The 57671-nt window shown below is 59.5% G+C and carries 55 protein-coding genes (1 of these 55 running past the window's edge); 18 read left to right on the forward strand and 37 right to left on the reverse strand.

The window, feature by feature from the left end:
- Positions 1–283: 283 nt before the first annotated feature.
- The gene (locus NA619_RS17010) at positions 284–1519 is read left to right on the forward strand and encodes an exonuclease SbcCD subunit D C-terminal domain-containing protein (protein ID WP_255963032.1); all 1236 of its coding nucleotides are present in this window, start codon (positions 284–286) and stop codon (positions 1517–1519) included.
- Positions 1516–5172, forward strand: coding sequence for an AAA family ATPase (locus tag NA619_RS17015; protein ID WP_255963033.1), 3657 nt, complete (start codon positions 1516–1518; stop codon positions 5170–5172). Before NA619_RS17010 ends, NA619_RS17015 begins: the two co-directional genes overlap by 4 nt.
- A 129-nt stretch (positions 5173–5301) precedes the next feature.
- On the opposite strand, the gene NA619_RS17020 is transcribed toward NA619_RS17015, so the two are convergent.
- Complete coding sequence (locus tag NA619_RS17020) at positions 5302–5913, reverse strand: superoxide dismutase (protein WP_255963034.1); 612 nt, start codon at positions 5911–5913, stop codon at positions 5302–5304.
- Between the two features lies 1 nt (position 5914).
- Positions 5915–6376, reverse strand: coding sequence for a hypothetical protein (locus tag NA619_RS17025; protein WP_255963035.1), 462 nt, complete (start codon positions 6374–6376; stop codon positions 5915–5917).
- 475 nt (positions 6377–6851) lie between these two features.
- Here NA619_RS17025 and NA619_RS17030 point away from each other — a divergent pair, with 475 nt between their 5' ends.
- Positions 6852–7613: a phytanoyl-CoA dioxygenase family protein gene (locus NA619_RS17030; protein WP_255963036.1), complete on the forward strand. Its 762-nt coding sequence runs from the start codon at positions 6852–6854 to the stop codon at positions 7611–7613.
- Positions 7614–8212: 599 nt separating this feature from the next.
- Positions 8213–8662 (forward strand): cyanase, encoded by a 450-nt coding sequence (gene cynS / locus NA619_RS17035; protein WP_255963037.1) that lies wholly within the window; start codon positions 8213–8215, stop codon positions 8660–8662.
- Here the strand turns inward: cynS and NA619_RS17040 are convergent, their stop codons facing one another.
- From NA619_RS17040 to NA619_RS17050, 3 genes are all read right to left on the reverse strand, one after another.
- A complete protein-coding gene (locus tag NA619_RS17040; RefSeq protein WP_255963038.1) occupies positions 8663–9217 on the reverse strand; it encodes an ankyrin repeat domain-containing protein in 555 nt (184 codons plus the stop codon). It abuts the gene before it with no gap.
- Positions 9218–9293: 76 nt separating this feature from the next.
- Positions 9294–10796, reverse strand: a complete 1503-nt coding sequence (locus NA619_RS17045) for a catalase (protein WP_423836846.1) — start codon at positions 10794–10796, stop codon at positions 9294–9296.
- Positions 10797–11020: 224 nt separating this feature from the next.
- A complete protein-coding gene (locus tag NA619_RS17050; protein WP_255963040.1) occupies positions 11021–11701 on the reverse strand; it encodes a c-type cytochrome in 681 nt (226 codons plus the stop codon).
- Positions 11702–12031: 330 nt separating this feature from the next.
- On the opposite strand from NA619_RS17050, the gene NA619_RS17055 reads away from it, so the two are divergent.
- Together NA619_RS17055 and NA619_RS17060 are read left to right on the forward strand one after the other, a co-directional pair.
- Entirely contained in the window at positions 12032–12514 is a 483-nt protein-coding gene (locus NA619_RS17055) for an acyl-CoA thioesterase (protein WP_255963041.1), read from the forward strand.
- Between the two features lie 150 nt (positions 12515–12664).
- Positions 12665–13006 carry a zinc ribbon domain-containing protein YjdM gene (locus tag NA619_RS17060; protein WP_255963042.1) on the forward strand — a complete coding sequence of 114 codons (342 nt, stop codon included), beginning with the start codon at positions 12665–12667 and terminating at the stop codon, positions 13004–13006.
- A gap of 318 nt (positions 13007–13324) precedes the next feature.
- Here NA619_RS17060 and speA read toward each other — a convergent pair whose 3' ends face one another.
- The 9 genes from speA to NA619_RS25245 all read right to left on the reverse strand — a co-directional run bounded on the left by speA (position 13325) and on the right by NA619_RS25245 (position 24625).
- A complete protein-coding gene (speA, locus tag NA619_RS17065; RefSeq protein ID WP_255963043.1) occupies positions 13325–15238 on the reverse strand; it encodes an arginine decarboxylase in 1914 nt (637 codons plus the stop codon).
- A 122-nt stretch (positions 15239–15360) separates the two neighbouring features.
- Positions 15361–15732, reverse strand: a complete 372-nt coding sequence (locus NA619_RS17070; protein ID WP_255963044.1) for a translation initiation factor Sui1 — start codon at positions 15730–15732, stop codon at positions 15361–15363.
- A gap of 390 nt (positions 15733–16122) precedes the next feature.
- Positions 16123–17211, reverse strand: a complete 1089-nt coding sequence (gene thiO, locus NA619_RS17075) for a glycine oxidase ThiO (protein WP_423836844.1) — start codon at positions 17209–17211, stop codon at positions 16123–16125.
- 35 nt (positions 17212–17246) lie between these two features.
- Positions 17247–17690: a type IV pilin protein gene (locus NA619_RS17080; RefSeq protein ID WP_272891809.1), complete on the reverse strand. Its 444-nt coding sequence runs from the start codon at positions 17688–17690 to the stop codon at positions 17247–17249.
- Positions 17690–22009 (reverse strand): pilus assembly protein, encoded by a 4320-nt coding sequence (locus tag NA619_RS17090; RefSeq protein WP_255963045.1) that lies wholly within the window; start codon positions 22007–22009, stop codon positions 17690–17692. Before NA619_RS17090 ends, NA619_RS17080 begins: the two co-directional genes overlap by 1 nt.
- 13 nt (positions 22010–22022) lie before the next feature.
- Positions 22023–22529 (reverse strand): pilus assembly PilX family protein, encoded by a 507-nt coding sequence (locus tag NA619_RS17095; protein ID WP_255963046.1) that lies wholly within the window; start codon positions 22527–22529, stop codon positions 22023–22025.
- 10 nt (positions 22530–22539) lie between these two features.
- A complete protein-coding gene (locus NA619_RS17100; protein ID WP_255963047.1) occupies positions 22540–23649 on the reverse strand; it encodes a PilW family protein in 1110 nt (369 codons plus the stop codon).
- A gap of 2 nt (positions 23650–23651) precedes the next feature.
- Positions 23652–24068 (reverse strand): type IV pilus modification protein PilV, encoded by a 417-nt coding sequence (pilV, locus tag NA619_RS17105; protein WP_255963048.1) that lies wholly within the window; start codon positions 24066–24068, stop codon positions 23652–23654.
- Positions 24065–24625, reverse strand: coding sequence for a GspH/FimT family pseudopilin (locus NA619_RS25245; RefSeq protein ID WP_423836845.1), 561 nt, complete (start codon positions 24623–24625; stop codon positions 24065–24067). Before NA619_RS25245 ends, pilV begins: the two co-directional genes overlap by 4 nt.
- A 131-nt stretch (positions 24626–24756) precedes the next feature.
- On the opposite strand from NA619_RS25245, the gene NA619_RS17110 reads away from it, so the two are divergent.
- Positions 24757–25074 carry a GspH/FimT family pseudopilin gene (locus tag NA619_RS17110; protein ID WP_255963049.1) on the forward strand — a complete coding sequence of 106 codons (318 nt, stop codon included), beginning with the start codon at positions 24757–24759 and terminating at the stop codon, positions 25072–25074.
- Between the two features lie 183 nt (positions 25075–25257).
- On the opposite strand, the gene ispH is transcribed toward NA619_RS17110, so the two are convergent.
- The 6 genes from ispH to murJ all read right to left on the reverse strand — a co-directional run bounded on the left by ispH (position 25258) and on the right by murJ (position 32895).
- Positions 25258–26202: a 4-hydroxy-3-methylbut-2-enyl diphosphate reductase gene (ispH, locus tag NA619_RS17115; RefSeq protein ID WP_255963050.1), complete on the reverse strand. Its 945-nt coding sequence runs from the start codon at positions 26200–26202 to the stop codon at positions 25258–25260.
- A gap of 166 nt (positions 26203–26368) precedes the next feature.
- The gene (gene fkpB / locus NA619_RS17120; protein ID WP_255963051.1) at positions 26369–26806 is read right to left on the reverse strand and encodes an FKBP-type peptidyl-prolyl cis-trans isomerase; all 438 of its coding nucleotides are present in this window, start codon (positions 26804–26806) and stop codon (positions 26369–26371) included.
- Entirely contained in the window at positions 26799–27302 is a 504-nt protein-coding gene (gene lspA, locus NA619_RS17125; RefSeq protein ID WP_255963052.1) for a signal peptidase II, read from the reverse strand. The genes fkpB and lspA overlap by 8 nt, the downstream gene beginning before the upstream one ends.
- Before the next feature lie 177 nt (positions 27303–27479).
- Entirely contained in the window at positions 27480–30311 is a 2832-nt protein-coding gene (gene ileS, locus NA619_RS17130; protein ID WP_255963053.1) for an isoleucine--tRNA ligase, read from the reverse strand.
- Position 30312: 1 nt separating this feature from the next.
- Positions 30313–31263 (reverse strand): bifunctional riboflavin kinase/FAD synthetase, encoded by a 951-nt coding sequence (gene ribF, locus NA619_RS17135; RefSeq protein ID WP_255963054.1) that lies wholly within the window; start codon positions 31261–31263, stop codon positions 30313–30315.
- A gap of 84 nt (positions 31264–31347) precedes the next feature.
- A complete protein-coding gene (gene murJ, locus NA619_RS17140; protein ID WP_255963055.1) occupies positions 31348–32895 on the reverse strand; it encodes a murein biosynthesis integral membrane protein MurJ in 1548 nt (515 codons plus the stop codon).
- Positions 32896–33111: 216 nt separating this feature from the next.
- Here murJ and rpsT point away from each other — a divergent pair, with 216 nt between their 5' ends.
- The gene (rpsT, locus tag NA619_RS17145) at positions 33112–33390 is read left to right on the forward strand and encodes a 30S ribosomal protein S20 (RefSeq protein WP_003281567.1); all 279 of its coding nucleotides are present in this window, start codon (positions 33112–33114) and stop codon (positions 33388–33390) included.
- Positions 33391–33499: 109 nt separating this feature from the next.
- Here the strand turns inward: rpsT and NA619_RS17150 are convergent, their stop codons facing one another.
- The 5 genes from NA619_RS17150 to rplU all read right to left on the reverse strand — a co-directional run bounded on the left by NA619_RS17150 (position 33500) and on the right by rplU (position 37175).
- The gene (locus NA619_RS17150) at positions 33500–33958 is read right to left on the reverse strand and encodes a CreA family protein (protein WP_248495166.1); all 459 of its coding nucleotides are present in this window, start codon (positions 33956–33958) and stop codon (positions 33500–33502) included.
- 8 nt (positions 33959–33966) lie between these two features.
- A complete protein-coding gene (gene proB, locus NA619_RS17155; RefSeq protein WP_255963056.1) occupies positions 33967–35085 on the reverse strand; it encodes a glutamate 5-kinase in 1119 nt (372 codons plus the stop codon).
- A gap of 104 nt (positions 35086–35189) precedes the next feature.
- Positions 35190–36407 (reverse strand): Obg family GTPase CgtA, encoded by a 1218-nt coding sequence (gene cgtA / locus NA619_RS17160; RefSeq protein WP_255963057.1) that lies wholly within the window; start codon positions 36405–36407, stop codon positions 35190–35192.
- Between the two features lie 163 nt (positions 36408–36570).
- Positions 36571–36828: a 50S ribosomal protein L27 gene (gene rpmA / locus NA619_RS17165; RefSeq protein WP_025240448.1), complete on the reverse strand. Its 258-nt coding sequence runs from the start codon at positions 36826–36828 to the stop codon at positions 36571–36573.
- Positions 36829–36863: 35 nt separating this feature from the next.
- Positions 36864–37175 (reverse strand): 50S ribosomal protein L21, encoded by a 312-nt coding sequence (gene rplU / locus NA619_RS17170; RefSeq protein WP_003302133.1) that lies wholly within the window; start codon positions 37173–37175, stop codon positions 36864–36866.
- A gap of 248 nt (positions 37176–37423) precedes the next feature.
- Here rplU and NA619_RS17175 point away from each other — a divergent pair, with 248 nt between their 5' ends.
- Positions 37424–38392: a polyprenyl synthetase family protein gene (locus NA619_RS17175; protein WP_222911974.1), complete on the forward strand. Its 969-nt coding sequence runs from the start codon at positions 37424–37426 to the stop codon at positions 38390–38392.
- A 155-nt stretch (positions 38393–38547) separates the two neighbouring features.
- Complete coding sequence (locus tag NA619_RS17180; RefSeq protein WP_255963058.1) at positions 38548–38775, forward strand: hypothetical protein; 228 nt, start codon at positions 38548–38550, stop codon at positions 38773–38775.
- A gap of 5 nt (positions 38776–38780) precedes the next feature.
- Here NA619_RS17180 and NA619_RS17185 read toward each other — a convergent pair whose 3' ends face one another.
- From NA619_RS17185 to NA619_RS17205, 5 genes are all read right to left on the reverse strand, one after another.
- Positions 38781–39398 carry an FKBP-type peptidyl-prolyl cis-trans isomerase gene (locus tag NA619_RS17185; protein ID WP_255963059.1) on the reverse strand — a complete coding sequence of 206 codons (618 nt, stop codon included), beginning with the start codon at positions 39396–39398 and terminating at the stop codon, positions 38781–38783.
- Between the two features lie 95 nt (positions 39399–39493).
- Complete coding sequence (locus NA619_RS17190; protein WP_255963060.1) at positions 39494–39799, reverse strand: DUF6482 family protein; 306 nt, start codon at positions 39797–39799, stop codon at positions 39494–39496.
- Between the two features lie 88 nt (positions 39800–39887).
- Positions 39888–40376 carry a TIGR00645 family protein gene (locus tag NA619_RS17195; protein ID WP_158189945.1) on the reverse strand — a complete coding sequence of 163 codons (489 nt, stop codon included), beginning with the start codon at positions 40374–40376 and terminating at the stop codon, positions 39888–39890.
- Positions 40377–40539: 163 nt separating this feature from the next.
- Positions 40540–40875 carry a hypothetical protein gene (locus NA619_RS17200; protein WP_255963061.1) on the reverse strand — a complete coding sequence of 112 codons (336 nt, stop codon included), beginning with the start codon at positions 40873–40875 and terminating at the stop codon, positions 40540–40542.
- Between the two features lie 177 nt (positions 40876–41052).
- Positions 41053–43497, reverse strand: coding sequence for a Lon protease family protein (locus NA619_RS17205; RefSeq protein WP_255963062.1), 2445 nt, complete (start codon positions 43495–43497; stop codon positions 41053–41055).
- Between the two features lie 334 nt (positions 43498–43831).
- On the opposite strand from NA619_RS17205, the gene NA619_RS17210 reads away from it, so the two are divergent.
- From NA619_RS17210 to NA619_RS17235, 6 genes are all read left to right on the forward strand, one after another.
- Positions 43832–44863: a cytochrome-c peroxidase gene (locus NA619_RS17210; RefSeq protein ID WP_255963063.1), complete on the forward strand. Its 1032-nt coding sequence runs from the start codon at positions 43832–43834 to the stop codon at positions 44861–44863.
- A 115-nt stretch (positions 44864–44978) separates the two neighbouring features.
- A complete protein-coding gene (locus NA619_RS17215) occupies positions 44979–45311 on the forward strand; it encodes a cupin domain-containing protein (RefSeq protein ID WP_255963064.1) in 333 nt (110 codons plus the stop codon).
- 197 nt (positions 45312–45508) lie between these two features.
- The gene (locus NA619_RS17220; protein WP_255963065.1) at positions 45509–46378 is read left to right on the forward strand and encodes a c-type cytochrome; all 870 of its coding nucleotides are present in this window, start codon (positions 45509–45511) and stop codon (positions 46376–46378) included.
- A gap of 45 nt (positions 46379–46423) precedes the next feature.
- Positions 46424–47794: a cbb3-type cytochrome c oxidase subunit I gene (locus NA619_RS17225; protein WP_255963066.1), complete on the forward strand. Its 1371-nt coding sequence runs from the start codon at positions 46424–46426 to the stop codon at positions 47792–47794.
- 7 nt (positions 47795–47801) lie between these two features.
- On the forward strand, positions 47802–48617 hold the full coding sequence (locus NA619_RS17230) for an AAA family ATPase (RefSeq protein WP_255963067.1): 816 nt from the start codon (positions 47802–47804) through the stop codon (positions 48615–48617).
- An 89-nt stretch (positions 48618–48706) separates the two neighbouring features.
- Positions 48707–50743 (forward strand): nitric oxide reductase activation protein NorD, encoded by a 2037-nt coding sequence (locus NA619_RS17235; RefSeq protein ID WP_255963068.1) that lies wholly within the window; start codon positions 48707–48709, stop codon positions 50741–50743.
- A 46-nt stretch (positions 50744–50789) separates the two neighbouring features.
- Here the strand turns inward: NA619_RS17235 and mscL are convergent, their stop codons facing one another.
- On the reverse strand, positions 50790–51200 hold the full coding sequence (gene mscL / locus NA619_RS17240; RefSeq protein ID WP_255963069.1) for a large-conductance mechanosensitive channel protein MscL: 411 nt from the start codon (positions 51198–51200) through the stop codon (positions 50790–50792).
- Between the two features lie 196 nt (positions 51201–51396).
- On the opposite strand from mscL, the gene NA619_RS17245 reads away from it, so the two are divergent.
- Complete coding sequence (locus NA619_RS17245) at positions 51397–51666, forward strand: YdcH family protein (protein ID WP_255963070.1); 270 nt, start codon at positions 51397–51399, stop codon at positions 51664–51666.
- 155 nt (positions 51667–51821) lie between these two features.
- On the opposite strand, the gene NA619_RS17250 is transcribed toward NA619_RS17245, so the two are convergent.
- The gene (locus NA619_RS17250; protein ID WP_255963071.1) at positions 51822–52256 is read right to left on the reverse strand and encodes a CopD family protein; all 435 of its coding nucleotides are present in this window, start codon (positions 52254–52256) and stop codon (positions 51822–51824) included.
- Between the two features lie 114 nt (positions 52257–52370).
- On the opposite strand from NA619_RS17250, the gene radA reads away from it, so the two are divergent.
- Positions 52371–53732 carry a DNA repair protein RadA gene (gene radA, locus NA619_RS17255; protein ID WP_255963072.1) on the forward strand — a complete coding sequence of 454 codons (1362 nt, stop codon included), beginning with the start codon at positions 52371–52373 and terminating at the stop codon, positions 53730–53732.
- A 116-nt stretch (positions 53733–53848) separates the two neighbouring features.
- On the opposite strand, the gene NA619_RS17260 is transcribed toward radA, so the two are convergent.
- From NA619_RS17260 to glyA, 5 genes are all read right to left on the reverse strand, one after another.
- A complete protein-coding gene (locus NA619_RS17260) occupies positions 53849–54229 on the reverse strand; it encodes a PilZ domain-containing protein (protein ID WP_255963073.1) in 381 nt (126 codons plus the stop codon).
- A gap of 59 nt (positions 54230–54288) precedes the next feature.
- Positions 54289–54750, reverse strand: a complete 462-nt coding sequence (locus NA619_RS17265) for a methyltransferase family protein (RefSeq protein WP_255963074.1) — start codon at positions 54748–54750, stop codon at positions 54289–54291.
- Positions 54751–54847: 97 nt separating this feature from the next.
- Entirely contained in the window at positions 54848–55486 is a 639-nt protein-coding gene (locus NA619_RS17270) for a response regulator (RefSeq protein ID WP_255963075.1), read from the reverse strand.
- A gap of 27 nt (positions 55487–55513) precedes the next feature.
- Positions 55514–56866, reverse strand: a complete 1353-nt coding sequence (locus tag NA619_RS17275; RefSeq protein ID WP_255963076.1) for a cache domain-containing protein — start codon at positions 56864–56866, stop codon at positions 55514–55516.
- A gap of 174 nt (positions 56867–57040) precedes the next feature.
- Positions 57041–57671, reverse strand: the 3' portion of a protein-coding gene (glyA, locus tag NA619_RS17280; protein WP_255963077.1) for a serine hydroxymethyltransferase. 623 nt of this gene lie beyond the right edge of the window; only the last 631 of its 1254 coding nucleotides appear in the window; its start codon lies beyond the right edge, outside the window; the stop codon is at positions 57041–57043.

A 57671-nucleotide genomic window follows, 5' to 3' on the forward strand; every position in this document is an offset into this window, starting at 1 on the left:
TTACCGGAGTGAGGGAAGTCGAGCGCAGCGAGACCCGGATGCAGGGGCAAGACCTTTTGGTTCCTTTTGGGGCGACTGCCAAAAGGGACTCGCCCAGCAGGGCGAAACTAATGCCTCAGCCAACATCGGCAATCGGGCGCCTTCAACGAAGCGAAAGCCAAATAGCTTCGCGAGCAATGAGTCGTGGCGCCACTCGCCCCAATAATCCTACCCTGAGTTCCATGCCCAGACGTTCGCATCCAGTCGCGCCCCGCCGCGACTCCAACGAAAAAAGACCCCTCGTATGCGCCTGATCCACACCTCCGACTGGCACCTCGGCCAGACCCTCCACGGCCAGGACCGCGACTACGAACACGCGCAGTACCTCGCCTGGCTGCTCGACCAGCTAATCACGCACCAGCCCGACGCCCTGCTGATCGCCGGCGACATCTTCGACACGGTCAACCCGCCGCTCAAGGCTCAGGAGCGCCTGTACGACTTCATCGTCCGCGCCCATGAAAAGTTGCCGCAGCTGGACATCGTGATGATCGCAGGCAACCACGACTCAGGCGGGCGCATCGAACTTCCCGGGCCGCTGATGAAGCGCCTCAATGCCCACGCCATCGGCCGCATAAGCTGGATCGCCGAGAACCAGCTCGATCACAACCGACTTCTGGTCCCGCTGCACAACGCCAAGGGCGAGATCGCCGGCTGGTGCCTGGCCCTGCCCTTCCTGCGTCCGGCAGAAGTCACCGGTGGCGAGGCTGGAGACGACTATATGCTCGGCATCCGCCACGTCCATCACCACCTGATCTCCGCCGCCGAAGCGCAGCGCCAACCCGGTCAGGCGCTGATCGCCATGAGCCACGCACACATGGCCGGTGGCGCGGTATCGGAGGACTCGGAGCGCAATATCGTCATCGGCAACGCCGAGGCGCTGCCGGCCAGCCTGTTTCCCGAGCCCATCGCCTATGTCGCCCTCGGCCACCTGCACAAGCCGCAGAAGGTCGCCGGCCAAGAGCGCATCCGTTACAGCGGCTCGCCCTTGCCGCTGTCCTTTGGCGAGATCAATTACCCGCACCAGATCCTGCTGGTGAGCTTTGATGGCGACAGGCTTGCCACTGTCGAGGCGCTGCCCGTACCCCGCGCGGTGGAGATGATCCGCATTGGCCGCGCGCCGCTGGCCGAGGTCACTAGCCAGCTCGAAGCGCTGCCACCGGTGGGCCTGTTTGCCGAAAACCTGCCGTGGCTCGAAGTGCGCGTGCAGCTCGACGAGCCCATGCCCGACCTGCGCCAGCGCATCGAAACGGCGATCACCGGCAAGGCCTGCCGCCTGGTGCGGATCGCCAGTGAATACCGTGGCGTGCGTGGCGAGGCTGAGTCGGAAGTGCTGCTCGGGCTCGACCAGATCACCCCGCAGGAACTCTTCACCCGCGCCTGGGAAGAGCAATTCGGCAACCCACCGGATGAGCAGGCGATGGACGACTTTGCCAGTCTGCTGCAGCAGGTCGAGTTCGCTGGCGAAGGAGACGCCCGATGAAGATTCTCGCCATCCGCCTGAAGAATCTGGCGTCCCTAGCCGGCGAGCAGGCCATCGACTTCACTGCAGAGCCGTTGGCCAGCGCGGGGTTATTCGCCATCACCGGGCCAACAGGCGCCGGCAAGAGCACCATTCTCGACGCCCTGTGTCTGGCACTCTTCGGCAAAACACCAAGACTCGCTAATACCAATGCACTTAGCAAAGTGCCGGATGGCGACGGTGAAATTGGTACAAACGACGTGCGCAACTTGCTACGTCGCGGCTGTGGAAACGGGTATGCGGAAGTGGATTTCGTCGGCATTGATGGAAATCGTTACCGCGCCCGATGGGAGGTCAAGCGGGCGCGCGAAAAAGTCGATGGGCGCTTGCAAGCTAGCAATCAGAGCCTGACAGACCTTGATGGCGGCCAACTTTTAGCCAGCGGTAAGAAGGGGGAATTCGAAGAACTGATACAACACAAGCTCGGCCTCAACCTCGCCCAGTTCACCAGGGCGGTTCTCCTTGCACAAAGCGAGTTCAGCGCCTTCTTGAAAGCAAAAGACGATGAGCGAGGCACTCTACTAGAGAAACTAACCGACACAGCTCTTTACAGCCGTATCGGTCAATCGGCCTACGCAGCGTCTCAGCAGGCGAAAGAAATATTAGGGGAATTGACGCGTCAAGCAGAAGGAGTAATACCTCTCGAACCCGAAGCGCGCCAAGCCCTGGAAGACCAGCACCAGCAACAGCTGGCCGAACTCAAAGAACTGCAACAGCAACTCGAAACCCTGAAACAACAGCACCAATGGCTGCTGGACCGCGCGCGGTTGCAAAGCGAGCGTGACGGTGCCCGCGATCAGCTCACCGAGGCCGAAGCAGAACGGGAAAACCTGGCCGATGCACGACGCATCCTTGGGCTATTCGAGCAATTGGCACCGCAGCGCCATCGCTTCCTACGCGCCACAGAACTCGAACCACTATTGGCGAAGGTCGACCAGAACCTGACCCGCCACGCCCGCGACCACGCCGCCGTTCATTCACGTCTCCAGGAACTGGAACAGGCTTGCCAGGCGTCGACTAAAGCGCTGAAGGCCGCTGAACAAGCCATCAAGACCGCGGAACCGGCGCTCGCCCAGGCCCGCCGTGAAGAAGAGCGCCTGAGCCACATCGGTAACGACCTGCGTGACGCACGCGGCCAAACCGAACAGGCGGAAATTGCCAGCAAGGCCGGCGAGCAGGCCCTGAGCCAGCTGCGCCAACAGCAGGAACTGGGTGCGTCGCAGCTCAAGACGCTGGACGACCAGCTGTTACGCAGTGCAGACCTGCAACCGCTGTGCGCATCATGGAGTGGCTATCGTCCTCGCCTGCAACAAGCGGTACAGATCGCCGCTCGCCTGCAGCAAGGCCGTCAGGAGCTGCCCGCGCTGGAAGCGGCTGCCACTGCCGCAGAAACCGCGCAGACGCGCGCGCGCAAAGCCCTCGACGAACTGCAAACGAAAATCGGCGGCGACACTGGTGTGGCCGAGCAACTGGCGCAACTGACCAACACACTCGAAGTCTGGCGTGAAGCCGAAAGCGAATTCTCAAGGCTCCATAGCCTCTGGACGCGACAGCAGCAGCTCAGCGCGCAGCAGGACAGGCTCAAGGATGAACAAAGCGGTCAACAAGCCGAACTCGCTGCGCTGGTCCCGATTGGCAAACTCGCCGGAAGCGAACGCGACGATGCGGAAAAAGCACTCAAGGTCGTGCAGGCCCTCCTTGATCGACAGCGCCTGGCACGCAGCGCCAACGTCGAAGCCCTGCGCGCCGCGTTGGTGCCGGGCGAACCCTGCAGCGTTTGTGGCAGTGGCGAGCATCCCTGGCACGACGGCGAGGCCTTGCTCACTGCCCTCGAAGGGCACGACGAGCATGAGCTCGAACAGGCGCAACGGCATCTCAAGACGCAGGACGAAAGGCTGCAGTCCCTGCGCGACCAGCACATTGCCCTCACAACCGGCATCAAGCAGAGCACACAGCGCCTGGCCGAAGTCGCCGATGAGCAAGCCAAGCTTGCACAACAACTGGCTGCCCTGCCCGCCCATACCAAGCTGCTGGAGCAGCTTGAAGCTACTCGCCTGACCTGGCTCGACAGCCGAATAGCCTCGCTCAAAACCGACATCGCGACCGCGAGCACCAGGCAGCGCGAATTACTCAACCTGCAGCAGCGCAGCGAAACGCTGCAAAAAGCCTGGCAGAGCGCGCGGGAAAGCTGCGTCCAGGCCACGCAAGCACTGGCGGCACAACGCGATGCCATCGCCCGTGACGACGCACGAATGGACGAAGAATTGGCCGAGCTAGCCAGCGTGCTGCCGGCGGCCCTACTGGAGCATTGGCGTGACAAGCCCGCCGAGACCTTCATGCAGCTGGACAGCCAGATCGAAGCGCGGCGTCAGCAGATCGATCAGCACGCCGCATTGGCAGAGGAACGGCAGCAACGTCAGGCCGCACTGGAGCGCGAGCAGCTGCAGCAACAGCATCGCCTGGATCAACACAAAGCCTGTGCCGCCCGTCTCGCCGGGCTGCAAACCCGTGAACAAGCCTGCCGTGTGATGCTGCGTGAAAGTCTGGGCGAGCAGCCCAGCGCACAGACGTGGCAACAGCAGCTGGAAGTTGCAGTCCAGACCGCGCGCCAGCAACAGGCCGATATTGACCGGCAGTTGACCGAAGCCCGTGTCGAACTAACCCGACTCGCCGGTGAGCAACAGAATTGCAGCCAGCGCCGAGAGGAGTTGCTAAGCGAACGCAACGCGCTGGGCGACGAACTTGCGATTTGGCGCGCCGCGCATCCGGATCTAGACGATGCGACCCTGGCCCAGCTGCTCCAGCTGGACGACACATTGCTTGCCGAAGCGCGCGAGCGCCTGCGTGCCAACACCGAACAGCTCGCCCGCAGCCGCGAGCGCCTGGACGGCTGCGAGCAGCGCCTGGCCGCACATCAGGCAAGCCAGCCGGACGCACCCGATGCCGCATCGCTCGAAGCGGAATTCGCCGTACAGCAAACCCGCTGTGACGAAGCCGAGCAGCGCCATACCGACGTCCGCGCCGCGCTGCTCGACGACGACAGGCGCCGCAATCAAAGCCAGGCCTTGCTCTCGCAGGTCGCCGACGCCACCGCGGAAAGCCAGCGTTGGGGCCGCATTGCCGCGCTCATCGGCTCAAGTGACGGCGGTGCCTTCCGCAAGATCGCTCAGGCGTACAACCTCGACCTACTGGTGCAGCACGCCAATGTACAGCTGCGCCAGCTGGCACGGCGCTACCGACTCAAGCGCGGCGGCAGCCCGCTGGGGCTGTTGGTGATGGATACGGAGATGGGCGACGAGCTGCGCTCAGTGCATTCGTTGTCTGGGGGCGAGACGTTTCTCGTCTCGCTGGCGCTTGCGTTGGGCCTGGCCTCGATGGCCTCGAGCAAGCTGAAGATCGAATCGTTGTTCATCGACGAAGGCTTCGGCAGCCTTGATCCCGAGTCGCTGCAGATCGCCATGGACGCGCTGGATTCGCTGCAGGCGCAAGGCCGCAAGGTGGCGGTGATTTCACACGTGGCGGAAATGCACGAACGCATCCCGGTGCAGATTCAGGTGCAGCGCATGGGGAATGGACAGAGCGGGTTGGAGATCGTGGGCTCGGGGGGCGTTTAGAAGACGCAGTGCATCTTCTGAAGATGGTGTGAGTCTAGGGAGATTGCCTGGGCGACACTTTGGGCGAATAAATTCGCCCCTACATTTGATGTAGGGGCGTGGCGCGATGGGTACGGTGCTTGGCTTACTTTAGGCCATGGCCGCTTGGTAACGCCGCTGCACTTCAGGCCAATTGATGACCTGATAGAACGCGTTGATGTATTCGGGCCGGCGGTTCTGGTAGCGCAGGTAGTAGGCGTGTTCCCAGACGTCCAGCCCGAGGATCGGTGTGTTGCCGTTCATCAATGGGCTGTCCTGATTGCCGGTGTGCTCGACCACCAGCTTCTTCTCGGGCGTGACGCTCAGCCAGGCCCAGCCGCTGCCGAAGCGTGAAACCGCTGCTTTGGTAAAGGCGTCCTTGAATTTATCGAAGCCGCCCAGCTGCTCGTCGATGGCTTCAGCGAGTTCACCTTCCGGCGTACCTCCGGCGTTGACCGCCATTACCGTCCAGAACAGCAAATGGTTGGCGTGGCCGCCGCCCTGGTTGATCACAGCAGGCTGTTTATCGGATGGCAGCTGCTGAATCATCGTCAGCAGTTTTTCTACCGGAATCTCAGCCCACTCGGTGCCTTCCAGCGCCGCGTTGAGGTTGTTGATGTAGGTCTGGTGGTGCTTGGTGTAGTGGATTTCCATGGTCTGGGCATCGATGTGAGGCTCCAGCGCATCGTAAGCATAAGGAAGATCGGGAAGCGTATGAGGCATGTCAGTGAACTCCGTGATAGGGGCCTTCATGCAAGAGAGCCTGCTGTTGTAATGCTGACGCAGGCTGATGGGTGCTGCGCTTGAGCACACGGCGAATGCGCGGAGTTTCGCCGTGCACAGTGGTGAACTGCAGAAGTTCGATGTAGCTGTGCCGACTATGGCGTAGGCACGCCTGGCGCAGTTCGGGCTTCAGCCGAACGTCAACGAGGCACTGCAGCAAGTGCTCGTGAATGGCACACAGGTATTCGGCGCTTTCCTCGGGCTGCTCAAGCCGCAGATGAACGTCGGCAAGGTTGTGGTGAGAAATAACGTAGGCCGCGACCGCCTCATCGACGTCGTGCCATCGCTCGAAAAGGACTCGACTGAGTGCAAGGGCCTGCAAGTACTGCTCGCGGGCATCGATGTATTCGCGCCGGCTGAATAACTCATTGGCCAGTTCGACGGTCCGTTTCCAGTGCTCCATGGGTGGTCTCCTTGAAGCGGGGCGCTTCAGCGGATGGAAGGTGCACAGCGAACGAGGCCGACGGTGCTGAACAGTGCCGGCCTTCGCTAATGATTTTAATTATCATTTACCGGCAGAGCTGAGCAAGCGCTGCGTGTGGCCCACCGACGAACGAGCATTTGCGAGGCCGAACATTCGGACGGAAACGAGGCGGGAGAAGAGCCACTGATGACACAGGACGCAGACTGAAATCTGACGATTGACTGGACTTGCTGCCGAGCAAACGGCCGGGGACGGACGGTGCGAAACAGAAGCGAACCCCGGAAACGCGGCTTGTGGCTACGCCCCGAAGTCCGCACGAGAGAGGGTGTTGCGGGCGCACCGCTTGTGGCCATGCACCTACCTGCCCGATGCAGCACATCAGCAGGCGAGGCAAGGATAAGAACCCTGGCTTTCATTTAGCTGTCGACCATGCAAGCACTGCCGGGTAACCATCATGAGCCAAACAGCCGTTATCGCTAATCAGTTGCACGCCATGCACCAGCAGGGCTTCGTGCTGCTACGTCATGTCTTGCAGCCGCCACAGATCGAAGCCGTACGCCGCGCAATCGATCAGCTGGAGCCGATCCACTGGGATTACCAAGGACTGGTGGATGATCACTACAAGTGCGTCTTCAACCGTGATCCGTTCTGGTTGCCCTACCTCGACCTGCCGGGCGTGATCGAACTGGCAGAAGCCTGCCTCGGGCGCGACTGCCACGTGATCGGCCAAACGGCCTGGCGCAGCCACCCGGGGTTCGTCGGCGGTGAATTGCATGCCGACTACCTCGATGTGGAGCTGCCTGAGAAATGGCTGAGAGACCCCGCATTCGAACTACCGATGCAGATCTGTACGGCGCACCTCTACCTCGACCGGATCGACGCCGACCTGTGCCCCACCCTGGTGATTCCCGGCAGCCATCGTGCGGGGCGTAAACCAAGGCCCGGCGAAACCAGCTGGCAGGGTCTTCAGCCGCAACCGGTGCTTTGCGAGGCTGGGGATGTGCTGATTTTCCGCAGCGATCTCTGGCACGCCGGCAGCCGCAACCGGACCGCCGACCGCAGCCGCAACCTGCTGCAAGTGCATTACGGAAGGCGAATGGTCGCGCAGAAGTTCTCGCCCTACCTGACGTGGGCCTTCAACCCTGAGGTAGTCGCTACCGCCACGCCCAGGCAGCGCCGTTTGCTCGGTGAGCATGAAGCTTCGGAATATGACTGAGCGCAGAGCAGCCTCGTCGCGGCGTTCCAGGCTGTCGGCCGAATAAATTCGGCCCTACGTCCCGGTAGTACCGTGCGATTGCGTATGGAGCTGATACGGATACGACTGGAGTGGCGAGCCCAGCAGGGCAAGGTCAGGGCCTACAAACTTGGTGCGAGCCGTAGGGCTGAACGTGTTCGGCCATGACACTACGCGCTACCGATAAGCTGGAGCGCCAGGAGAAATGTCTGGCAGCATTCCAGACTCTCGGCCGAATAAATCCGGCCATACGTTCAGCTAGGCCCGTGCGATTGCGTATGGAGCTGATACGGATACGACTGGAGCGGCAAGCCCAGCAGGTCAAGGTCAGGGCCTGCAAACTTGGTGCGAGCCGCAGGGCTGTACGTATTCGGCCATGACAGTCATCGCGCTACCGATAAGCGGAGCGTCGGGGGAAGTACTTGGAAGCACCCCAGACCTTCAGCGAATAAATTCGGCCCTACGTTCCGGCAGGCGGCCTGTGCAGCTGGGGATGGATGCTACTTCTAAGCGCTGGCATAAGTTCTGCATTTGAGTGCGCACCAGCCGTCGCGCGCGGCGCCATTCGAAGAGAAACCACAATGATTTCCTGCCGCAGCCAAGTAACGGAAATGATCATCTCCACCAAGGTGCGCAAGGGCCTGAAATGGAGCCAGGTGGCCGAATCCATAGGCATGTCGAAGGAATGGACCACCGCCGGACGCCTCGGCCAGATGGCATTCGACAAACCCCAGGCGGAGACACTGGGCAAGCTATTCGACCTGTCCGACGAGGCTATCGCCTGGCTGCAGATCGTGCCCTATAAAGGGTCACTGCCCACTTCCGTGCCCACCGATCCGCTGATCTATCGCTGGTACGAGCTGGTCAACGTCTACGGAACCACCATCAAGGAGCTGATTCATGAGGAATTCGGCGACGGCATCATGAGCGCCATCGACTTCTCCATGGACATTCAGCGCCAGCCCGACCCCAAGGGAGATCGGGTCAATGTGGTGTTGTCCGGTAAATTCCTGCCGTACAAGAGTTACTGATCAGCGGGTACGTATCTCGCCACGAGCCAAACTCTCGACCCGATTACCCATCGGATCGGTCGCCTCCAGATCGGCGCCGCGCTCGCGTAGCGCTTCGAGCAAGGCCTCGCGCTGGAACAACGCGGCGTACATCGCTGGCGTCTGGCCGGCGTTGTTGCGCTGGTCGGGATCGCACTCGGTGGCTAGCAATCGTTTGGCGATGCGCAGCTCGCCTTTGAAGATCGCGCCCATCAACGCCGTATTGCCGCGTTTGTCCTTGGCGCAGGCATCGGCACCAGCGCTTATCAGGCGTTCGACAGTGTCAGGCTGCCCGTTGTAGGCGGCCAGGATCAGGGCGGTGTAGCCCTTGTCGTCCGCGGTGTTCAGGTCGTAACCGGCCTGAATGAATTCCTGTAGCACTTCGTTATCGCCGAAGCGGGCGGCATTGAAAAAGTAATCGCGAAGTTGGCTCTGTACCTGATCGGCATCGTCGTGCTGGACGTCCGTCGGTTCCGAGTAAGCGAAAGCGTGCCCGCTACCAAGCAGCAGCGCGGCCAGTAGAAATAGGCTTTTCATGTTCTCTCCCGAAAGGGTGACCCGAGCCGCGCTCGGGTCAGTGGGCCGCCGTGCGTGGCAGCGGCCCGTTGCGACATCAGTCCTGCAGCTTGGCAGCTATCGTTTTGACTCGATCAAGATCGGACTTGGCGACCTTGGTCAGCCCTTCTCCGTACTCGGCATCGGCCTTGTAGAAGAACGACAGCAGGTGGTAGCGCGCTTCTTCATCAGCCTTGGCGAGCTCGCCGCCCAGGGTGTTGATCAGGTCCGTGCGCTCCTTCTTGCTGAACGAGCGATACAGATCGCCGGCCTGCTTGAAGTTCTGCTGACGCTGGATCGGCGCCTGCTGGGTGGTGCCACTCAACTCCAGCTTGCTGTACATCGCCCGAGGCGTTTCCTCGCGGTTCTCACGACGGCTCGGCTGGTAGTTGACGCTGGTAGTGGTATGACCGCTGTTCAGCTGGCCGTCCTGGTTGCCGTTATTGACGTCCACCTTCGGGCGGTTGATCGGCAGACTAAGACCATTGGCACCGATGCGGTACATCTGGGTATCAGCGTAGGAGAACAGGCGTCCCTGCAGCAGACGATCCTCCGAGGGCTCGATACCGGGCACCAGATTGGCCGGCGCCATGGCGACCTGCTCGGTCTCCTGGAACACGTTATCCGGGTTCTTGTTCAGCACCATCTGGCCGATCTTGCGCTCCGGCACGTCAGGCCAGATCTTGGTAGCGTCCAGCGGATCGAAGTCGAACTTCGCCAGATCTTGCGGCTTGAGCACCTGGATGTAGAGGTCCCACTTCGGGTAGTCACCCTTGTCGATAGCGGTAATCAGATCGCGCGACAGATGGCTGTAGTCCTTGCCCTGCATCGCCTCGTTCTCTTTCGGGTCGAGGTTCTTCAAGCCTTGCTGACTTTTCCAGTGGAACTTGACGTAGTGCACCTGCCCCTCGTCATTGACCAGCTTGTAAGCGTGAACGCCGTTGCCGTCCATCATCCGGTAGCTCGCCGGCGTGCCCTGGTTGGAGTACAGCAGCGTCAGGGTGCGAGTGGCTTCGGGATGGTGCGAGAGGAAGTCGAACCGGCGGGTATCGTCATCCAGATTGGTGCGCGGGTCCGGCTTGAACGCGTGGACCATGTCCGGAAACTTGATCGCGTCGCGGATGAAGAAGGTCGGAAAGTTGTTGCCGACCAGATCCCAGCTGCCATCGGCAGTGTAGAACTTGGTGGCGAAACCGCGTGGATCACGCAATGTTTCGGGCGAATGCAGGCCATGAACGACAGTCGAGAAGCGGACGAACACCGGCGTGGTCTCACCCTTTTCGAACACCTTGGCCAGTGACAGATCGGAGATGTCGGCAGTGGCAGTGAACTCGCCGTGGGCACCGGTGCCACGCGCATGCACGACGCGCTCGGGCACTCGCTCGCGACCGAAACGCTGCAGCTTCTGCAGCAGCTGCACGTCCTGCAGCAGGGTCGGGCCGTTGGGGCCGGCGGTCTGCGAGTTCTGGTTGTTGCCGACCGGCGCGCCATTATCGCGGGTCAGCGGAGCGGCATGGGCCGAAAGGGTCAGCAAGCTGGCGGAAAGCACGCCTAACAGCATGCGGGCAGGCAAAGCGCCTGACAGGTAACGATTCATCTAGTCGTCCTCTTCTCATTTTAATTGCGTGTTGCACGCGTCGAGGAGACTAGGGTTCGGGGCACGATAGGCGAAATTGAATAAGCGAAGCGGCGTGATAGGAAAATTCTGGTTGTTTCGCACTCTCGTGCGGTTCACGCGCACCCGTCTGCACGACGGCTATGGCGAGCTTTGGTCAAAGACGAGCTCTAGTGCAGGCTCGCGCCGAGTCGCTGTGCACTTGCCCGCTGCTCCTGAATGTCGCTCAGCCGCAGCTGGGTCAGGTAGGCCGCCAGGGCCTCTATATCGGCGTCGGACAGCTTGCTGGCAATGCCGATCATCACTGAGCCGGCGCGGCTCGGGTCGTTCGCGCGGAACCGGGTAAGCGCCTTGCGAATGTACTCGTCAGGTTGGCCGGCCAGGCGCGGCATTGTCTCCATGCCCTGCGCGCGGTCACCGTGGCAGGCGGTGCAGGTGCCCTGAAACAGCACTCCACCACGCTTGATGCGATCCGGCTCTGCGCTGGCTGCAGACGGGGCAACCTTCTGTTGACTGAAGTAGACGGCGATGTTGACCCGGTCCTCTAGCGTCAGGCTTTTGGCCAGCTTCGACATGACGTAGTCGACCCGCTTGCCATTGGCGAATTTCTCGAACGAGTGAAACAGGTAGATGGGGCTCTGAGAGGCCAGGTTCGGGATGTGCGGCCGCTTGCTGTTGCCGTCCTCACCGTGACAGTAACCACAGAACACCGCACGCTCCTGCCCTGCAGCATAAGCTTGCTCGCGACGCGAGGGATCATCCATCAGATAGCTGAAGCGCTGCATTGCCTCCTCGCTGGCATGGGCAATCGGGGCGAGAAAACTGAACAGGACAAAGATGATCAGGCGCATGGCGAATCCGGCACGGGTTGAAGTTGAAGCGCGTAGGCAGCCGGACTATAGGGATAAAACCAAGCGCGATACTGGCGCAGGTCAATAAAGCCGCACTCAGCCGCGCGCGGCCGGGCAGAAGCGAAATCAGCTCACATCTGTGCCCAGGCCCCAGCAGCGATAAGGGCCCGATCGACTGCATAGTCATGGACAGACCACTGCCGCACCGCTGCGCGCTATTGCCGCATTGACCCTCTGATAAAAAACTGAAGGTCGTGCGCATATGGCGAACACAGCCGTGCCGTATTCGACTAAAGTAGCGGCCCTTTTTGCCAGCACGAGCCGCGCAACATGTTAGATGCACATGCCGAACTGACCATGACCGTCCTGATGACACCGGACAAGGCCAACTTTTCGGGCAACGTACATGGCGGCACCCTGCTGAAATACCTCGACGAAGTAGCTTACGCCTGCGCCAGCCGATATGCCGGACAGTACGTGGTCACGCTGTCAGTGGACCAGGTTAACTTCCGCCAGCCAGTGCACGTCGGTGAGCTGGTGACCTTTCTTGCGTCGGTCAACTACGTCGGCACCACGTCGATGGAAATCGGCATCAAGGTGGTCACCGAAGACATCCGGCAGAAAACGGTCCGTCACACCAACAGCTGCTTTTTCACCATGGTCGCAGTCGGTGAAGATGGCCGCCCCGCAGCAGTGCCTCCGCTGCAGCCGACCTCGCCCGACCAGAAACGCCGATTCATCCAGGCGCAGCAGCGCCGCCAGATTCGTCGTGAATTGGAAGAGCGTTATCGCGCACTCAAAGACGATTACTGATAGCAGCGACTGAAGCGTAACGCTCACTGAGGCAGGCCGGATCACGCGCGGCGCGCCACAAGGCTCGGCAGTCGCAGCAGGCGTGCACGCCTGCAGGCAAAAACCCTATACAATCCGCGGCTTTTCGCATCAGCCAACCGAGGATTCGCCGTGAGCGCTTTGCCATCCTGCCCCCAATGCAACTCCGAATACACCTACGAGGACGGCCAGATGCTGGTCTGTCCGGAGTGCGGCCACGAGTGGCAGGCCAACGCCGCCGAGCAATCCGGCGATGACGCCAAAGTGATCAAGGACTCGGTCGGCAACACGCTGCAGGACGGCGACACCATCACGGTAATCAAGGACCTGAAGGTCAAAGGCTCATCGCTGGTCGTGAAAGTCGGCACCAAGGTCAAAAACATTCGCCTGGTCGACGGCGACCATGACATTGACTGCAAGATCGACGGCATCGGCGCGATGAAGCTGAAATCGGAGTTCGTCAGAAAGGTCTGACGCAACGCTCGCCATACGGCCGTAGGGTGGATCGCGCTTCATCGATCCACCAAGGGAACTCACGGTGGATGTTAAAAGCGACATTCACCCTACGTTCCTGCGAGATCTATGAGTGGGCACGATAAGCGGAATCCGAGCTTCGCCAGATCGATCTGACGCAACGCTCGCCATACAGCCGTAGGGTGGATCGCGCTTCATCGATCCACCAAGCGGAGTCACGGTGGATGTAAAAAGCGACATCCACCCTACGGTCCGACAGAGGCTGATCGGCTGGTGATCAGCTCTCAATTACCCCGATCGCTGGCGAAGTAACCCCAATCACGGCGTCAGATAGGACGATCGAGTCAACCCCAGACGCAACGCATCGATGTACTGCGTGCGCTCCTTCGCGCTGAGCCGCGCACTCGATACCTTGTCGCGGTAATAGGTCATCAGCTCCTCGGGCGACAGGTGCACGTAGCGCAACATGTCCTCGATGGTGTCGTGGGTCTCGATGCCGGCGTGGTAGAAACTGCCATCCTCGCGTTGATAGACGTTTACCGAATCGGTATCGCCAAACAGGTTGTGCATGTCGCCAAGAATTTCCTGGTAAGCACCCACCAAGAAGACACCGAGGAAGTACTCCTCCCCCGCCTGAATATCGTGCACCGGCATGCTGTTCTCGATGCTCTGCTCGTCGACGTAATGCTTGATCTTGCCGTCGGAATCGCAGGTCAGATCCTGCAGCACGGCGCGACGCACCGGCTCTTCAGTCAAACGATGCAGCGGCACGATGGGCAGAATCTGGTCGATGGCCCAGGTGTCCGGCAGGCTCTGGAACACCGAGAAGTTGCAGATGTACTTATCGGCGAGCTTGTCATTCAGCTCGTCCAACACGGCGCGGTGCGAGCGCTGACGGGCCTTGAGCTGGTTGTACAAACGGCGGCAGATAGCAAAGTAGCTCTGCTCGGCCATCGCCTTCTGCGCCAGCGACAGCTTGCCGGACGCGTACTGCGCAGCCGCTTCGCTCATGTAGTGCGTGGCACGCCAATAGGTTTCCGTGACCATCTCGGGATCGGTCGGGCCGAGCAGATCAGCCAGGGCCTGGACGATCTCCGGCAGTTCGTCGTAGTTCTCGATGATCGGCGCTTCGTCATTGTGGCGCTCGAAGTCGGTCACCTGCATCACCAGTACAGCATGGTGCGCGGTCATCGCACGGCCACTCTCCGAAAAGATGTGTGGATGCGGCAGCTCCTGCCGATCACAGAACTCCTTGAGCATGCCAACCACAGTGCCGGCGTACTCGTCGATGTCATAGTTGATCGAACTGGCATTGCGCGAATGGGTGCCGTCGTAGTCAACCCCCAGGCCGCCGCCAACGTCGATATGGTCGACCGGCAGGCCCAGCGCACGCAGCTCTGCGTAATAACGAATGGCCTCGCGGAAGCCGTCGCGATAGTCGGCCAGGTTGGCAATCTGCGAACCCATATGGAAGTGCAGTAAACGAACACCCTGATCGACGCCCGCGGCGCGGAAGCGGTCAATGACGGTAAGCAGCTGCGCGGCCGACAGTCCGAACTTGGACTTCTCACCGCCGGTATCGGCCCACTTGCTCGACGCCAGTGAGGACAGTCGCACACGCAGACCAACCTGCGGGACGATCTTCAGCTCAGCCGCTTCCTCGATCACCAGCCCGACCTCGGACATCTTCTCGATGACGATGAATACATTGTGGCCGAGCTTCTGGCCCATCAGCGCGAGACGAATGAACTCCCGGTCCTTGTAGCCGTTGCAGACGATGGTGCCGCCCTTCGGCGCCAGCGCCAGCACCGCCATCAGCTCTGGCTTGGAGCCCGCTTCAAGGCCGATGGAGACGTTCTGCGTGGCGATGATGTTCTCGATCACCGCCTCCTGCTGATTGACCTTGATCGGGTACAGCGCGGTGTACTTGCTCTGGTACTCAAGGCGCTCGATGTTAGCATCGAAGGCCCCGGTCAAACGACGCACGCGGTCCTGCAGGATATCGGGGAAGCGCACCAGCAGCGGGAGAGTCAAGCCGGCATCGCGCAGCTGCTCGATCAGGCTGGTGAACTCGATGGCCTCCCCATTGGGCCCCTGCGGGCGCACCTCGACATGGCCCTCATCACTGATCGAAAAGTAGCCTGCGCCCCAATGACGAATGCCATACACGCTGCGACTATCCGCTGCGGTCCACTGGCTTCCGTCATCTTTACGTGTGCGTCTTACAGGCATCTAAGCCTCCTGAAAATGAGATGGGGTCTGTCGAGCGTAGCGCGACAACAAGGCAGTACAGGTTGGACAGCAGCCGGGCCATGAAATAAGCGCAGATGCCGGATTGGCTTGAAAAAACGGGCTCAACCGCCGGACTTCTTGGCCTTGAAACCGCGCTTTATCAGTTCGTCGGTGAGCAATTGAACATGGTCGCCCTGGATCTCGATCACGCCTTCTTTGAGCGCGCCGCCGGTACCGCAGCGGCGCTTTAGCGCGCTGGCCAGTTCCTTGAGTTCAGCTTCAGCGAGGGGAAGGCCGGATATGGTAGTTACCGTCTTGCCGCCCCGCCCTTTGCTTTCCCGGCGAACACGAGCGATGCCATCACCCGCGGGAATCAGCAGTTGCTTGCAGATGCAGGCGTCCAGCGGTTGGCTGCAATCTGGGCAGTGGCGCCCCGTGTCGGTGGAAAAGACCAGACCGCCAAGGCCTGAACGGGACGTGGTTTTCTTGGCCACACACAACCTCTTGAAGACAGAAATCGGCGCGACTAGGCTCAGCGCCATAAAGCCGTCCAATTTAACAGCAAAACCGGCGCACTCGAAGGGCTGCGCAGCGCTTTGCTGCAAACGCCGCCGAATAGCACGACAGCACCGCACTAAGTGATGAAATGCTACGTTCAGGCCGCTGAAAGACCGCCGCTCTGCCTCTTGACCATCGGTCACGCATACCTAACGACGGGCGTTGTGTAAGGCCCGATCCGCGGCGAAGACCGACGCACCTCAGCCCAACGGTATCAGTGCCAGACATGACGATTCAACGAAACGACGCGCCCGACAATCAAACCCAACCAGCGCCGGGTTGGTCATCAATACACCGTGCGCACCAGAGCCTTGGCAGTGTCAGAATCAGAGTCGACCAGCAGGGGCGTACGGCTCGGAGTCGATGCAAGGCGAGCGATCCAGCATCAGATCCGTCAATAGCTGGCATGAAGCAGGCGCCAATACCAGCCCGTTTCGGAAATGCCCGCAATTGAGCCAAAGCCCCTCGTGGCCCGGCACCGGCCCTATATAAGGAATGCCCTCAGGCGAAGCAGGACGCAGACCCGCCCAATGCTTGACCACTGTGGCATCAGCCAGCCCAGGAAGCAGATCAATGGCCGTCTCTCGGAGGCTTTCCAGGGCATCTTCGGTTGGCGTCTTGTCGAAACCGACATCCTCCAACGTACTGCCCACGAGAATGTGACCATCACGCCGCGGAATCGCATAACGCCGCTTGGCCAGCACGATGCTCGGCAGGAAATTTTGGGCGCACTTGAACAAGATCATCTGGCCCTTCATGGGCTTGACCGGCAGCTCGAGCCCCAGTGTTGCAAGCAGCCGCCCACTCCAGGCGCCCGCCGCGACGACAACCTGCTCGGCACGCATCTCGCCCTGCGCCGTTTGCACGCCGACGACTCGCGCACCTTCATTAATGAAACCGCTTACAGGGCAATGTTCGATGATCGTCACATTGGACAGCCTCGCCAACGCTGCACGCAGCGCCTGTAGCAACCGCGGATTGCGGACATTGGCCACGCCTGGCATGTACACCGCGCTTGAGAAACCATCGCCAAGCGAAGGCACAGCGGTATGTACCTGCTCCAGGTCTACGGGGTGCAGCGGCCGACCATGGCGGCGTGCCCAGGCCAGGGATTGGTCTTCATCTTCCAGATCCAGCCAGTACAGCCCAGTCTCGTGAACCTCCGGATCGACCCCGCTCTGCTGCTTCAAAGCCTCGCCGAGCCCCGGGTAGTAGTCCTGCGACCAATGCGCCAGTGCTGTAATCGCTGCGCTATAACGCCAGGGGTATAGCGGCGAGACAATACCGCCACCGGCCCAGGAGGCTTCGGTGCCGGCGCGTTGCTGATCGAGCAATACGACCGAGACGCCCTGTTCGGCGAGCTGCAGTGACGACAGCATACCGATGACGCCCGCTCCGACTACACAAATGGTCACTGATATCTCCAAGCAATGAATTAATGCCCGGGATTTTACCAGCAGCGCGCAGTTGAGTCGGCGGGCGCTGAGGTCGCAGCCGTACGAGCACCCGTATTGGAAAGCGTGAACGTCCTACAACTGGTGTCGCCCAACTGCGTGCCAGCGGCAGTGGCCGTGAGAACAAACGTAGTGGGGTTGATCACCGCAGTTAGCGCGTAGTGCCCTTCAGCCGATGCGTAGGCCGCGTCGTAGAGGGTCGCCTCGGCACAATCATCATGGTCGTATTGATTGAAACTGGTGAAGCAGCGCGTCAGCTCCTGAGCGGAGCGGGTCAAAGCCGCCTCCGCGTCGCTTCTGTTGCCTTTCATCACATACTCACGGTAATTGGGGTAAGCAATGGCCGCCAGAACGCCAATGATGGCAACAACGATCATCAGCTCAATAAGCGTGAAACCAGCGCTACGTTCTGCATCGATAGATTTATTGAAACTAGCCATTAGCGTAACTGCCTCCAGGAAAGCCGCCCTTCGTTAGCGCCGCCTTTTTCGACGGTGACATCAATCCCGCCCGCAGTGCCACTCGCAAACTTATATTCAATGTCGCCGGCAGAAATGATCGCAGGTGTCTTGATGATGCCCTGCCTGGACTTCTTGCCGCTCATTGGATCACCGTCGACCAGATCGAGGTCATTGATCACGCCATCGCCGTTCACGTCGAAGACCGGATAAGCAAGACGGCCCCCGCTCCAGGCGTCAAGTTCCATTAGCCAGCTGTCGCCGCCAGCCGAACAAACGCTTTGGGACGGAATGACAGTCGGGAAAATGATCCGGCCATTGCGCAATATCGGCGCGCTCACCACCCGCTCGCCCTGCCTGCCAGTGGTACCGCTCATGCTTGGCTTTATCAAGTCCAGATACCAGCCGGATTTGCTGCTGTAGTCGACCGTGGTGTTGGAAACCTTGCGCAATGACAGCGAACCAAAGTTCTTCTCCAACAAAATGGTCTGTGCTACTAACGAGCCACGACCGCTACCAGTTGCTTGCGTAATTGCAGCGTCGGCATCAACAATCCCATAGAAACTTTCCACCCTGGATGTCGCCGGCGGGGTAGGCACAACGACATCGCTAGGCATGAAATAACTTCCAGTACCAAAGAAGACCATCAGGCGGTTGCCGTCCGGGTTGTAACCCAGTTCGGGAACTGAGGTGATGGGCTGTGCCTCCCCGGCAGCGTTTTTTGCCCTGAAGAGCGGAGCGGGCGTGTTGCCGCTCTTGTAGGCCACTTCCCAGTTGGCTCGGGTCGTCGAGTTATTTCCCGTAAAACCAAACTTCCACATGTTTCCAGCGAGATCGCCTGCGTAGGCCTGAATAAGTGTCCGCTGCGCATTAGCTAGCAAGGCCGGGCCAGAAAGCCCATTGGCTGTTGTGCTGGTGCCTGTCGAAATAGCCACCCTATCAGTTGCAGAAGCCAGGTTCACCACCAGCAGTTTCGCCTGTTCATTCTGACTGTTATAACCGTTTCCAAAAACAGCACCCCAGGTGCCATCCGGAAGCCGACCGATGATACCGGGGCTCATGACATTACCTATGTCCGCCCAATTGGCATCATCAAGCTCAAACAGAACATCGGAAGGCCTGAAGCCGGTCCCGGTGCCTGCGTTAGTCAGATCCAGTGCGAATACGCCACGATAACCTGCTCCGTAGCTTCCGATCGCAACCGTGCGCCAGGAATCGTCGATGTAGGCGTCGCCGATGAAAATCTGGCCATCGACAAAATAGCGATGCGGATTGGATACCATTCCGTAGTCTGGCGCGGTGATCTTGCGTATATCGTTGAAGACTTTACTAGGCATGTAGGCGAACGCCTCTACGCCTGTCGTGGCGTTAAACGCATGGAGCATTCCGTCGTTTGCGCCAACCAACAGTAGAGGGGCCTTGTCTGCCTTCGCAGCCACGTAGGCCGCATATGAATCGGCACCCGGCGTACCTGCAGGCAGCCGGCTATACCCGTAATCCTGCGCGCCAACGAACACTGGGTCGGAGTTGACGACGTCACCTAGCAGATACTTGCGTTTACGTAAGTCTCCAGCAGGTTGCTCCTGATCTCGGACCCCTTTAAGCCAGGCCAGTCGTTGCTGCCCGAGAGTCACTTGCGCCGTAGTCAGGGTTTGGCTGCTAGCTCCAGCCAAGCCCGCCTTCTGGGAACTGCTCAAAGAGTCCCATTCAAGATTTGCTCCGCCAGTGCCCGTCCAGGTCACGATCTTGCGGTTGCCTGGCGACGGTATTTTGCCGGACTGGTTGGTATCCCACGCCACGACACTGATATCTCCACCCGCCGCAACTCGGTACGCCAGAAGCTGACCACTCCAGTCGTTGCTGTCGAAACGAGCCTGGTAGATCAGCGTCTCAGTATCCAGCCGTGTCGAGTTGGTGGCGACCGACGCAGACGAAGACGCTGTCGCCGCAACCTGTTCGAAGGCTTTCGCCAATGACGCTTCTAGTTGAGCTGGGTTGCTGGCGAAAAAGTAGGTATCTGGAACGCCATCACCGTCCGCGTCCCACTCGTCCACCGTGTTGGGCTTGCCATCATTATTGATGTCCTCGAAACCGCCCCACTTGGCTGCGTAGTACAGCGGTTGCTCGAGAGACTTGGCTGAGGTTGTGCCAATGACGTAGGTACGAGCGGTGGCATTGGCTACGTCGCACCGCCCGTCAGTTCCACTGCTGCGGCAAGAACCCGACTCGCCGGTACCGACACCCGGGTTAGGGTCCGTCGGGAAAGGGAAGCCATTAATGCCGGAATGCACATGGAACCCGTCCGACTCGGTACCGCCTATGACATAACCAAAGCCCATTTTGTCGCCCGTGGATTGGGCCATCACTTGGCTGGTGACACTGATGGTCGAACCCGAAATGGCGTAATCGATCACGCCCCACATATCCTGGTCGTAATCACCGCCCTGTTCGCTATCTTCCCAGTTGACGTAGAGCTTCCCTGCCGATGAAGAAGAGTTGACAACTTTGAAGTCGACGATCGCGCAGTTGCCGCCGATAGAGCTGTTCTTACAAGCTGGCAGAATGCTTATTTTCTTCCCTTGCTCCAGCGGGATCTCAATCTTAGGTACTGCGGGCGCCAAGGCCACGCCGTAGGTCTTCACTTTCTGGTTCCCGGAAAGCGCGGGTAAAAGATCATGCGTACGAGCGTAATTGGCGAGACCGGCTATCTTGTACGTCCCTTCCAGCCGAGGCGCGTCAGGACAAGTACCGGAGGCGTCTGAAAGGTTAGCAATTGTCTTCGGCGTGCACAGCCCATCGACCGATGTGCCTGACTTCCCGATGAAGAAAGTGCCGCCATTGATCGACTCTCCGGCTCCCACCGTATTGGTGCTGTTGGTGGGCGCGCCCAAGGTTGACAGGTTGTCACCATCGTATGACGTGGTACTCGCGTTGAACTGAATGATGTTCAAAGGCGCGCAAGAGTTTTCACTGGTTATCGGAGCGCTCCAGGCGGCAGAGTTCAAACCACTGATTTTGTCTGGGTTTGGCACAGCGAAGGCAGGCGACCCTCCAGATAGGTAGCTGAGCGATTCCTGAAAAATCTCGGCTTGCGGATTACCCCAGTTAGTGCATTGACCGTTATTGAAGGAAGACTTTCCCCAACTGCAATTGTCACCGCTACTGTTGTTGTAGGTACCATCACTGAAATCGTAACCATAAATGGTCAGTTTGTTGAGCGCGCTGATGATCCCCCCAGTAGACGGCGCAGACAGAAACACCCCTGTCTCGGCGTTTATTTCATCATTCATGCTCGACACATTCTTACGCAGCACACCTCCGGATTTGTTCTTGCTGTATGACCCTGTCATCAGGCCGAACTTGATTAGATTGCTGTCGCCGTATGTCTGCAGCAAGCCAATTGGCTTCAGAGAAGTACCGGTTGCTGAGTTGTAGGCCTTGCACTTTTCGCTTCCAAGCATGGAAGCGCTGGCACAGACCTTTACCCGAACGTTGAAATCGCCGCCATTCGACGAGTTGCTTGGCATCGAAGGGCTGTTTGAATACGCCTTGATACCAGTCTTACTCGGATCGTTGCCATTGCTATTTCTGGACCAGCGGCACTGCCATCGTTCGTTAGCAGCCCAAAGTGAGTAATTGCCTTTCACCACACGCATTAGTGGCGCGCTTGTGGAATTATGCGAAAAGCCGCTGGACTCTGTCGTATTACAAATGGTCAGACCCGCTGCGGAAGAATCGGAAAACTCTGTAACAGATACCCCAGCTAACTTGGGCAAATCGGAACCACGGTAATATTTTGCGAAACTATGCGCATCGTTTGGCAAAAAAGCGCGCTGTAGAACTGTCTCAGTTGTCGAATCGATAGAGCGAAGCCCGCCGTAAAGAATCTTCCGTACCGCATCGATACGGGTCATGGTGGCCCAATTCAGGAAATTCCCCGCCCACTGCCCGGTCGTGGTTCCGCTGTTACAGTACTTATCAGCCGTCAAGCTGGCCGGTTCGTAACGCCCGCTGCTGTATACATAGCATTTTTGGGTATCGAAATAGCCATAGTAATCAATCTGGTGATTGTAAGTAGTGTCGAGCACACCATCCTTATTCACATCCGAATAATCATCGTAAGCCTTATAGAAAAGCTGATGATCCTTCGACATGTTCAACATGACGATGGGGGCAACCGGCGCATTGAGAAACAGCGGCACATTGCTGAGACTGACCGCATTTGCGGACATTGCAACAGAGCCCACCAGCAACGCACTTATGCATGCCTTGAGCGCAGACTTCGAAATCCAGTTTTTCATGCTTGTTCCTTAATCAGCGCTTGAAGGTCGATTGCAATACGACGACAGAGTCGCCTGTACCGCCACCGGCGCGGCTGGTCACGCGATATACCCGGGACAGGGTGTCCTCACCGAATTTAGCGCTATTGCCAGTCGTGGCTGCAGGCAATGCCGGAAGGAGTTCAATGACATATTGCGGGTTGGGCACACCATAGTTGAGGGTCGCCGTGACCGCCGGACTTGCAGCCCAGTTGAATACAGTTCCGCTCCCGCACGACCACCAAAAACAAGGGTCGCCCGGACGGGCAACCGGCGCTGCAACAGGCGCGGTAATGGTGGCTTTACGTAACTCGTTTTCACCTGCACGCAATCCGGCCTCAGCGACCTGAAATGCTATATTGCGATCGCGCATGTTACCTGCCATCGATTCCTGTAAATTCGAGTCCTGCATACCCGCAAGACCGATGATGGTTAGAAGTAACAACATAATCAGGGCCACTATAAGAACAGCGCCGCGCTGATTGCTCGCTGAATTTCCCATGTTCAAAGTCCTAGTCCAGACGGCTGCGAATACCGATAGTGGATACAAAGACCTGTCTTAAACGACGGTCCTGGGTACCTGACGACGGGTTTACCGTGCTTCCATTGAAAGTGATTTGTTGGGGCGTTTCGACAATATTGTCGTCGTTGCTTTGCAATAGCAGCGCGACGCGAACACTGGTGACCTTCGCCCAGTTGGCTACGTGCGTGGCTCGGTCTGCATTTGAAATAGAGGCTGCCGTCACGTAAGAGTCCGGCACACCATCGCCGGACGTGTCGTAGCCATGGGTGATTTGCATGTCTTGAATGCCCTCGACCAGCTCCACTGGCGCACCGGTGCCGGCACGCTGATACAGCGCTCGCCTCCCTGCTGGGTTCTCACCGATGAAATAAGCCAAAGTGCTAACGCGCAGTAGCTCGGACTCGACGCCAAAGACTTCCTCTGGCGGCGCTGACGAGCCGCCCCAACTAGCAGGTGACGCATTGCCAGGACTCCCTGACGCCGCATGCACTACTAACGCAGCAGAAGCCCCATCCGCGTTCAAGTTGGTCACTTGAAACACACGACTTTTCGCGCAATCGGAAATCATCACGACATCATTCTGGCAAAGCGAGCCGCTGGCTGTGCAATCAGGCCCGCCATCCTCTCCAGCGATAACCGGGGAGTTCGTTTCGGCTCTAAGATTGCCACTGCTGTTATTCGCTTTTATCCCAACATCGCCAGTGAAAGCCCCACGGACAAACAAGAGGTCTGTTCCGGCGATCGGCGTAACAGTAGATCCCCAGCCAGAGATAGTGCCTACGTTGTTGAGCCCCTCAACAGGCATCTCGAAGTCGAACAAAAGCTTATGGGACGCAGTTGATGGATTGATATTTAGTCCATTATGCAAGCTGCTGTTAGCTCCGCTGGCACAACCTGCATAGCCAGCCATACGTGTATCACGGCTTAAGAAATCAACTGCGAGGCGTCCATTTTCCTGTATTCGCGAAAGCGCATCTTGCGTTGTATATACGCGCTTGCTGCCTAGGAATATCTGTAACACGCCAGTCATTAATACCAGACCAATGACCATTGCGATCATCAGTTCAACCAGAGACAGCCCTGCTTGGCCTCGTTTCATAATTAAATCCGTGTCTGGTAATTGAATTCGTACGTAGCCCCATCCGCTTCCTGCCAAGTCACCCGGACGCTGCAGAGCGTTACATCACAACTGACCTCGCCGTCTCCGGCGGGCAAGCTGCCAGCTAGCAACCCAAGCCAATCGACAAGATCTTGCGCAGCCAAAGTACTTCCGCTAGGGGCAGATGCCGATAGTGAAAGGTTATATGCACCCGCTTGAGCATCGGCTCGATTGATCCGCATGCGGTCAATCATGTCGTAGGCCAATACGTTAGCCTGCGAACGCAAGTAGGCCCCTTGGTTGTACTGCAACCCCCTGGCCTGCAACGCTGCTAGCCCTATCAAACCAACAGAAATAATCACCAGAGCAATCAACACTTCAATCAAGCTGAAGCCTGAGCTTCCCTTCTTAGAATTCATTCGCATACAGTTCCTTTGCATATGCTAGTACGCCCCGCCAAGCCAACCTGGACGGTGCGCGCGCGCTCGGCCGCCGCATTCGCCAAGCTAACGTCCCAGCTGAAGATATCAGCGCTGGCGGACGATCTGGCGAGGGTTCCGATACTTGTGTAGCGCACCCAGCCTCTTCCAGTAGCCCCGCTACGCCCGGTGACCGTGCTTGCTGACGGCGGCACGTCGGAGATTCGCAGCAGGTTGGCTGCAACGTACACGGGCGTAGCCGTATCGGACGCTGCGGAGTCAACAAAAATGAGCCATCCCGCCGACCAATTTCCACCCCCGTAGTCGCAATTGTCGCGCGCAGCATTTGCTCGGCAAATCACCACTCTACGGCTCCGCTTGACGGCCTCGGAACGCGCATAGGTCACTGAGGTAGTAAGATCATTGATGAGTGAGCTGAGCCGGACATTCCTGACCGACTGGGACAATGCAGGAACCGCTGCAGCCAATACGATCGCAAGTATCCCTATGGTGATCATTAGTTCGATCAGGGTAAAAGCTTGTTGAAGGCGTCGCATTTATGGATTCATCCCACAATTTTGATTTGCATCCTAAGAAGGCACGAACCTAAAGTCTGCCTGGCACGGATGTGCGGCCAATCTAGGATGATGGTCGGTCGTATTTGGAAAACAACGCAAGGATGCATGCAATGAAACCCAGCGGATTCACATTATTAGAGCTTCTGATCACCCTTTCTGTCTTGTCTGTCACGTTATTGGTGGCAGTTCCTCAGCTTCAAGATTCGCTTGTGCAGGCAGAAGTTGACACTAAGTCAAGGCTGCTTCTTACCTCAATCAGCCAAGCGCGACATGAGGCAATAAAACGCAACACCTTTGTGGTCATGCGCGCCACAGGAGGGTGGGAGCGAGGCTGGGTAATTTTTATTGACAGCAATCAGAATGCGCAGCAGGACGCTGGCGAGCCTCTGATATTCAGCTATTCGGATGAATCGAAACTTCAGATTTAGGGAAATAGCACCCTATCAAGCTATATCGGCTACACGGGCTCCGGACGGACCAGACAGGCTTCGGGCGCTTTTCTGGCCGGTAGCATTCTGGTCTGCAGCCCCAACCGTACGAGGAAGATCGTTGTAAACGCGGGAGGCCGTGCTCGCATGGACGAACTGGCAGAAAACGGATGTACCGACTGATTACACCGCTTTGAGCCTCAACTCCTTCGGCATCGAAAACGTCACATTCTCCGGACGACCTTCCAGCTCATTCATCCCGGTGGCGCCCCACTCTTTCAGCTGTTCGATCACCCCGCGCACCAGCACCTCAGGCGCTGAGGCTCCGGCGGTGATGCCGATGCGCTCGATGTTCTTGAACCACTCTTGCTTTAGGTCTTCTGCGCCGTCAATGAGATACGCCGGAGTGCTCATGCGCTCAGCCAGCTCGCGCAGACGGTTGGAGTTGGAGCTGTTGGGGCTGCCAACGACCAGCACGACGTCGCACTCATCAGCCAGCTGCTTGACCGCATCCTGGCGGTTCTGGGTGGCGTAGCAGATGTCGTCCTTGCGCGGCCCACCGATGCTGGGAAAGCGTGTCCGCAATGCGTCAATTACTCGGCTGGTGTCATCCATCGACAGCGTTGTCTGCGTCACAAACGCAAGGGCCTCTGGATTGCGGACTTCCAGTGCTGCGACGTCCTGTTCGTCTTCCACGAGATAGATGGCGCCACCATTGGCCGTGTCATATTGGCCCATGGTGCCTTCGACTTCAGGGTGCCCCTCATGGCCGATCAGGATGCACTCGCGGCCTTCGCGGCTGTATTTGGTGACTTCGAGATGCACCTTGGTAACCAGCGGGCATGTGGCGTCAAACACCTTTAGCCCGCGTTTGTCCGCTTCCATCTTCACTGCCTGGGAAACACCATGCGCACTGAAGATCACAATAAAGCCGTCCGGCACCTGATCCAGCTCATCAACGAAAATCGCGCCGCGCTCACGAAGGTCTTCTACAACGAACTTGTTGTGCACGACCTCGTGGCGCACGTAGATCGGCGGACCGAACACCTCTAGCGCACGGTTCACGATCTCGATGGCGCGGTCGACACCGGCACAAAAGCCACGAGGATTGGCGAGTTTAATTTGCATGGCGGGTATCTCGATGCGCGCGGCACGCGGGATGAATGGACAGATTATGACCCGTAGGGCGGATAGCACTTGCATCCACCATGCGGCCTGCGGTGGATCGGTGAAGCGTGATCCACCCTACGATCTGGCACCTACAACAAGCAGCTTACTTAACTGAGCCGGTCACTCAGACCGGCTTGACCTCGAATATTTCGACGTCGAAGGTCAGCGATTTTCCGGCCAGCGGATGATTGAAGTCTACAGTGACCTGGCGCTCGTCAAAGCGTTTGACGATGCCCGGCAGTTCCGTCTTGGCCGCATCGTTGAAGATCACCAGCAGCCCCTCGGAGAGCTCCATGCCTTCAAACTGGCTACGGGGCATGACCTGCACGTTCTGCGGATTGTGCTGGCCAAAGCCCTGCTCAGGGGCAATCCGAAAGGTGCGTTTGTCGCTGGCCTTGAGCCCGAACAGCTGCTGTTCGAAGCCCGGCAACAAGTTGCCATCGCCGACCTTGAAGGTCGCGGGCTGCTTGTCGAACGTACTATCGACCAGCTCGCCATTGTCAAGGCTAAGGGAGAAATGCATTGTCACCTGCATGTCCTGCCCGATGCGCTGCTCACTCATTTACGGTCTCTCCCGTTTTGCTGCCCCGGAACATATCAAGCGCCAACATCACAGCGCCTATGGTGATCGCGCTGTCAGCGATGTTGAACGCTGGGAAATACCAGCGGCTCTGCCAATGCACCAGGATGAAATCGACGACATGACCAAGCACGACACGGTCATAAAGATTGCCGAGCGCGCCGCCCAATACCAACGCCAGCGCAATCGCGAGCCAGGTTTCCGCAGGCTTCAGACGCTTCATCCAGACGACTAGTACCGCGCTGACGCCAAGCGCGATCGCAGCAAACAGCCAACGCTGCCAGCCCGAATGATCCGCGAGGAAGCTGAACGCCGCGCCAGTGTTATAAGCCAATGTCCAGGCGAAATAGTCCGGAATAACGTCAACCTTCTGGTACAGGCTGAAGTTGGCCTCGAAGTAATGCTTGGTTGCTTGATCTAGCGCGATCACCAGCACACTCAGCCAGAGCCAGGTGAGCTTGCCGAAACGCGCGGTCATGCTGCCGCTCCCGGAAGAGCGCGGCGGGCCACGCGCCCCGGAGAAGCGCCAATGTAGCGATTGGTGCGAGCAACGGTCCGCGCTTGCTCATAGACAAATCGTTTGCGCTGCCGGCGGTGGGCTGAAGCCCACCCCACAATGGCCACTGAGCGTTCGCCGCGAGTGGGCATAAGCTCATTACGCATAGTGGCGGACCTCGCCAGCGCCTTCGATGTTCTCAACACAGCGGCCACAGATCTCTGGATGCGTGGCATGGGTACCGACGTCAGGCAGGTGGTGCCAGCACCGACCGCACTTGGTGTGATCGGTCTTGCTGATCTTGAGCTTGAGGCCAGGCAGTTCGCTCTGCACGACTTCCTCCGGTGCACTGGCAAGTGGCGCCACCGTCACGGCAGAAGTGATCAGCACGAATCGCAATTCGTTACCCAGCTTGGTGAGATCGCTCACCAGCGAGTCTTCGGCATACAGCACGACTTCAGCCTGAAGATTTCCGCCGATGGTCTTGGCTGCGCGCTGGGTTTCCAGCTCCTTGTTGACCGCGGCTTTCACCGCCATGACACGGTCCCAGAAATCGCGGCCCAGCTCGACGTCGGACGGCAGTTCGCTGAGGCGGTCGTACCAAGTGTTGAGCATCACCGATTCGTTACGCTCGCCCGGCAGGTACTGCCAGATCTCGTCGGCAGTGAACGACAGGATCGGGGCGATCCAGCGCACGAGCGCTTCGGCGATGTGATACAGAGCGGTCTGGCAAGAGCGGCGAGGCAGACTGTCGGCGTCGGTGGTGTACTGACGATCTTTAATGATGTCCAGGTAGAAGCCGCCCAGTTCCTGTACGCAGAAGTTGTGCACTTTCTGGTAGACGTTCCAGAACTTATAAGTGCCGTAAGCTTCTTCGATCTCCCGTTGCAACAGCAGGGCTCGGTCGATGGCCCAGCGGTCGAGTGCAATCAGCTGATCGGCCGGCACCAAATGCTGCGCGGGGTCGAAACCGTCAAGGTTCGAGAGCAGGAAGCGGGCGGTGTTACGAATGCGTCGATAGGAATCAGCGCTGCGCTGGAGAATGACTTTGGAAACCGCCATCTCACCGGAATAGTCGGTCGAGGCTACCCACAAACGCAGGATATCGGCGCCAAGGGTATCGGTGACCTCCTGCGGTGCTACAACGTTGCCCAGGGACTTGGACATCTTTCGACCGTTCTCGTCGACCACGAAGCCGTGTGTTAGCAGCCCCCTATATGGCGCGTAACCATCAATCGCCGAGCCAGTCAGCAGCGAGGAGTGGAACCAGCCGCGATGCTGATCGGATCCTTCGAGATAGAGGTCGGCACGCGGGCCGCTTTCATGGCCCATCGGGTGCGAGCCCCGCATCACGTGCCAATGCGTGGTGCCGGAGTCGAACCAGACGTCCAGGGTATCGCTGATCTTCTCGTACTGCCCCGCTTCGTCGCCCAGCAGATCGGCTGCCTCCAGCTTCGACCAGGCCTCGATGCCGCCCTGCTCCACCCGCTGCGCAACGGACTCCATGAGTTCGACGGTACGCGGGTGCAGCTCGCCACTCTCCTTGTGCAGGAAGAACGGGATGGGTACGCCCCAGGTGCGCTGACGTGAGATACACCAGTCGGGCCGCCCGGCAATCATGCCGTGCAGCCTTGCCTGGCCCCAGGCTGGAACAAACTGGGTCTGCTCGATGGCATCCAGCGCCCGACGTCGCAGCGAACTGCCGTCGTTCGCGACCTTGTCCATGCCGACGAACCACTGCGCTGTGGCGCGGTAGATCAGCGGCGTCTTGTGCCGCCAGCAATGCATGTAGCTGTGTTGAATTGACTCGTGCTTGAGCAGCGCGCCGACTTCACGCAGTTTCTCTACGATGGCCGGATTGGCCTTCCAGATGAACTGCCCGCCAAAGAACGGCAAGTCAGATACGTAGACCCCATGACTCTGCACCGGGCTGAGGATGTCGTCATTCTCCATGCCGTATTGCTTGCAGGATCGGAAGTCGTCTTCACCGTAAGCAGGCGCCGAGTGGACAATGCCAGTACCGGCACCCATTTCAACATAATCGGCCAGATAGACCGGCGCGAAGCGCTCGTAAAAGGGATGGCGGAAGCGGATGAGCTCCAGCGCCTTACCCTCGCAGCGAGCAACGATCTCGCCCTGCAGCCCGTACCGAGCCAGACTGGATTCGACAAGCTCCTCGGCTAGCACCAGCAACTTGTCGCCAGTGTCGACCAGTGCGTATACGAAATCCGGGTGAACGTTGAGCGCCTGGTTGGCCGGAATGGTCCAGGGCGTGGTAGTCCAAATAACGATGCTGGCAGGCTTGGCCAGCGCAGTAACGCCAAAGGCCGCCGCCAGCTTGTCAGCATCTTCGACGTGGAAGGCAACGTCGATGGCATCGGACTTCTTGTCCTGGTATTCGACCTCAGCCTCGGCCAGCGCCGAGCCGCAATCGAAACACCAGTTCACTGGCTTCAAACCCTTGAAGACGAAGCCGCCTTCGACCATCTTCGACAGCGCTCGGATTTCTCCGGCTTCGTTGGCGAAATCCATGGTGCGATAGGGATTGTCCCATTCGCCGAGCACGCCGAGACGGATGAAATCAGCCTTCTGCCCTTCGATCTGCTCCGCGGCGTAGGCGCGGCAACGTTCGCGGGTCAGGTCTGCTGGCTGGTTCTTACCAAAGGTGATCTCGACCTTGTGTTCGATCGGAAGGCCGTGGCAGTCCCAGCCCGGCACGTATGGCGCATCGAACCCGGACAAGGTCTTGGAGCGGACAATGAAGTCTTTGATGACCTTGTTTACCGCGTGACCGATATGAATGCTGCCGTTGGCATACGGCGGGCCGTCATGCAGGACGAACTTCGGGCGGCCTTCACCGATCTGCCGCAGCTTTCCGTAGAGGTCAATGCTGTTCCAGCGCTGCAGGATCTCCGGCTCGCGCTGTGGCAGACCGGCCTTCATCGGAAATGCCGTGGATGGCAGATTGAGGGTCGCTTTGTAATCGGTCATTTCAGTCCTGACTCGTGGTAAAGGGTGAAGCCCGCCAGTATTCGCGAGCCGCGGCGATATCCGCTTCGATCGCCGACTTGAGTACCTCCAGCGAGGCAAAGCGCTGCTCATCACGCAGCTTATGGTGAAAGGTCACACACAACAGGCGACCATAGAGGTCGCCCTGATAATTCAAAAGATGCACTTCCAGGTGCGGGTTGCCGTCGCTTTCGACCGAGGGCCGCATGCCGATATTGGCAACTGCTGGCTGCGTCTGCCCATCTACGCATGTACTGACCATGAACACACCGCTCAACGGCGTATTCTTGCGCTTGAGCTGGATATTGGCAGTCGGCGCGCCTAGCTGGCGACCAAGCGCCTGACCGTGCATGACCCGCCCGGTGATGCTGAATGGCCGACCGAGCAGCTTTTCGGCCAGCGCCAAGTTGCCCTCAGCAAGCACCTGTCGCAGCCGCGTACTGCTCACCCGCTCGCCATCGACTTCGATAGTGGTCGCCGCTTCGACAGTAAAGCCTTCGGTGACGCCCGCCTTCATCAGAAAATTGAAGTCACCGGCTCGGTCACAGCCAAAGCGGAAATCATCGCCGACCTCAAGATGCTTGACCCCAAGCCCCTCGACAAGCGTCGCATGAACGAACTCCGCGGCGCTCAGCTCGCGCAAGCGGCGATTGAAGGCCAGGCAAAGCACAAGATCGATGCCTTGATCATGCAGCAGTTGGAGCTTCTCGCGCAGCCGGGTCAATCGCGCAGGCGCCTTGTCCGGCGCAAAATATTCGCGCGGCTGCGGTTCGAATATCACCACGCAACTCGGCAGACCCAACTCAGCCGCACGCTCACGCAGCCGCGCCAGGATGGCCTGGTGCCCCCGGTGAACGCCGTCAAAATTGCCGATAGTGGCGACACAGCCCCGATGTCGGGGCCGCAGGTTGTGAAGACCTCGAACCAGCTGCATACCGCACTTCTTGCTTGAAAAGTCGCCGATTATACGCATGAGCCAGCAGTCGCGGACAGGTTTGCCATCCGCTTAAGCCTTCGATCAGTGGCGCAGATGACGCGGCCGCAAACCAAGCAAAACCAGCGCAACCGCGAATGCGCCCAGCCCCGCAAAAACCAGCAGTGCCAACTGCAGCGCTCGCTGCTGCCAGTTCCACGCGAACCATTCGACCGACGGCGCATTCAGCCACCAGACCACAGCCACCATCGCTGCACAGCCGCCCACCAGACGCAACAGGAAGACAGTCCAGCCCGGCGCGAACTGAAAGACACCGACACGGTACAGCCCCCAGAACAGCAACCCGGCATTGAGCATGGACGAGAGAGAGGTCGCCAGCGCCAAACCGACGTGCTTGAGCGGCCAGATCAGGATCAGGTTCATCACCATGTTGGCAATCATGCAGATGATTGCCACCCGTACCGGCGTCTTTAAATCCTGACGAGCAAAGAAGCCCGGCGCCAACACCTTTATCAGCATGAAGGCTAGAACACCGAGCGAATACGCCTCGAGCGCGCTCGCTGACTGAACAACCGCCTCTTCACTCATTGCGCCGTAGAAGAACAGGCTGGCAATCAGCGGCTCAGCAAGAATCCCAAGGGCGAGCGCCGCAGGAATGCCTACCAGCAGCACCATTCGTAGCGCCCAGTTGAGCGTATTGGAAAAGGCCTTGGGGTCTTCCCCGGCATGCTGGCGGGAAAGACTCGGCAGAATGACGGTGCCTATGGCGATACCAAACGCACCCAGCGGCAGCTCTGACAGCCGGTCGGCGTAATAAAGCCAGGACACACTGCCGGTTTGAAGAAACGAAGCGAGAACGGTATCGAGCAGAAGGTTGATCTGGCTGACCGACACCCCGAAAAGCGCCGGAACCATTAGCATCATGATCCGCCGCACTCCCTCGTCACCGAACTTGACACGCGGCCTTGGCAGCAGGCCCAGCTTGGCAACGTACGGGAGCTGGAAGGCCAACTGGGCGAAGCCGGCTATGAACACGCCCCAGGCCAGCGCCATGATTGGCTGATCAAAATAAGGGGTCAGGAAAACCGCGGACGTGATCATGCACACATTGAGCAGTACCGGAGTGAAACCCGGAACCGCGAAGTGCCCATAGGTATTGAGCACGCCCGAGGTAAAGGCGGTAAGCGAAATCAACAACAGGTAAGGGAAAGTGATACGCAACAGCTCGCCGGCAAGCTGCATCTTGGCCGGGTCATCATGAAATCCTGGCGCGAAAAGCATGACCACGTAAGGAGATGCCAGCACTCCTATCGCAGTGATACCGGTCAATATCAGGCCGAGCATGCCTGCCGTGCGGTCAACCAGCAGCTTGACCTCCAGCAGCGTGCGCTTGGTTCGGTACTCGGACAAAACTGGGACAAAGGCCTGGGCAAACGCCCCTTCCGCGAACAGTCGGCGCAGAAAGTTGGGGATCTTGAAAGCGATGAAGAACGCGTCGGCCGCCGCGCCAGACCCGAAGTAGCTCGCCACCACCATATCGCGTACCATGCCCAGCACTCGGGACAGCAGCGTCATGACGCTGACTACCGCGCTGGAACGCAATAATCCGCCTTTACCGGATGTCTCGGACATTTGTTTTCCTAGAAGTTGCTGCAGAGGTTCCGCAATGGCGCAGGCCATTGGAATCGACGGGCAATTACGACAGATAAAGAGGCCGCGAGTTTAGCGGCAGCCCTTCTGTCCGGCCAGCATGATCAATCTCTAAGCAGGCTTGACAAGCCATCGCCGCATCGGCATGATTCGCGGCCTTATTTGCTTTGTAATCCCACGTTTTCGAGGAGTTCGACGGTGGCCAACAGCCCTTCCGCCAAAAAACGCGCAATTCAGGCTGAGAAGCGTCGCAGCCACAACGCCAGCTTGCGCTCCATGGTTCGTACCTACATCAAGAATGTGGTCAAAGCCATTGATGCAAAAGATCTGGATAAAGCTCGTACTGCTTACACCGCAGCCGTGCCAGTAATCGACCGTATGGCCGACAAAGGCATCATCCACAAGAACAAAGCAGCCCGGCATAAAAGCCGCCTGAACGGCCACATCAAGGCCCTCGGCGAAGCTGCTGCAGCCTAAAACTGCACGCTCTTGAAAAAAACCGGCCTCGGCCGGTTTTTTTGTGCCTGCATTTAGAGGCAGCTGGCTGCTTCAATGAAGCAGCCAGCCACCCACAATCTCGAAGACGTTATGGCTGGACCCACGGCAATATTGGAATCGCGGTTACCGCATTCTGCGGGCTACCCTCGATCACTCGGTCGCTGTAAACCAGATAAACGAGCGTGTTTCGAGCCTCATCAAAGAAACGCACTACCTGCATGGTCTTGAACACCAGTGAGGTACGCTCTTTGAAAACGACCTCGCCGTCCTTGAGATTCTTCTCCATGCGGATTGGGCCAACCTGACGGCAGGCAATGGATGCCTCAGCACGATCCTCTGCCAAGCCAAGCCCACCCTTGATTCCGCCGGTTTTCGCCCTCGACAGGTAGCAGGTTACCCCGTCCACCTTGGGATCATCGAATGCCTCGACGGCGATCTTGTGATTGGGGCCGAGCCACTTGAAGACCGTATCGACCTCACCCACTTCACGCGCCATGCTCACCGCCGGCAAAGCGAGCAATACCATCAAAGCCTTTGCCAATCGCATTGAGCACCTCATACCAGGATCATGTTGTCGCGATGAATGAGCTCAGGCTCATCAACGTAGCCGAGCAGCTTTTCGATTTCATCCGAGGGGTGGCCGAGAATCCGCTGGGTTTCAGCGACACTGTAGTTGACCAGGCCCCGAGCCACTTCCCGCCCATCCGGGCCGGCGCATACCACCATTTCGCCACGGCGGAAGCCACCCTGCGCTGCCTTGACACCAACCGGTAGCAGGCTGCGATTACCCTGCCTCAGTGCATGCACCGCTCCAGCATCGAGGGTAACGACACCACGGGTCTGCAGGTGCCCGGCAAGCCATTGCTTGCGAGCAGCGTGACGACTGCACTCAGGCGCCAATAACGTCCCCAGCCTGTCGCCCGCCTTGAGGCGCGCTAGCACCTGCTCGATACGACCACCCGCGATAACCGTGTGCGCGCCTGATCGGGCCGCCAATCGAGCCGCGCGCAGCTTGGTCTGCATACCGCCTCGACCCAACGCCCCACCCGTAGCACCCGCCACCAGATCAAGCGAAGGGTCATCGGCCCGCGCCTCGCTGATCAACTTGGCGTCGGGGTTGTGGCGCGGATCCGCATCGAACATGCCATCTCGGTCAGTGAGAATGACCAAAAGGTCAGCCTCGACCAGATTTGCTACCAGCGCGGCAAGGGTATCGTTGTCACCAAAGCGAATTTCGTCAGTTACCACCGTATCGTTTTCATTGATGACCGGCACAACGCCCAGATCGATCAATGTGCGCAGAGTGCTGCGGGCATTCAGGTAGCGCTTGCGATCCGAAAGGTCATCGTGGGTCACCAGGATCTGAGCCGTTTGCTGGTCGCAGCGTGCAAAACTGGTTTCCCAGGCGCGAATAAGCCCCATCTGGCCGACAGCGGCAGCGGCTTGCAGCTCATGAACCGCTTTGGGCCGCGCCGTCCAACCGAGACGACTCATGCCGGCCGCAACCGCACCGGACGACACCAGCACCAGTTCTACACCTGCATCGCGCAGAGAGACCATCTGATCGACCCAGACTGCCATGGCCGCCTGATCCAACCCACGCCCATCGGCGGTCAGCAGCGCGCTGCCGATCTTTACCACCCAGCGCCGAGCGCCGCTCACCTTGTCCCGCATCGATCCCGCCTTCTATTCGATATCCGGCCAAACCACTCGCGACGAGCCACACAGCGTGGCTCGACAATCAATCATGTACAGATGTGCAGCAACACGAACGATCCTCAGCGGACGTAGAAGATCTCTGCGCCACCTTCATCATCGTCATCATCATCGAAGTCATCGTCATCAGCCTCAGCGGCCGCCTTGACGCCAGCACGACGCAGCGCGCGCTGATCATCAAGCTCCTGCAAGCGTGCACGCGCCTCATCTTCGATCTGCTGGTCGAGTTCGGCAAGCGCCTCGGCAAAAGCAGGCTCTTCGCTGATGCGCAACGTGCGCTCATCCAGGTAACGCATGATGGCTTGAGTCAACTCCTCGGTACCTTCGCGCTCCAGGGCGGAGATCACGAAAACCGGGCCAGTCCACTCGAGACGATCGACCACCTGGCGAACCCGCTCTTCCCGATCCTCCTCAAGCAGCTGATCAGCCTTGTTCAACACCAGCCAGCGATCGCGCTGCGCCAATGCCGGGCTGAATTTTTCCAGTTCGCTCACGATTACTTCGGCCGCATCGGCCGGGTCACTTTCATCCAGCGGCGCCATGTCCACAAGATGCAGCAGCAAACGGGTGCGGGCCAGGTGCTTGAGGAAACGGATGCCAAGCCCTGCGCCCTCGGACGCACCTTCGATAAGACCAGGAATGTCAGCAACCACGAAGCTCTTGTAGCGACCAACGCTGACCACGCCCAGGTTTGGCACCAGGGTAGTGAACGGGTAATCGGCGACCTTCGGCTTGGCAGCCGATACGGAGCGGATAAAGGTGCTTTTACCGGCATTCGGCAAACCGAGAAGACCAACGTCAGCCAGAACCTTAAGCTCCAACTTCAGATCGCGAGCATCGCCCGGCTTGCCCGGGGTGGTCTGGCGCGGCGCGCGGTTGGTGCTGGACTTGAATCGGGTATTGCCCAGACCATGCCAGCCGCCCTGCGCCACCAGCAGACGCTGACCAGCCTTGGTCAGGTCGCCGATCACATCCTGGGTCGCCGCATCGATCACGGTGGTGCCCACCGGCACCGGAAGAATCAGGTCGTCGCCCTTGGCACCGGTACATTCGGTGCCGCCACCCTTCTGCCCGTTTGGCGCATTGAAACGTCGGGTGTAACGGTAATCGACGAGGGTGTTGAGGTTTTCATCGGCCTGTAGATAAACCGAGCCGCCGTCTCCGCCGTCGCCGCCGTTGGGGCCGCCTTTTTCGATGAACTTCTCACGACGAAAGCTCATCATGCCATTACCGCCGTCGCCGGCTTTTACAAAAATCGATACTTCATCGACGAATTTCATGGGAACGCCTCCCGCCGCAAGGACGGGCTAGAAAACAGGAACATAAGGGTCTTGCAAAACCCGGCGATAATTAGAGCACAGCAGTGTTTTGCAAGAGCCCTACTGAAGATACAGAAACAAAAAAGCCCCGTCGCATGACAGGGCTTTTCCAGCAACGTCGCGATTAGGCTGCGACGACGCTCACGTAGCGACGGCCAAAAGCGCCTTTCACTTCAAACTTGATCACGCCTTCCACTTTCGCGAACAGGGTGTGATCCTTGCCCATACCAACGCCGTAACCGGCATGGAACTGGGTACCGCGCTGACGCACGATAATGTTGCCAGCCTTGATGACCTGGCCGCCGTACATCTTCACGCCAAGACGCTTGGCTTCTGAGTCGCGACCGTTGCGGGTAGAACCGCCAGCTTTTTTGTGTGCCATGAGTTCAATACTCCTATAAGGGGATTCAGGCCCGATTAGCCCTGAATGCCGGTGATTTTGACCTCAGTGAACCACTGACGGTGGCCCTGACGCTTCATGTGGTGCTTACGACGGCGGAATTTGATGATGGTGACCTTGTCGTGACGGCCCTGAGCGATCACTTCAGCAGTGACCTTGGCACCATCGACCACCGGAGCGCCGATCTTTACGTCGTCGCCGTTGCCGATCAGCAGAACGCGGTCAAAAGTGACAGCTTCGCCAGTGGCAACTTCGAGTTTTTCAATCTTGAGGTATTCGCCTTCGGCGACCTTGTATTGCTTGCCGCCGGTAACGATAACTGCGTACATCTGTGTATCTCCGTTGATCCTGCTCACCCAGCGCTTAAGTGAAATAGTTGGAGGCTGGCATGGCTGCTCGGGGCCGGAAAGGACGCCCTTGCAATTGCGTAAGGCAGGGAAATGCCCAGGGGGAAAGTTCAGGGTCCGCGATTGTACGCATCCACCTAACGTCGCGCAATAGCCGCCGGGCCTTGCCTTGACACTGCATGACCCGCCCCATAGCATGCCGCGCAATCTCCGAGGAGTACTGGTCCCCGATGCAACCCCAGGCCTTTTACCAAGTAGTGGCTGAAGATTTTGCCGCCGTTGACGGCATTATCCGCAACCAGCTGACGTCTCGCGTACCGCTGGTGGAAAAGATCGGGGATTACATTACCTCGGCCGGCGGCAAACGCCTGCGACCTCTATTGGTCCTGCTCAGTGGCAATGCGCTGGGACTGAAAGGTGAACAGCTGCGCCTGCTGGCAGCCATCATCGAATTCCTGCACACATCGACATTGCTTCATGACGACGTAGTCGACATGTCCGGCATGCGCCGCGGTCGCTCCACGGCGAATGCACTCTGGGGCAATGCACCCAGCGTACTGGTTGGCGACTTTCTTTATGCACGCTCCTTCGAAATGATGGTGGACCTGGGCTCGATGCCGGTCATGCGCATCATTTCTCAGGCGACCCGAGTCATCGCTGAGGGTGAAGTGCTCCAGCTTTCCAAAGTTCGCGACGCCAGCACCACCGAAGAAATCTACATGGAAGTCATCCGCGGCAAGACGGCCATGCTCTTCGAGGCGTCGACGCACAGCGCTGCTACTTTGGCAGGCGCTAATGACGAGCAACGCGAAGCACTGCGTAACTTCGGTGACTACCTCGGCATCGCTTTCCAGCTCGTTGATGATCTGCTCGATTACCAGGGCGATGCCGAAACCCTGGGCAAGAATGTGGGAGACGACCTGGCTGAAGGCAAGCCAACGCTGCCATTGATCTACACCATGCGTGAAGGCACAGCCGAGCAAGCCTCACTGGTGCGCCAGGCGATCCAGAAAGGTGGCATCGAGGATCTCGAGAAAATCCGCATGGCAGTCGAAGCGTCCGGCGCATTGGATTACACCGCGCGCATGGCTCGCGACTATGCCGATCGCGCGATCGCCTGTCTCGAACTCATCCCGGCAAACCCCTATCGCGACGCGCTGGTGGAACTCAGCCGTTTCGCTGTAGCCCGCACGCACTAACACACGTCACCGACGGGCGCGCCACGCGCCCTCTTTCCTGCACTTACTCAGACACTAACGCAGCTCGATCTCCGTTGATCGCTTGCGAGAATCTTTGCGCTTGCATGTTTGCAAATAACAATTATTCTCATTAATGAAATCAATTGGAGGTTCGCATGACTTATCTGATCGACGCCTGGCTGGATCGCCCGCAACCTTATTTGCGGATACTTGACCGCAATACCGGAGCGGTGTGCGTTTCACTGGAAGGGGATGCCCTGGATGAATTGCGCGACCAGGGCGATCTGGACCTGCATGAGTTGAGCACCAGTGAACCTTGCGTGCTCAAGGAACAGGTGCGCAACCTGTTCCTCTTCTCATATGCTCGAGCATTGCGCCCGTGAGCAGATTACAGAACGGCGAGCAGCTCGACGTCGAACACCAGCACGCTGTGTGGAGGAATGCTACCGACGCCCTGCGCGCCATAGGCCAGTTCGCTCGGCACATAGAGACGCCACTTGCTGCCGACGCCCATCAACTGCAGCGCCTCGGTCCAACCGGCAATGACGCCCCCAACCGGGAACTCGGCAGGTTGACCGCGCTGGTAGGAGCTGTCGAAGACGGTGCCATCGATCAAAGTACCGTGATAATGGGTGCGCACCTGATCATCAGCAGTTGGCTTGGCGCCCTCGCCAGCAGTGAGAATTTCGTACTGCAGCCCTGATGACAGGGTAGTGACGCCGTCCCGCTTTGCGTTTTCAGCCAGAAACGCCTGGCCCTCGCCTGCAGCCGCCTCGGCTTTACGCTGCGCCTCTGCCTGCATACGTTCACGGATGACGGCAAAGCTGGCGTTCAGATGTTCCGGGCTAACCCGACTTTCAACGCCGGCGAAGGCATCACGAATGCCGACAATCACCGCATCGAGACTGATGCCTGGGGGCGGGTTCTCGCGCAGCTGATCACCCAACTGGCGGCCGATACCGTAGCTCACGCGTGTTTCGTCGGTAGAAAGATTCAGATCAGTCATGCATCGGCTCCGCCGGAAAAAAGGGCCGACAGCCTAGCACAGCGATGCTGATCGACCCATTCCAAGCCCGACATCGCATGACTCGGGAGGCCGAACTACCAGGCGGAACGCATGCTGATTGGCACCCGCAACGGCTCGCGCACTCCGCCGGACAGGCCACACATTTCATCGTATGCCGATTGATGTACAAGGTAGAACGGAACGGGCGGCATTTCGCTGAGCAGGTCACGGGCGTGCTCTACGGAGCGCAAATGGATGACCTTGCTGGACGCGTCACGCAGCAAATGGGTCTCACCCCGAGAGCGGACGCTCAATAGATAGAAGCCGCCCTCGATTGATACCAGATCAAGCGCGTCGACATGCTGCGCCTGCACGCTCTCCTGCAGAGTCTGAATATTCATGCAGCCACCCCTGTACAAAGAATACCGTTTTGTACAACAGCGGCCGCGCCATCACAACTACTCATTGGCGCTCAAGCCATCGGCATTATCAATGCTTGGTGAGCTTGTCCAGATAGCCCATGGCGAAGGCCGAAAAGACGAACGTCAGGTGGATAATCACGTACCACATCAGCTGTTCGCTCTCGAGCTGCTGGGCATCCATGAACATGCGAAGCAGGTGGATCGACGAAATCGCAACGATGGATGCAGCGACTTTCATCTTGAGCGAGCCGGAATCCATCTTGCCCAGCCAGTCCAGCTTCTCCTTGCCCTCATCGACGTCCAGCTGCGAGACGAAGTTCTCGTAGCCGGACAGCATCACCATCACCAGCAGACCGCCTACCAGCGCCATGTCGATCAGCGAAAGCAATTTGAGGATCAGGTCGCCTTCACTGAGTGAGAGCACGGCCGGTAGGATGTGCCAGATTTCCTGAAAGAACTTGATGGCGAGCGCCAGTAGTGCGAATGCCAGGCCAAAGTAGATAGGCGCCAGCAGCCAGCGGGCGGCGTACATTGTGTTTTCGATCAAGCGTTCCATCTGTTCTCACTAAGGGGCAGAAAACCGGCAAGCGAGTATACGCAGCACTGCGGAGTCTTCAATAAAGGCTTGAGCAGGGGCGTTTCACCTTGTGGATAACAATTTTGCCCAGCTGGCCTGAGCCTCGCGTTCAGCACCCTGAATTGGGTACGCCAGCGTTAACTCAGGGATTCGCGCCCCAGCCGGTCAGATAGCGAGCCTGGTTCGCATTCACCTTGCGCAGCTCACCCTGCATATGAAGCTGCCAGATTGACGGAGATTCGGACTGGGCATAGCCCTGGCCAAATAGATTATCGGCGATCGCCTTCAGGACCTTCTCCGCTTCGCGGGGCCCGTGGAATGGGCCTTGCGCCTTGATGGCGGTGGGTTGGCCGTCGGCAAGACCAGCCGCGCACAAGAGGGTCCACATTCCATTACCGCCAGACAGCGGTCGGATGATGCATTCGATACGGGTGACCAGGCCCAGGCACTGGCGATTCAGACAGAGTGTTTGCTGCATGACGGCGATCCTCGCGCTAGTTGCGACCGCCATCCAGGGCGAATGGGCGGGTCAACCCGTTTATCCACAAAACTTGTGGATAACCATGTGGATAGAGAGTGGGAACTCTCTTCCATTGCAGACCCGCCATGCGCGGTATCGTTCCGTTCGAATAATGTCCAACGATACATATCAGTTCTACAGCGCTGCGCCCCCTTGCGCCGCAGCCAATACTTCCTCAGGCGAAGCCGCATCACTTTTGTGATCATCCTCCAGTTCGATCTCAGCGATGTCGCGCAGCCGCTCGACGACGCGGGCGTTTACGCTGCCTTTCGGGAACTGGCCGTCCTTGTCCGCGGCACCTACCGGCTCACCCACTAACAGCGACAGCGCTTCGTCGACATGCCGTACCGCATAGATGTGGAATCGCTCCTGGCGCACCGCCTCGAGTACACGGTCATCGAGCATCAGTGTGGTGACGTTGGCAAACGGAATGATCGCGCCCTGCTCGCCAGTCAGCCCTCGCGCCTCGCAGAGCCGGAAGAAACCTTCAATCTTCTCATTGACGCCGCCAACCGCCTGCACCTCGCCAAACTGGTTGATAGATCCGGTAATCGCGAAGCACTGTTTGAGCGGCGTACGGGATATGGCCGAGATCAATGCGCAACACTCGCCGAGCGAGGCGCTGTCTCCATCGACGTAACCGTAGGATTGTTCCAGCGCGATACTGGCCGAGATTTCCAGCGGGAATTCCTGTGCGTAGCGACTGCCGAGAAAGCCGGTCAGGATCATTACGCCCTTGGAGTGGATCGGCTGCCCCAGATTGACCTCGCGCTCAATGTCGACGATGCCCGAGCCGCCCGGATAAACGGTCGCGGAGATACGAGCCGGCATGCCGAACGCCGAGTCACCGACCTCAAGGACGGTCAGGCCGTTGCACTTGCCGATGGCGGCACCTTCGCTGTCGATCAGGATGACGCCAGCAAGAATGTCTTCGAGGATTCGCGCCGAGACGCGTCCGGTGCGCGTGGCCTTGGCCTTCAGTGCGCGCTCGATGTGGCCTACGTCCGTTACTTCGTCTTTGGCCAGCTGACGAATGAAGTCCGCTTCACTGACCAGCTGAAACAGATCGCCAATCCGCGCCGACAGACGTCCCTGATGTTCGGCCAACCGAGCGCTGTAAGTCGCCAGTCGCGCCACCGCTGCAGCGGTCAGCGGCGCCATGCCCTCTTCCGAGGTACGGGTCTTCATCAGTTGCGCGAACTGCTCGAGGCTGTCCTCGGCCAACGGGATGTCTTCGTCGAAATCCACCAGCACGCGAAACATCTCCTGAAAGTCCGGATCGAGGTCCTGCAAGGTGTAATACAGCTGGCGCGAACCGATGATCACCACCTTCACATTCAACGGGATGACTGCCGGATTCAGAGTCACCGTTGCCAGCCGACCGAGTTCGGCCAGCGGCGACTCCATCTTCAGCTTGCGCGACTGCAATGCGCGCTTGAGCGCTTCCCAGACGAAGGGCTCGCTCAGCATCTTTTCCGCTTCGAGCATGAGGAAACCGCCGTTTGCGCGGTGCAGGGCACCCGGACGCAACTGGCGGTAACTGGTATAGAGCGCGCCCTGGTCGGTGCTGTACTCAATGCGGCCAAACAGGTTGTCGTAGGTCGGATGCGGCTCGAATACCACTGGCGCGCCGCCATCGAGGGGATGACCAACTACCAGGCTTGGGCTGTACTGCTCTTCGAGCAGCTGACGGGTCTGGGCGTCGGGACGGTTCTCGTCAACCAGCTGCTCCACGACCGTTTTCAACAGATTTACCTGTACCGCCTGCAAATAGGCCTCGATTCCGGCGTTCTCGCCATATTTTTCCGACAGCGGTGCCAGCAGCGGCTGCAGCGCCTGACTAATGGTTTCGTCGTTGAGCTGTCGTAGCTGATTGCTGGACTCGCGTTTCCATTGCGGGAGGCTGGCGAGCCCTTCGTTCAGGTGGACTTCCAGCGCGGATATATCCTCGTGATAACGCTCACGCTCCGCTTCCGGTAGCTGGGCGAACTCCGCCTCGTCCATCGACTTCCCATCCTTCATCGGCGTGAAGGCGATGTTGCTGCTGTCGCGGTAAAGGGCGATCTCCTTTTCCAGCGCCAGTTTTTCGATGACGTCCAGCGCCTTGTCGTAACGCTGGTTGAACGCGCGATCGATGGCGCTCTTCTTCTGTTGAAAGCTCGGGTGCTCGAAAACAGCCGGAAAGGTGGCCATCAGGTTGTCGATCAGTTGCCCAATGTCGGCGATGAACTCGGCCGCCCCGCCTTGTGGCAGCTCCACCACCCGCGGCTCACGCGGCTCGTCGAAATTGTTCACGTAAAGCCAGTCGGAGGGCGTGTCCAAACGCTTGCCTTCGGCTCTCAGATAGCGGCGCACGAACGAGAAGCGACCAGTCCCGGGCTCCCCCATCACATACACGTTGTAACCAGGGCGCGGCATCGCCACGCCGAACTGCAGCGCCTCTACGGCCCGCTCCTGCCCGAGCACGCCAAGAAATGGCTCCAGCTCATCGGTGGTGTTGAAAGCGAACTGGCTGGGTTCGAAAGGACGGGTGAGCGCATCGGGCGCCAGGCGCAGGCCGGCAGCGACAGTTTCGGGCATTGGAAATCCTTGCTGGAGTGGCCGATAGACCACGATTGATGCCGCCATTCTGGCGATGCCCATGCCCGGCTGCAAGGTCAGGAAGGTGACCCATGGCGGTTTACGGGATGAAGCAACCGCGCAGCGATACGGCCGGTCCGATAGCGCCTTTCCGAGCGGATCCAAACCGGAAACCGCGTAAAGGATGCTCCGGCAAGCAATGGCCTCAGCTGGGGCAAGGGTGAAGGTGCGACATCCCGGCCCGCTGCGGCACGCCCCTGCCTTGATTCAAATCAACTCCCTTGGGACGCAAAAGGCGCCTCCTGAAGTCGCCAACATATAAAAGGATTCCGTGATGCGCCCTACTCTTTCCGTCCTGATCAGCGGACTGATGCTGATGACCCAGGCAGCGTCCGCCGATGAGTTGCGTGACCGCGCCAATACCCAATTCAAGCCGATCCCGGAGAAGGTCACCGAGGTTCGCGGTAAAGCCGTCAGCGCCGATCAGGCACGACTCGGCCACAAGCTCTGGTTCGATCCAAGGGTGTCACGCAGTCATGTCATCAGCTGCAATACCTGCCACAACCTAAGCCTGGGTGGCGGCGACAATGTCACCACTTCAATAGGCCATGGCTGGCAGAAAGGGCCTCGCAATTCGCCGACGGTGCTGAACGCGGTGTTCAACGCCGCGCAATTCTGGGACGGTCGCGCTGAAGATCTGCAGGCCCAGGCGAAGGGGCCCGTCCAGGCAGGCGTCGAAATGAACAACACGCCTGAACGCGTCGTCGCAACGCTCAAAAGCATCCCGGCATACGCCAGTGAATTCAAAAAGGCCTTCCCGGCGGACAAGGACCCAATCAGCTTTGACAACATGGCCTACGCGCTTGAAGCGTTCGAAGTCAGCCTGACGACGCCAGACTCGCCGTTCGACCGTTACCTCAAAGGAGAAGACAAGGCGCTCGATGCCAAACAGAAAGAAGGCCTGGCGCTTTTCATGGATACCGGTTGCTCTGCCTGCCACAGCGGTGTGAACCTTGGTGGCCAGGGGTATTTCCCATTCGGTGTGATCAAGAAGCCGGGCGCAGAGATTCTGCCGAGCGGAGACAAAGGACGCTTCACCGTGACCAACACGGCGTCGGATGAGTATGTATTCCGGGCCGCCCCCTTGCGCAACGTTGCGCTGACCCCGCCCTACTTCCACAGCGGTGAGGTCTGGGAGCTGGAGCAAGCCGTCGCGATCATGGGCGACAGCCAGCTGGGTCGCACACTGAAGGAAGACGAGGTCGGCGCAATTGCAGCGTTCCTGCGTAGCCTCACCGGCCAGCAACCGCAAGTCGCCTATCCCGTACTACCCGCCAGCACGCCAGACACCCCCCGCCCCGAATAAAGAGGCGGGAGCAGACCTGCGGCCTTAGGCCGCGGGTTTGAATCACTGGCTCACCTCGACGTATACCCCTTCGTCAACTAGCCTCCGGTTACATGCACCAAAATGGTGAACACCGATGGCTTTGCATCATGCTCGATCAGGGGAAGTGATCAATGTCCTCACTTACTCGGAATTGCCAGCAGTTCAATCGCAAGCAATCGTCAGCACACCTGATCTTGAAGTCATGCGCCTGTGCATGCCGGAAGGCAAGCAGGTCCCGCCCCACGCCGTAGCCGGCGCCATCACGCTGTTGTGCCTGCAAGGCAAGGTAGAAGTTCAGGCGCATGGCGCGTGGCACACCATGCAGGTCAATGATCATCTGTATCTCGAGAGCCACGCCGAACATGCACTTCGGGCGCTCGCCGATGCCGTGGTACTGGTGAACATCCAGCGCCGGCCTGAAACATGAGCGGACGCAAGCCAGACACGCCCTGACCTCTAAAGCCACGCGGCAACCCGTTGGCCAACGAAAGGAGCATCGCTTTGGTTAAGTTCTTCAGAGTTCTCAGTTTTGTGGTGTTGGCGCTGATGGCAACTGCAGTCATCTACGCCGGCGTCATGGGTATCGTCCATTGGGCCGGTATCGGTGTTTGAGCGGAGCCTACGATGAACAAAAGACAAACCCGCTTGTTCGCCATCGGCTCGACCCTGGTGGCGTCGCTTGCATTTCTCGGGCTGACGATCGACAGCCACAGGCAGTTTCCCAAGCTGACAAATGCCGAAAACATCACGCCCGCCGTCACCCGCGGTAATGACGTCTGGCACGGCAACAACTGCATCAACTGCCACACGCTGTTCGGTGAAGGCGCCTACTACGCACCCGATCTGACAAAGATCACGCAATTGCGAGGGGCGCCTTATCTAAAGGCTTTTATGAAGGAGCCTGAGCGGTTCTACAACGAACAGCAGCACCGCCGGCTGATGCCCAATCCCAATCTCGAAGACGAGGAGATCGACGACCTCATCGCGTTCCTCGACTGGGTCGCCAATGTCGACAACCAGGGATGGCCACCGCGACCAATCCTGGTTACCGGATCCTCGATCCCCGGCACCAGCCTGACCATCGCACAGCAGGACGCTTCCGGCCCTGGCAAGACGGAAGAACAGATGCCGCCTGGCTCTCGGCCTGTCGCAGGCGACGAGGACCCTATCGCACTTGGCGAAGCGCTTTTCACAACCGCTGCTCCGGCATGCAACGCGTGCCACTCCGTCGCGCCTGGCGTGAATTTAGCCGGACCGACGCTGGCTGGCCTGGCCACACGGGCACAAAAAAACCTCGATTCGCCTGATTACCAGGGCGAAGCCGACAGCGTAGAGGCGTTTATCCGCGAATCCATCGTGTCGCCAAGCGCCTACCTCCATCCCGGCGAGATGTACTCGGCCGGCGGCGTGTCCTTTATGCCCACCAGTTACGGCGAATCGCTGACCGATGAGCAGATCGATCAGCTGGTTCAGTACCTGGCGTCATTCAAATGAGTGCGGTGCGCACAGCCCGCCGGACGATCATGCAGGGGTTCAGCCATGCGCTATAAATCACAATCGGTTGCCTACTGGTACTTCGCCGTGGCAATGGTGCTTTTCGGATTGCAACTGGTGTTCGGCCTGCTTTCCGCCACCAAATACTTGGGTCCGGATCCGCTGCTGAATATCCTGCCGTTCGACGTCACCAAGGTGATCCACACCAACCTGTTGATCGTCTGGGTGCTGACCGGCTTCATGGGCGCTACCTATTGGATGGTGCCCGATGAGTCGCGTACCGAACTGCACAGCACCAAGCTCGCTTACATCCAGCTGGGGCTTTGGACCGCCATGGGCGTCACCGCAGTCATCGGCTACCTGTTCGGCTATGGCACAGGTAACAAGCTGCTGGAACAGCCACTGCCACACAAGATCGTCATCGTCATCTGCATGCTGATATTTCTCTACAACATCGGCATGACCATCAAGAAATCTGGCCGATTCACGACCACCGAAGGCGTGCTGCTGCTTGGACTGGTGAGCTCCGCCGTCCTGTTTTTCCCCGCGTTGCTGCACTACGAGAACTACACGGTTTCCATCTTTTACCGGTGGTGGACCATTCACCTGTGGGTGGAAGGTGTGTGGATGATGATCATGGGCGCCTTCCTCGCCTACCTACTGATACGCCTATCCGGGGCAGACCGAGAAGTCCTCGAGAAATGGCTGTACGTGATCGTCGGGCTAGTGTTCATCGCCGGGATTCTCGGCACTGCGCACCACTATTACTGGGTCGGCGTGCCGCATTACTGGCTGCCGATTGGCGGTTTCTTCAGCGCCCTGGAACCGCTGGCCATCATCGGTATGGCCATGTACGCCTACAGTGCGATGCGTCGTTCCGGCATGGCGCATCCCAACTCGCTGGCGCTGCACTGGACCCTCGGCAGCACCATCTTTACGCTGTTCGGTGCGGGGCTGCTGGGGCTGGCGCACACCTGGCCGAGCATCAACAAATGGACCCACGGCACGCTGATCACCGCCATGCATGGTCATGCCGCCTTCTATGGCGCCTACGCCATGATCGTGCTGGCGATGATCACCTACGCACTGCCCTCACTCACCAACAAGCGGCCGGAGCAAGGCACCACGATCGGCTACTGGGCCTTTTGGCTGCAGCTGGCCGGCATGTTCGGCATGACGCTCTCCTTCGCCACCGCAGGGATTGGCCAAGTCTATCTGGAGCGGATCATGGGCATGGGCTACCTGGACGCTCAGTTGAAGATTCAGATCCACTTCGTGATGCTGATCTCCACTGCCAGTATTTTCTCCGTCGGCGTCGGCTTGTTCATCTACGACTTCTTCAGCTATCGACCGCGATTTGAGCTGGACGAAAGCGAGCTGATGGAAACCGGTATACCAGCAGATCGAGCCGTCTGAGGTGGGCGTGGATCAATCGCTTCATGACTTGTCCGCGCGTCAGCCAGCGGATGAGCCCTGGTACAGGCCGGCGGGCAACGAGGTCGCGCTATTCGAGCATTGCCACAGCCGCGGGCTGGCCGTAATGCTCAAAGGGCCGACAGGCTGCGGTAAGACGCGCTTCGTCGAGCATATGGCCTGGCGCCTTGGTCGGCCGCTGATCACCATCCCCTGTCATGACGACCTCTCAGCAAGCGACCTGATCGGTCGTTACCTGATTCGCCACGACGGCACCGTCTGGCAGGATGGACCGCTGACCCGGGCGGTCCGTGAGGGCGCCATCTGCTATCTCGACGAGGTGGTCGAAGCGCGGCAGGACACCGTGGTCGTGTTGCACGCACTGACCGACTACCGCCGGACGCTGCCAATCGACAAGACCGGCGAGAACATCCAGGCGGCGCCTGGTTTTCAGCTGGTCGTTTCCTACAATCCCGGCTACCAGCGCATGCTCAAGGACCTCAAACCCAGCACCCGACAACGCTTCGTCGCCATGGACATGGATTTTCCAGCAGCCGAGCACGAAGCGCTGATCGTGCAGCATGAAAGCGGAGTCGAACGTGCCGTCGCCAAAGGCCTGGTCAGCCTTGCCGGGCGGATTCGTCAGTTGCGCGATCGCGGGCTGGCGGAGGTGCCAAGCACCCGACTGCTGATAGCTGCCGGCACATTGACCCTCTGTGGCATTCCGGTACGAGAGGCCTGCTATGCAGCCATAGTCTCGCCGCTGTCAGATGAGCCGTCGATGGTCAGCGCCCTACGCGATCTGGTTGACGGTAGCTTTGTCTAGACCGCGCTGGGGCGCTATCGAGTCGGCAACTGTCAGGCGACCCCATTGCGGCCGGTGCCTGCCGAGATGCCGCAGCGGAGCCACCCGCCATGGCTGAAGCCGAAGAGCTGGTCAGCGACGCTGCGCGACATGCAACAGTCTTCGCGCAGAGGATGTGGCGCCGTTACCGTCCTTTGCCGAAAGGGCCGCCCACCGTCCTACTTGCAGACAATGCCGCCCGTCTGGACTTGTTCATTACCGCCGTCACGGGTACCAGCTACCCAATCAGAATCGCCCAGCCTCCGGCGCTTCCAACCTTGCTGGCGCGATTATTCGGACGGACCCAGAACCCTTGGCAACGCCGGCCAGTTCCGGCAACCGATGGCCGGAAGCTCTGGTTACCGGCTGACTCCGGAATCGAGAACATCGAACGGGGAGCCGAACACTATCGAGTTCTGGCGTTGCAGCAGGCGCTTCGCGCTCAACGGGGTACTGCTGACCTCGACGGCGACTCGCTGTCACCGCTGCAGGCGGACGCCTATCTACTGCTCGAAGCCTGGGCCGTAGACGAGACGCTGGCCGAGCTGTTGCCGGGCATGGCCCCCGCAATCGAACGTCTTCGGCAACATGCATTGCGACAGCGGCCGGCCATCAACAACTTCTCGTGTGCTCGACGACCCCTTGAAGCGCTGCTGCGCCAGCTCCTCGCCTGCCCGTGCGGCCAGACTCCGCGGGATTTCGCGTTGAGCGAGTCGCCAGAACATTCTCGCTCGCTGATCGGAGCGTTGCTCACCACGCTGAAACTGTCGCCGGATGATCGCTCCATGGGCAACGCGCCACTGCTCAGGGATTGCTGGACCGGTAGTCTGCTTACCCCGAACGGCGCTGCGGAGGAGTTGGGGCACGCGCAGCCCATGGGAGACTACCCTCAGCCGGACAGCGCACCGCCGCGAAGTGCCAACCTGCGCCGGCGGCCCGACATCCGCGAAGCCGCTGAAGACGAGGACAGCCAGGAGGACGGCGTATTCATGGTGCAGGCCGATGAGCCGCACCAGCACGCCGAGGACCCGCTGGGCCTGACGCGCCCTGTGGACCACGATGAGAACACCAGCGCAGACGACTACGGTGACATGCTCTCCGAACTGCCCGAAGCACGCCTGGTGTCGTCCCCGGGCAGGCCCAAGGAAGTATTGATCTCGGACGACCCTCCCGACGGCAACACGGCCCTGCAACTCAAGCGCGCCATCGCTGATGGTCAGGGCCTGCAATACCCGGAGTGGGATTACCGGACCGGGCACTATCGCCAGCCGGGCGCCACGGTCAGGGTGCTGCCCAATTTGCCGGGGTCTCAGGAATGGGTGGAGGCCACCCTGGATGAACATCGCTCGATGCTGAACCAGATCCGCAGACGCTTCGAAATGCTCCGCGCCCGCCATGTCACGCGACGGCGACAGCTGGATGGCGATGAGATCGACATGCAGGCCTATATCGACAGCTACGCCGACTTCAGGGCGGGCGGCTCGCTGTCTGACGCGCTGTATCAAAGCCGCCGCACTGCGGAGCGGGATCTGGCGATCACCCTGCTGATCGATGTCAGCGGCTCGACCGATGGCTGGGTATCAGCCGAACGCCGGATCATCGATGTGGAGCGTGAAGCCCTGCTTCTCGTATGCATTGCACTGGAGGGTCTTGGAGAGCCTTATGCGGTGCAGGCCTTCTCCGGAGAGGGTCCGGAAGCCGTCATCGTGCGCCAGCTGAAACGCTTCGACGAGCCTTTCAGTCATGATGTCGCGTTGCACATCAGCTCTCTTGAGCCCGAGCATTACACCCGCGCCGGTGCGGCGATTCGCCATGCAAGCAGCGGGCTTTTGCAACAGACCGCAACCCACCGCCTGCTGCTGTTACTATCGGATGGCAAGCCCAACGACAACGATGACTACGAAGGTCGCTACGGCGTGGAGGACATGCGCCAGGCCGTGACCGAAGCCAACCTGCAAGGTATTTCGACCTTCTGCCTGACGATAGATCGACAGGCAGCCAACTATCTGCCCAAGGTGTTCGGCGCTCACCAATACGCATTGCTGCCCAAGCCCGAGCTGCTCCCCGGGGTGCTGCTCGAATGGCTCAAAAGGCTAGTCGCAACCTGAGTAACGATCACCACCCTCGGAGGAACACCGGCTGAAGACAGGTCAATCAAGGTCGATTCTGGGCCCGCAACGCATCGCGGATTTCGGTCAGCAGGATCTCTTCCTTGCTTGGGGCAGGCGGCGCGGACGGGGCCTCCGCCTCTTTGCGCTTGAGATGGTTGATGCCTTTGACCGCTAGGAAAATCGCGAAGGCTACGATGATGAAGTCGAACACGGTCTGGATGAAGCTGCCGTAGCTCAGGGTCACGGCGGGCGTGTCGCCTACTGCCTGTTTGAGCACAATGGCCAGATCAGAGAAATCCACACCACCAATCAGCAACCCGAGCGGGGGCGTGACGACATCAGCAACGAAGGACGAAACAATCTTGGTAAACGCAGCGCCAACGATGATGCCCACCGCCATGTCGATTACATTCCCCCTGACTGCAAACGCTTTGAATTCGCTGATCATGCCCATTTTCTGTTTCCCGTCCGATTCAAGTGTGGTCGCGGCGATTTCCGCAGCACAAGCATAGGCGGGATTGATCGACCGGACCAGACCGGTTCGACGATCAATGGCCGAGGCACATTGGCGACCTCTTGATCGCCGTCAAAAGGAATGCACGGGCGCACGGCTAAGGTACAGCTCTCAGTACACAAACCGGAGCGGCACCATGCACGTTGAACATCACCCACTGATCAAGGATTTCCCGGAAAAACGCGAGCTGCTTCATCAGATGCGCCAGCAGGATCCCAACTTCGCGCGCAAGGCGGAAACCTACGAAGCCCTCGACAAGCAGATCTGCCGCGTGGAAGACGGGGTAGAACGGCTCGATGAAGAGGCGCTGGGCGCCCTCAAACAGGAACGCGTTGCGCTGAAAGACGACATTGCTCGTGACCTGAAACGCGCCAGCGGCAGCTGCTGTGGCGGTTGCTGCGGCTGATCCGAGCATTCACTTCGCCCCTACCCGCCCGCTCAGGCCAGCCTGACGCGGCGGGTCATGTCGTCCATTTCGCACTATCGGCTGCCGGCCCCCCACGTTCAACAGGCCGCCCATTCCGACCGCCGTCTGCCCGCGGGCAGAGGACGGCTTCCGTCTCAGAACAAGCCGCCAAACCTGAAGCCCGAACCCACCCAGACGAATGCCACCGCCGTCAGCGTGATCAGCACGATATGCACGCCTAGCTGGGGCAGTCGCTGAGCATCAAGCTTCGGAATGATCGCCAGCCGTGCATGCACGCCCAGCACCGCCGTGAAGACCAACAGCGCCAGCTTGGCCTGAACCAGATGAGCGATAGGCGAATCGCCGAACCACTGCGAATGCGGCAGCCACTGCCCGGCGAGCCAGATACCGGTGACGATCTGCAGCAAAAGCGCAGGAATGCCGACTCGCTCGTAGAGCTGTTCGAACGCTCGCACCGGCTGCACATCGCGGCGCCGCAGGGCACCCGGCAGCACGCTGAACAGCAGCACCAGATGGCCACCCACCCAGACGCTGGCGCCTAGAAGATGCAGAAACAACAAATGGCGCATGGGATTACTCCTGTTCGATTTGTTTACAGTCTGGGGGCTGCGGCGGTGCTTTTGGCTGATGGCGATCAAGTCAGCCGTTATCATGCGACTCCATTCGTCAAACGCGGAGATTCCATGGCCAAAGCCAAGCGCATGTATGGCTGCACAGAATGCGGCTCGACCTTCCCGAAGTGGGCCGGCCAGTGCGGCGATTGTGGCGCCTGGAACACGCTGGTGGAAACCATCATCGACGGCGCCGCCCCACCATCGGGCCGCGCCGGCTGGGCTGGGGAGCAAGCCAACATCCGAACGTTGGCCGAAGTCAGCGTCGAGGAAGTACCGCGCTTCTCCACCGCGTCTGGTGAACTGGACCGGGTGCTTGGCGGTGGGCTGGTCGACGGGTCGGTGGTGCTGATCGGCGGGGACCCGGGAATCGGCAAGTCGACCATCCTGCTGCAGACGTTGTGCAACATCGCCCGTCAGTTCCCGGCGCTCTACGTCACGGGTGAGGAATCCCAGCAGCAGGTCGCCATGCGCGCTCGGCGTCTGGATCTGCCGCAGGACAGGCTCAAGGTCATGACCGAGACGTGCATCGAATCGATCATCGCCACCGCGCGGCTGGAAAAGCCCAAGGTCATGGTCATCGACTCGATCCAGACCATCTTCACCGAGCAACTGCAGTCGGCCCCGGGCGGGGTCGCCCAGGTTCGTGAGAGCGCGGCGTTGCTGGTGCGGTTCGCTAAACAGAGCGGCACGGCGATCTTTCTGGTCGGCCACGTCACCAAGGAAGGCGCACTGGCCGGGCCGCGCGTACTCGAGCACATGGTCGACACCGTGCTTTATTTCGAAGGCGAGTCGGATGGTCGCCTGCGCCTGCTGCGCGCAGTGAAGAATCGCTTCGGCGCTATCAATGAGCTGGGTGTGTTCGGCATGACCGACAAGGGCCTGAAGGAGGTCACCAACCCCTCGGCGATTTTTTTGACCCGCGCTCAGGAAGCGGTACCCGGCAGCGTGGTCATGGCCACCTGGGAAGGCACCCGACCGATGCTGGTCGAGGTGCAGGCCCTGGTCGACACCAGCCACATGGCCAATCCTCGGCGCGTGACGCTAGGGCTCGACCAGAACCGCCTGGCCATGCTGCTGGCGGTGCTGCATCGCCACGGCGGCATTCCGACCTATGACCAGGACGTGTTCATCAACGTGGTCGGCGGGGTGAAGGTGTTGGAGACCGCATCAGACCTTGCATTGATGGCCGCTGTGATTTCCAGCTTGCGCAATCGCCCGCTTGATACCGATCTACTGGTATTCGGCGAGGTGGGGCTGTCCGGGGAAATCCGCCCGGTGCCGAGCGGCCAGGAGCGATTGAAGGAAGCGGCCAAGCACGGCTTCAAGCGGGCCATCGTACCCAAGGGTAATGCACCGAAAGAGGCCCCCGCGGGCCTGCAGGTCATCGCCGTGACACGCCTCGAACAGGCGCTGGATGCATTGTTCGAATAACGCGAAAGGCTGAGCGGGACGGCCTGGCGCAGCTTCCTCCCGGAGGAGCAAAGTTGCGACGCTCCATGGCCGTACCTAGCCACTACCGGGTTGGGCGCGTCGCCTGAAGCGCTTGATCAGTTTGCGTCGCTTTCCTGACCCAGCGCCGCCAGTTCACGCTCAAGGAGCGCCTCGTCCCCAAGGTTGAGTTCGACCAGTCGGCGAAGATGGCTGATCGAGTCGACATCGATATGCCGACACACCATGCCGACGAGCTCGCCTTCGCCGTGGGTCATTTCCACCTCCATGCGCACCTCGGCGTCATCGGAGAGTCGTATCAGCGCCTCGAAGGGCTGAGCGGGATCGGCAGCCCAGTCTGCGGGTCGGTGCACCAGCAGCCCTTTGAGCGAAAGATCGTGCAGTCGCACGGGCCAGCGATTCTGGCCTTGCACCAGCTCCGTTTCAGCATCGAATTCAAAGCGCTGGAAGCGCCGGCGGTCAGTGCTCGTTTCGTTCATCGTGTCCACTCCCGGATTTCTTTCGATCAACTATAGGTCACGCCCGTGACGAGTCGCGCTCAGAGCCAGCGCCGCACGCGCCGGCGGTAGGTTCGATAATCATCGCCAAACAAGCGCGTCAACAGATGCTCTTCATGAACGATCACAGTGCGCTGCATGCAGACGATCAGCAAGGGCAGCAGCAACCACGGCCAGACGCTCTCCAGCAACAGCCCGATACCGCAGTAAACGAGCGTGTCCGCCAGGTAGATCGGATTGCGGGAGAAACGAAACGGCCCGGTCTGCAACAGGCTGGTCGGTTTGCCGTAGGGGTTGATGGTGGTGCGATGGCGATACATTTCCAGCGCCGACCAAATCATCAAGCCGACCCCTACTCCGATGGCGACCCATCCGGAGTAACGCACCAGTTCCAGAGGCGGTAGGTCGAGCGGTATCGCTTGCGCAAGCCCCCAGGCGCATCCGATGAAGGCCAGATAGACCAGGGGCGGTGGCGGTATCACGCTGGATGGAGGCTGGGTCATGATGCATTCCGGCGGTGGGATCGAGCTTTATCCTACAGAGCCTCGGTGTCGACTCGGCTGCTTATTCGACCGCCTGACCGCGAAAGTGCTCGGCTGATTAGTGCTGACCCGGCAGCCAGCCGTGCACCATGGCGTGCTTCATCAGATCCGCAGGCCGATCGATGTCGAGCTTGCGGCGAATGCTGAGCCGGTGGGTTTCCACCGTTCGCACACTGATCTGCAGAGCGCGCGCCATGGTCTTGTTGTTATGCCCCTGGGCCAGCATCAGCAGCACTTCGCGCTCCCGGGGCGTCAGTTCGCGCTCCTCGGTGCCGCGGCTGGCGAGCTTTTCGGCGATCCCTTCGCTGTAGTACGTGCCCCCCGCGGCAATCGCCTCGATGGCAACGATAATCTCTCTGGACGGCGCGTCCTTGAGCACATAACCCCGGGCGCCGACCTTCACCGAGGTGTTCAGGTATTCCTGATTGTCGTACATGCTGAGGATCAGCACCCGGAGATCGGGAAACTGCTGGCGCAGCGACTGGGTCAGTTCGAGGCCATTGACGTCCTTCAGGCCGATGTCCATCAACACCACATCGGCCTCGACACGACTGAGCAGCTCCAGCGCCTCGGCGCCGCCTGCGGCCTCGCCAACAACGTCCAGTTCGGGAACCGCCATCAGCAGTGCGCGGATGCCGTCCCGAACCAAGGCATGGTCATCGATCAGTACCACCTTGATGCAAGCTTGCGGGTGCATTGGGCGAGCCTCTTGTTATTGGAAAACTCAGCCGGCCCGGGCCGGCAATGTGACGTCCAGCTCGGTACCGCCGGCTGCCGACAACAGGGTGAAACGACCGCCGAAATGCTCCACCCGCTCCCGGATGTTGCGCAAGCCGATGCCGCCGCCCTTGATGCTGTCCAGCCGGCGCGGGTTGAACCCGACGCCGTCATCGCGAACCCTCAACCGCACCGAGGCATCATCACCGTCCAGGCTGATATGTACCGCCTGTGCAGCGGCGTGCCGCTCGATATTCGTTAGCGCTTCCTGCAACACCCGAAACAGCGCCACGGCCACCGAATCGTCCAGATCGTCGTCGCCGAGACCGTTGCTGTATAGCATTTTCAGCCCACTGCGCTGCTCGAATTCAGCCACAAGCTGGCCAATCGCCGCTGGCAGCCCCAGTGTGTCCAACAGCGACGGATGCAGATCATGGGAAATTCTGCGCACCTCACCGATCGCCCCGGCCAGCCGCTCTACGCCTGTATCAAGGGTAGTCAATGCCTTGGGATTGCCGCTGGCAAGCTCATGGCTGGCCAGCTCGAACTGGAACTTGATCGACACCAGCAACTGGCTGATGCCGTCATGCAGTTCGCGTGACACCCGTGAGCGCTCTTCTTCCTGCAGGCTGACGATGCGCTGGGTCAACAGCTGCAGTTTGCGATCGGCCAGGCGCCGTTCGCTGACGTTCAGCGTGAGACCACTGGCAAACACCAGCAACACCGCAACCAGAGCCACGCCTGCGATGGCCAGCATGGTGGTGTAAATGCCACTCGCCACCTCCTCGCGCACCTGCAGGATCGCGTGGTCCACATCCTCCAGGTAGATGCCGGTGCCGAGCATCCAACCCCAGCGTTCCAGCATCACCACATAGGCCAGCTTTTCGGCGAACTGCCCGGTCGAGGGCTTCTGCCAGGCGTAGCGCTGAAATCCCTTCCCGGTTTCGGCGCTGTGCATGAGCGCCTGAATCACCGGCAAGCCGTTGGGATCGGTCATGTTCCACAGGTCCTTGCCGACCAGGTCGCTCTGGCGCGGATGCATCAGGTTGCGTCCGCTGCGGTCGTAGACGAAGAAATAACCATCGCTGCCGAAGCTGAACCGCCCGAGGGCTGCAAGGACCTTCTGCTTGGTCTCGTCGTCATTTGCGCCGTTGCCGTAGAGCGGGGCAATGGTGCTGAGCGCCATCTCGACATAGTTCTTCAGCTCGGCATGCTTGCTCGCCAGAATGCTGCTTTCGATCAGCTTGGCCTGCTGTTCACCGAGCCGTTGGTTCTGGAAAAGCACCAACGCGCAGACCACGGCCACGGCAAGCAACAACGGCAGGATGCTGAGCGCGGCGATCTTGTGCTTGAGCTGCATCGAGGCTCTCCGACGAACTGAACCGGGCAATGGAAGATGAAACTTAACCTACAGGGCACGACCGGGACAGCACCAGATGGCACTTTGCCTTGATCGTCGTATGCTATGGCGCAAGCCTACCCTCAGAAACAAAAAAGCCCGGCGCGAGGCCGGGCTTCTGTCATGCATCAGCCGTTACTTGCCGTAGACCGGGAACTTGGCGCAGACCGCCTCGACCTTGCCGCGCACCGCGGCGATCACCGACTCGTCGCCCATGTTGTCGAGGATGTCGCAGATCCAGCCGGCCAGATCACGGCACTCGGTCTCGCCGAAGCCACGGGTGGTGACCGCCGGGGTGCCGATACGCAGGCCGGAAGTGACGAACGGGGAACGCGGGTCGTTCGGCACGCTGTTCTTGTTTACGGTGATGTGAGCATTGCCCAGGGCCGCATCGGCGTCTTTACCGGTGATGTCCTGCTTGATCAGGCTGAGCAGGAACAGGTGGTTCTGAGTACCACCGGAAACCACGTCGAAGCCGCGCTGAATGAATACGTCGGCCATGGCCTGAGCGTTCTTCACCACCTGCTGCTGATAAGCTTTGAACTCAGGCTGCAGCGCTTCCTTGAAACACACAGCCTTGGCGGCGATGACGTGCTCCAGCGGGCCACCCTGGGCACCCGGGAATACGGCGGAGTTCAGCTTCTTCTCGATCTCGGCGTTGGCACGCGCCAGGATCAGGCCACCGCGTGGGCCGCGCAGGGTCTTGTGGGTGGTGGTAGTGACGACGTCAGCGAACGGCACCGGGTTCGGGTAGACACCAGCGGCA

The sequence above is a fragment of the Stutzerimonas stutzeri genome (genome assembly GCF_024448895.1).
Taxonomy (GTDB): Bacteria; Pseudomonadota; Gammaproteobacteria; order Pseudomonadales; family Pseudomonadaceae; genus Stutzerimonas; species Stutzerimonas stutzeri_Q.

Bases quoted from the DNA above. Each gene is read 5' to 3' on its own strand.
- NA619_RS17010 (WP_255963032.1), top strand. From the start codon at position 284: ATGCGCCTGATCCACACCTCCGACTGGCACCTCGGCCAGACCCTCCAC.
- NA619_RS17015 (WP_255963033.1), top strand. From the start codon at position 1,516: ATGAAGATTCTCGCCATCCGCCTGAAGAATCTGGCGTCCCTAGCCGGC.
- NA619_RS17020 (WP_255963034.1), bottom strand. From the start codon at position 5,913: ATGCCTCATACGCTTCCCGATCTTCCTTATGCTTACGATGCGCTGGAG.
- NA619_RS17025 (WP_255963035.1), bottom strand. From the start codon at position 6,376: ATGGAGCACTGGAAACGGACCGTCGAACTGGCCAATGAGTTATTCAGC.
- NA619_RS17030 (WP_255963036.1), top strand. From the start codon at position 6,852: ATGAGCCAAACAGCCGTTATCGCTAATCAGTTGCACGCCATGCACCAG.
- cynS (WP_255963037.1), top strand. From the start codon at position 8,213: ATGATTTCCTGCCGCAGCCAAGTAACGGAAATGATCATCTCCACCAAG.
- NA619_RS17040 (WP_255963038.1), bottom strand. From the start codon at position 9,217: ATGAAAAGCCTATTTCTACTGGCCGCGCTGCTGCTTGGTAGCGGGCAC.
- NA619_RS17045 (WP_423836846.1), bottom strand. From the start codon at position 10,796: ATGCTGTTAGGCGTGCTTTCCGCCAGCTTGCTGACCCTTTCGGCCCAT.
- NA619_RS17050 (WP_255963040.1), bottom strand. From the start codon at position 11,701: ATGCGCCTGATCATCTTTGTCCTGTTCAGTTTTCTCGCCCCGATTGCC.
- NA619_RS17055 (WP_255963041.1), top strand. From the start codon at position 12,032: ATGTTAGATGCACATGCCGAACTGACCATGACCGTCCTGATGACACCG.
- speA (WP_255963043.1), bottom strand. From the start codon at position 15,238: ATGCCTGTAAGACGCACACGTAAAGATGACGGAAGCCAGTGGACCGCA.
- NA619_RS17080 (WP_272891809.1), bottom strand. From the start codon at position 17,690: ATGGCTAGTTTCAATAAATCTATCGATGCAGAACGTAGCGCTGGTTTC.
- NA619_RS17090 (WP_255963045.1), bottom strand. From the start codon at position 22,009: ATGAAAAACTGGATTTCGAAGTCTGCGCTCAAGGCATGCATAAGTGCG.
- NA619_RS17095 (WP_255963046.1), bottom strand. From the start codon at position 22,529: ATGGGAAATTCAGCGAGCAATCAGCGCGGCGCTGTTCTTATAGTGGCC.
- NA619_RS17100 (WP_255963047.1), bottom strand. From the start codon at position 23,649: ATGAAACGAGGCCAAGCAGGGCTGTCTCTGGTTGAACTGATGATCGCA.
- pilV (WP_255963048.1), bottom strand. From the start codon at position 24,068: ATGAATTCTAAGAAGGGAAGCTCAGGCTTCAGCTTGATTGAAGTGTTG.
- NA619_RS25245 (WP_423836845.1), bottom strand. From the start codon at position 24,625: ATGCGACGCCTTCAACAAGCTTTTACCCTGATCGAACTAATGATCACC.
- NA619_RS17110 (WP_255963049.1), top strand. From the start codon at position 24,757: ATGAAACCCAGCGGATTCACATTATTAGAGCTTCTGATCACCCTTTCT.
- ispH (WP_255963050.1), bottom strand. From the start codon at position 26,202: ATGCAAATTAAACTCGCCAATCCTCGTGGCTTTTGTGCCGGTGTCGAC.
- fkpB (WP_255963051.1), bottom strand. From the start codon at position 26,806: ATGAGTGAGCAGCGCATCGGGCAGGACATGCAGGTGACAATGCATTTC.
- lspA (WP_255963052.1), bottom strand. From the start codon at position 27,302: ATGACCGCGCGTTTCGGCAAGCTCACCTGGCTCTGGCTGAGTGTGCTG.
- ileS (WP_255963053.1), bottom strand. From the start codon at position 30,311: ATGACCGATTACAAAGCGACCCTCAATCTGCCATCCACGGCATTTCCG.
- ribF (WP_255963054.1), bottom strand. From the start codon at position 31,263: ATGCAGCTGGTTCGAGGTCTTCACAACCTGCGGCCCCGACATCGGGGC.
- murJ (WP_255963055.1), bottom strand. From the start codon at position 32,895: ATGTCCGAGACATCCGGTAAAGGCGGATTATTGCGTTCCAGCGCGGTA.
- NA619_RS17150 (WP_248495166.1), bottom strand. From the start codon at position 33,958: ATGCGATTGGCAAAGGCTTTGATGGTATTGCTCGCTTTGCCGGCGGTG.
- proB (WP_255963056.1), bottom strand. From the start codon at position 35,085: ATGCGGGACAAGGTGAGCGGCGCTCGGCGCTGGGTGGTAAAGATCGGC.
- cgtA (WP_255963057.1), bottom strand. From the start codon at position 36,407: ATGAAATTCGTCGATGAAGTATCGATTTTTGTAAAAGCCGGCGACGGC.
- rpmA (WP_025240448.1), bottom strand. From the start codon at position 36,828: ATGGCACACAAAAAAGCTGGCGGTTCTACCCGCAACGGTCGCGACTCA.
- rplU (WP_003302133.1), bottom strand. From the start codon at position 37,175: ATGTACGCAGTTATCGTTACCGGCGGCAAGCAATACAAGGTCGCCGAA.
- NA619_RS17175 (WP_222911974.1), top strand. From the start codon at position 37,424: ATGCAACCCCAGGCCTTTTACCAAGTAGTGGCTGAAGATTTTGCCGCC.
- NA619_RS17180 (WP_255963058.1), top strand. From the start codon at position 38,548: ATGACTTATCTGATCGACGCCTGGCTGGATCGCCCGCAACCTTATTTG.
- NA619_RS17185 (WP_255963059.1), bottom strand. From the start codon at position 39,398: ATGACTGATCTGAATCTTTCTACCGACGAAACACGCGTGAGCTACGGT.
- NA619_RS17190 (WP_255963060.1), bottom strand. From the start codon at position 39,799: ATGAATATTCAGACTCTGCAGGAGAGCGTGCAGGCGCAGCATGTCGAC.
- NA619_RS17195 (WP_158189945.1), bottom strand. From the start codon at position 40,376: ATGGAACGCTTGATCGAAAACACAATGTACGCCGCCCGCTGGCTGCTG.
- NA619_RS17200 (WP_255963061.1), bottom strand. From the start codon at position 40,875: ATGCAGCAAACACTCTGTCTGAATCGCCAGTGCCTGGGCCTGGTCACC.
- NA619_RS17205 (WP_255963062.1), bottom strand. From the start codon at position 43,497: ATGCCCGAAACTGTCGCTGCCGGCCTGCGCCTGGCGCCCGATGCGCTC.
- NA619_RS17210 (WP_255963063.1), top strand. From the start codon at position 43,832: ATGCGCCCTACTCTTTCCGTCCTGATCAGCGGACTGATGCTGATGACC.
- NA619_RS17215 (WP_255963064.1), top strand. From the start codon at position 44,979: ATGGCTTTGCATCATGCTCGATCAGGGGAAGTGATCAATGTCCTCACT.
- NA619_RS17220 (WP_255963065.1), top strand. From the start codon at position 45,509: ATGAACAAAAGACAAACCCGCTTGTTCGCCATCGGCTCGACCCTGGTG.
- NA619_RS17225 (WP_255963066.1), top strand. From the start codon at position 46,424: ATGCGCTATAAATCACAATCGGTTGCCTACTGGTACTTCGCCGTGGCA.
- NA619_RS17235 (WP_255963068.1), top strand. From the start codon at position 48,707: ATGGCTGAAGCCGAAGAGCTGGTCAGCGACGCTGCGCGACATGCAACA.
- mscL (WP_255963069.1), bottom strand. From the start codon at position 51,200: ATGGGCATGATCAGCGAATTCAAAGCGTTTGCAGTCAGGGGGAATGTA.
- NA619_RS17245 (WP_255963070.1), top strand. From the start codon at position 51,397: ATGCACGTTGAACATCACCCACTGATCAAGGATTTCCCGGAAAAACGC.
- NA619_RS17250 (WP_255963071.1), bottom strand. From the start codon at position 52,256: ATGCGCCATTTGTTGTTTCTGCATCTTCTAGGCGCCAGCGTCTGGGTG.
- radA (WP_255963072.1), top strand. From the start codon at position 52,371: ATGGCCAAAGCCAAGCGCATGTATGGCTGCACAGAATGCGGCTCGACC.
- NA619_RS17260 (WP_255963073.1), bottom strand. From the start codon at position 54,229: ATGAACGAAACGAGCACTGACCGCCGGCGCTTCCAGCGCTTTGAATTC.
- NA619_RS17265 (WP_255963074.1), bottom strand. From the start codon at position 54,750: ATGACCCAGCCTCCATCCAGCGTGATACCGCCACCGCCCCTGGTCTAT.
- NA619_RS17270 (WP_255963075.1), bottom strand. From the start codon at position 55,486: ATGCACCCGCAAGCTTGCATCAAGGTGGTACTGATCGATGACCATGCC.
- NA619_RS17275 (WP_255963076.1), bottom strand. From the start codon at position 56,866: ATGCAGCTCAAGCACAAGATCGCCGCGCTCAGCATCCTGCCGTTGTTG.